Below are 57,671 nucleotides of genomic sequence, written 5' to 3' on the forward strand. Positions count from 1 at the left end.
TGTGCCTGCGCCCAGTGCGCCGGTTGAGTGAAGGGCATGTTAGAACCAGGGAAGAGAGCGATGAAAGGTTCAGATCACAGAATGGGAGAGAAGTTCAAAAAAATCCCCAAGCGACGCTTGGGGATTTTTGTATAAGAGACAGCCTTCGGGTGCCTTTTTGCGATTCAGATTAAATCATCTGCGGATCGGTCATCAGACAGTTAGCCCCGTTTGCACCTCTCCCGCCAACAAGCGGGTCGCCGGAAAACGCAGGGCAGGATCCTGGCTGAAGAACTGGCTCAGTTGCCGGTATACAGCGGGATAGACCTGCCGCAAGCGCAACGGATCGGTAAAGAAGCTCTCGCAGCACACGGCAAAAAACTCAGCCGGATGCTCGGCAGCATAGGGATCGATAGCGGTTACCTCATCGCGGGCCAGCTGGGCATTCATGGCATCGAACGCCTCTTGCAGGGCCTGGGTCCACTGGCGTGTATCCATGCCACTTGGCAGCGGCGGCGCACCGGCGGCATCCCCCCCCAGCATGTCGAGTTTATGAGCCAGTTCGTGGATCACCAGGTTGAAGCCATCCCAATCCCCGTCCTGCTGCAACTCGCTCCAGGCCAGCACCAGCGGCCCCTGAGGCCAGGACTCCCCAGCGTTCTCTTCTTCCCACTCGCTCACCAGACCGAATTCATCCTGCACCTCCTGACGACGGGCCACAGGTTCCGGGATCAATATGATTTCGTGAAAACCACGATACCAGTCGAGACCAAGATGCAAAATGGGCAGCACCGCCTGCAAAGCCAATACCGCCTGCTGGCGGGAAGTCAGCTCGACCCCGAGTTGGGTCAGGGTCTTGCGGGCCAGAAATTGCTGCGCCAGAGCAATCAGCCGCAGCTGATCGTCTTTGGAAAATCCCTGCAAGATGGGCACCACAGCCAGGGCCTGCTGCCACTCCAGCCCTCGTGGGGCGCTCTCTTCCTGTCGGGACATACCACCAAACAGACTCCATAACCGGGACCAGAACACGCAGACTCCTCTTGCCAATCAAAATACTTTTACGAACCGCTTCGGACGCTCGAGGTAACCCTGAGACAGATAGAAACGATGGGCATCTTGCCGTTTGAGACTGCTGGACAATTCCAGCTGGCTGCAACCTTGCGTCAGGGCGCGAGCTTCTGCCGTCACCAGCAAGGCAGCCCCCACACCAGCGCCTCTTGCACCTTCATCGACGACCAGCGCCGAGATCAGGCCCCAGTCTGGTGCAACATGCAAGGGCCGCAGGCGATGCCACACCAGCACTCCCACTGCCTCGACCTCGTGACAGGCGAGTAGCACCTCACGATCAGGAGCTGGCTGCAACCAGCGTTCAGCCACCTCGACCGGGCTGGCGGGATAGCCAAGCTGCCCGAACAGGCGGGCCATGGCGAGCGCATCCCCCTGCCCGGCGAAGCGGATCACATTGAGATGGTTTTCTATTTTCATCCTTGGCCTCAAATTTGCTGTGTCTCTGTTACCACCAATCCAGGTAAACGAGAGAGGAGATCATGGCGGGGATGCCAGCACATCCCGACCAAAAGGACCATTTGTTAACGCCAACTCACAAATTAACAACATGACAACATATTTCGCTGGGAAGCCCTTGAACAAACCGATATGTTAAAACCCACGGACTTGGCAGTTGAAAGTCCCGCTCAAGATTGAGTGACCCCCTTGGTCACTCACCATTTTAAGGGAGCGAGGCAAAGACCTCGCCAAGACAGCACAACAAAGGAGTTGTTGTACATGAATGAAATCGTCAATGCTATCAATGGTGTGATTTGGAGCCCTGCGCTCATCTATCTGTGCCTGGGGGTAGGCCTCTACTTCTCCCTGCGCAGCCGTTTTTTACAACTGCGTCACCTGAAAGGCATGGTACGCCTGATGTTCAAAGGCAAAGCCAACGAAGCGGGGGTCTCTTCCTTCCAGGCACTTTCCATGACACTGGCGGGCCGGGTCGGTACCGGTAACATAGCCGGCGTCGCCACTGCCATCACCTTCGGTGGCCCGGGTGCCCTGTTCTGGATGTGGATGGTGGCCTTCCTCGGTGCCAGCTCTGCCTTCGTGGAGTCTACCCTGGGTCAGGTCTACAAGGAGAAGATCAACGGTGAGTACCGCGGTGGTCCGGCCTTTTATATCGAGAAAGGACTAGGCATGACCTGGTACGCCTGGGTCTTTGCCATCGCCACCATCTTCGCCTGCGGCGTGCTGCTGCCAGGGGTACAAGCCAACTCCATCGGCTCCAGCCTCAACACCGCCTTCGGCCTTAGTCCCAACGTGACCGCGGCCGTGCTGGCTCTGCTGCTTGGCTTTATCATCTTCGGTGGCGTGAAGCGGATCGCCAGCTTTGCCAGTACCGTCGTGCCCTTCATGGCGCTCGGCTACATCATAGTGGCCTGCGTCATCATCGCCCTCAATATTGGCCAGTTGCCAGGCATCATCTTGCTGATCTGGAAGAGTGCCTTTGGTCTGGACGCAGGCTTTGGTGCCATTCTGGGCCTGGCCATCATGTGGGGCGTGAAACGCGGGGTTTACTCCAACGAAGCAGCCCAGGGAACCGGCCCCCACGCCTCCTCTGCCGCCGCTGTGAGCCACCCGGCCAAGCAGGGTCTGGTGCAGGCGTTCTCCGTCTACATCGACACCCTGTTTGTCTGCTCCGCCACCGGCTTCATGCTGCTGATCACCGGCCTTTACAACGTGCAAGGACCGGATGGCGCAGCCATTTACACAGGTATCGCCGGCATTGCTGCAGGCCCAGGCTATGTGCAGACCGCCATGGAGAGCATGATGCCCGGCTTTGGTAACTACTTTGTTGCTATCGCGCTGTTCTTCTTCGCGTTTACCACCATAGTGGCCTACTACTACATCGCCGAAACCAACATCGCCTTCATCAACCGCAAGATCAACCGCCCCTGGCTCACCTTCTTGCTGAAGATTGCCCTGATGGCGGCGACCGTCTACGGCACCGTCAAGACGGCGGATCTCGCCTGGGGTCTGGGGGACATAGGGGTCGGTCTGATGGCCTGGCTCAACATAGTCGCCATCCTGCTGCTGCAAAAAACCGCCTTCGTCTGCCTGAAGGACTATGAAGCACAGCTGGCACAAGGGGTCGACCCAGTATTCCACCCGGAAAAACTCGGTATCAAGAACGCCGACTACTGGATCGACAACCGCGCCGAGGTCAACCTGATGCGCGAGAAAACCGGTCATGCCTTCGAGGCAGATCCGGATACCGTCATCAAATAAGTGCAACGACACAACGAAAAATGGCAGCCTCGGCTGCCATTTTCTTTTGCTGTATCCTTTACCGCTTCCCTTTACCACTTCAGAGGGCGTTGCGCCTCGGCCCAAACGGCAAGCGCCAACGAAACAGGCTGTTGAAGGTGGCGCGCCACTGATTGGGTCGGCCCAGGATCTGCTTTTGCAAGCGGGTCTCTTCTTTGAGCATCACCTCATCACTGCGAGCCCAGGCCTGCTGGTAGAGCTGTTTGATCCCCGCCAGCGCATCCGGCGACTTGGTGATGAGGGTACGGGCAAACTCCCGCGCCTCGGTCAGCGGATCCTCACATACCCGGCTCACCAGCCCGAGGGACTTGGCCTCCAGCGCATCGCACTCGCGCCCGCTCATGGCGAGCTCCATGGCGGTATCCACCCCCATCAGGTTACGCAAGGTAACACTGCCACTCATGTCGGGAATGATGCCCCACTTGATCTCCATCACGGAGAAGCGACAATCCGGGGTGCTGAACCGGAAGTCTGCGCCGAGGGCAATCTGCAAGCCGCCGCCAAAGCACACCCCCTGGGTCACGGCAATCACAGGCACCGGCAGCTGGTGCCAGCCATAGGCGACCCGCTGAGCCAGATTGGTCGCCTCATCTGCCTCGCGCTTGAGGATGTCCAGGGCCGCCACCGGCTGCTTGAGCATGGATTTCACATCCAGCCCGGCGCAGAAGGCGCGACCTTCCCCATACAGGATCACGGCCCGCAGTCCCTTGTGTTGCTGCAACTCGGCGAGCGTCTGGTCGATGGCGACAAACATGCTTCTATCCAGCGCATTGAGCTTGTCCCCCCGCGCCAGCATCACCTCGGCGATACCGTCCCGGATCTCGCACTTGACCCTTGGTTTTTCCATTTCCCTCTCCGATCCTTGAATCAAACTGGTCATACCACCACGTTATCAGAGTGTTATTGCGAGGTACAGCGAGGCCACCATTTTCCCGCTTCCTGTTGCAGGCAAGGTGTGCGACTAAAGTCGGCTGGCTCCTGCGTCACGGCTTTGTCAGACTGATCTGACGCCACAGGCCAAGGATTGCCATGACTAGCTTGTTCAACTTTGCCCGTCCCCCATTTGATGTACTGAATGCAGAGCAGCGTGAGCGGCTCGAACAGCACCTCTCCATCTGCTATTTTCGCGCGGGACAGACGGTGTTGAACGCTGGTGATGCCCCGCCCGGCCTCTACCTCATCATCAAGGGAGCGGTGGAGGAATCCGCGACCCATCACCATTTTGGCGATTACGGGGTCGACGATCTGTTTGATGTGCGGGCCCAGTTTGATGGCCGCTGTCGCCACCAGTTCAACGCACTGGAAGATACCCTCTGCCAGCTCATTCCCCACGCCGAGTTTCGGGCACTGTGCGACAGCAATCCGGCGCTGGCTGGCTACTTCACCGCCAGCCTGGCCGAACGACAACAGCAACAAGAGCAGCGCGAACAACTCGGCCAGAAGAATCTGGCGGAATTTATCCTGACCCGGATTGAACCCGGTCATCTGCAAGCACCGCTCGTCGTCGACAACCGGCTCAGCCTGCTGGCGGCCACCGAGGCCATGGTGGCCAAGGGCACGGATTGCCTGCTCTATCCCGCTCACGATGGCAGCCTGACCCTGGCTACCCGCAAGACATTGCTGCACGCCCTCACCCTGAAGGGGCTGCCGCTGACGGCACCGCTCGCCGTGCTGACCCCGGCACCGCTGATTGGCCTGCCACTGGGCAGCTATCTGTTTGATGCCCTGTTATTGATGACCCGTCATCGCATCAAGCGGCTGGTCATCTGGCAACAAGGTGAAGTGATGGGCATCTTGCAGTTGGCACAGGTGCTGGGGCTCTTCTCCACCCACTCCCATGTGTTGACCCTGCGTATCGCCCGCGCCGAGACACTGCCCGCGCTGGAAGCGGTGGCCCGGGAGCAGCAACAACTGACCCGCTCCCTGTTTGGTCAGGGTATCCACACCGCCTTTTTGATGAAACTCATCGCCACCATCAACGAGCAATTGATCGCCAAGGCTTTTTCTCTGGTGATGCCGCCCGAGGTGCAGGACAAGGTGTGCCTGCTGATGCTGGGCTCGGAGGGGCGCGGCGAACAGATCCTCAAAACAGATCAGGACAATGCCCTGATCCTGCCTGCCGACCTGCACTGGCCCAGTCAACAGGAAGATCTGGCCGCCTTCAGCGCACTGCTTGAGCAACTCGGCTACCCGCCCTGCCCCGGCCAGGTGATGGTCAACAATCCCCTATGGGTGAAAGAGATGACACAGTGGCAGAGTGGGATTGAGCAGGCCTGCCTCGCAGCAAACGAAGCCAGCCTGCTCTGGCTCGCTACCCTGGCCGATGCTCACCCTATCGCCGGAGATCGCAACCTGCTCCCTCCCATCGCCCGTCAACTGCGGGAGCAGCTTGCCGACAGGCGGGATCTGCTGGCGGAGATGGTCAGACCGGCAGTGGCTTTTCATGCGCCGCTCACCCTGTTTGGCCGGCTGGAACGCTCCGCTGATGGGCTGGATCTCAAGCGGGGCGGACTGTTCCCCCTGGTCCATGGCATCCGTATGCTGGCACTGGAGGCAACCATTATGGAAACCTCGACCCTGGGGCGCATCGAGGCACTGGTGGCGGCAGAACGACTTAGCGCCAGCTATGGTGACAATCTGGCAGAGGCATTTCGACTCTTTATCCGCCTGCGATTGCGTAGCCAGCTCAAGGGAGGAGAGAGCCGGGTACAGGTCAATGAACTCAGCCACAGCGAGCGGGATCTGCTGCGTCAGGCGCTGCATCAGGTGAAGAAGTTCCAGCAGTGGCTCACCTTGCACTTTCGTCTGAGACAATAACCATGTTGAGCCGCGCTCGACGCTACTGGTATGGCCGTTCTTTCCGCACTGGCGAGTTCGCACCGCTCTTTGCTCTGCCACCAGAGGATGAGCTGATTGCCCTCGATTTTGAAACCACCAGCCTGGATCCTGCCCAGGCCGAGATCGTTTCCATCGGGGCCGTGCGCATCAAGGGTAACCGGATATTGACCGGCGAAGCGCTCTCACTGAGGGTACAAGCCCCCGCCAGCCTGAACGCGCAATCCGTGGTGATCCACGGCCTGCGCCATCAGGATCTGCAACAGGGCATGAGGCTGGAAGCCGCACTGTGCCAGCTGTTGGCCTTTATCGGCCCACGTGAACTGGTGGGATATCACATCGCCTACGATCTGCGCATTCTCAACCTGGCCTGCCAGAAACAGTGGGGGCTGACCCTTGCCCAACAAGGGATAGAGGTGAGCCGGCTCTACCACGATCACCTCTATCACCGTTATCCCGACGCGGTCATCGACCTGCATCTGGCCGCCATCCGCCAGCACCTGAACTTGCCTTCCCTGCCCGTACACGACGCCCTGAGTGATGCCATCACGGCGGCTCTTATCTACCTGCGCCTGTCTCAAGGCGGGCCACTGGCTTATCCCAAAGTCTAATTGCCCACAAGTAACATTTAATTCACATTTTGCTTACATGAGCAGGGTGCCTGCTCGGTAGGGACTTCCCTTCATCCACCGCTGACACTTATGTCATGGAGAACTGCAATGGAACAGCAACGTTACTTGAGGATCCAGCAAGATCCCTACTTCCAGGAGTTGGTGGCCAAACGCCAGCGCTTTGCCTGGACCCTCTCCATCCTGATGCTGGGGCTCTACCTGGCCTTCATCCTGCTCATCGCTTTTGCCCCCGGCTGGCTTGGCACCCCCTTGAGCGAGGGATCCACCATCACCCGTGGTATCCCGGTGGGAGTGGGGCTGATCCTATCTTCCTTCATACTGACCGGCATCTATGTATTCCGGGCCAACGGCGAGTTCGACGAGCTGAACCAGAAGATCCTCAAGGGAGTGCAATCATGAAAGGCAAGTCTTTGCTGTTGCTGGCCTCGCTGGCCTCTTCCCCCTTGCTGGCGGCCGAGGCGCTGACCGGCGACGTCAATCGCCAACCCCTCAACATCTCTGCCATCGTCATGTTCGTGATCTTTGTGGCGGGTACCCTGTTCATTACCTATTGGGCCTCCAAGCGTAACCGCTCCGCCTCCGATTATTATGCCGCTGGCGGACGCATCACCGGCTTTCAAAATGGTCTGGCCATCGCCGGTGACTACATGTCTGCCGCCTCTTTCCTCGGTATTTCCGCTCTGGTTTACACCTCGGGCTACGATGGCCTCATTTACTCCATCGGCTTTTTGGTGGGCTGGCCCATCATACTGTTCCTGATCGCGGAGCGGCTGCGCAATCTCGGCAAATATACCTTTGCTGATGTGGCTTCCTATCGCCTCAAGCAGACCTCGGTGCGCAGCCTCTCCGCCAGCGGCTCTCTGGTGGTAGTGGCCCTCTACCTCATCGCCCAGATGGTGGGTGCAGGCAAACTCATCGAGCTGCTGTTCGGCCTGCAATACCATGTGGCCGTGGTGCTGGTCGGCATATTGATGGTGCTCTATGTGTTGTTTGGCGGCATGCTGGCCACCACCTGGGTGCAGATCATCAAGGCGGTGATGCTGCTCTCCGGTGCCAGCTTCATGGCCATCATGGTGATGAAGTCCGTCAACTTCGATATCGGTGCCCTGTTCAGCGAAGCGGTCAAGGTGCATGAGAAGGGCATCGCCATCATGAGTCCGGGTGGGCTGGTGTCTGATCCCATCTCCGCCATCTCGCTGGGTCTGGCGCTGATGTTCGGTACCGCCGGTCTACCCCACATACTGATGCGTTTCTTCACAGTGAGCGACGCCAAGGAAGCCCGTAAATCGGTGTTCTATGCCACCGGCTTCATCGGCTACTTCTACATCCTGACCTTCATCATCGGCTTTGGCGCCATTTTGCTGGTCAGCACCAACCCTGACTTCAAGGACGCCACCGGCGCCCTGCTGGGGGGCACCAATATGGCAGCCATTCATCTGGCCGATGCAGTCGGTGGCAGCCTGTTCCTCGGTTTCATCTCCGCCGTTGCGTTCGCCACCATACTGGCGGTGGTCGCGGGCTTGACCCTGGCAGGTGCTTCTGCGGTCTCCCACGATATCTATGCCAGCGTCATCAAGAAGGGCAAGGCCAACGAAACCGACGAGCTGCGCGTTTCCAAGTACACCACTGTGGTGCTGGGGGTGGTCGCCATCGGTCTGGGGATCCTGTTCGAGAAGCAGAATATCGCCTTCATGGTCGGACTGGCCTTCTCCATTGCGGCGAGCTGCAACTTCCCTGTGCTCTTCCTCTCCATGTTCTGGTCCCGTCTGACGACGCGCGGTGCCGTCTTCGGTGGCTGGCTCGGTCTGGTCAGTGCTGTCAGCCTGATGGTGCTGGGCCCGACCGTGTGGGTGAAGGTACTGGGTCATGCAGAAGCTATCTTCCCCTACGAGTACCCTGCCCTCTTCTCCATGGCAGTGGCTTTCATCGGGATCTGGCTGTTCTCTGTCACCGACAAGTCCGAGAATGCGGCCGACGAACATGCCAAGTTCCTGCCCCAGTTCATCCGTTCACAAACCGGGCTCGGTGCCTCCAGCGCGACGGCCCACTAACCACAACTTACCTTGTTGCAAGCCGGCCCTGCGCCGGCTTTTTTCATGGCCGACGCTCACTGACGATTCCCCCCATGCCATGAGAACCAGTCACGGACTTCACAGAGGACTTGCCACCTGATCTGTGCCCTACCCGCAATGGGGCCAGATCACAGTTCTTGCTAAAACTTTCGGGGGATCTGTGCCATAATGCGCGCCATTTGACAGACCAACCGGGACACTTACTTTGTTAAGCAGCAATAACATCACCATGCAATTCGGCGCCAAGCCGCTGTTTGAGAACATCAACGTCAAGTTTGGCGGCGGCAACCGCTATGGCCTCATTGGCGCCAACGGCTGTGGCAAGTCCACCTTTATGAAGATCCTCGGCGGCGACCTTGAGCCGAGCGGCGGTAATGTGAGCCTGGACGTCAACGAGCGTATCGGTAAGCTGCGCCAGGACCAGTTCGCCTACGAAGAGATGCGCGTGCTGGACGTGGTCATGATGGGTCACGGCGAGTTGTGGGCCGCCATCGCCGAACGCGATGCCATCTACGCCAACCTGGACGCCACCGACGACGACTACATGAAGGCCGCCGAGCTGGAAGGCATGGTTGCCGAGTACGATGGCTATACCGCTGAATCCCGTGCAGGCGAACTGCTGCTGGGTGCAGGTATCCCCATCGAACAGCACAACGGTCCCATGAGCGAAGTGGCTCCAGGCTGGAAACTGCGGGTGCTGCTGGCCCAGGCCCTCTTCTCCAACCCCGACATCCTGTTGCTGGACGAACCGACCAACAACCTGGATATCAATACCATCCGCTGGCTGGAGCAGGTGCTGAACGAACGTGAAAGCACCATGATCATCATCTCTCACGATCGTCACTTCCTGAACTCCGTCTGCACCCACATGGCGGATCTGGACTACGGCGAGCTGCGCGTCTACCCGGGCAACTACGACGAGTACATGACGGCCGCCACCCAGGCCCGCGAGCGTCTGCTCTCCGACAACGCCAAGAAGAAGGCCCAGATCGCCGATCTGCAATCCTTCGTCTCCCGTTTCAGCGCCAACGCCTCCAAATCCAGCCAGGCCACCTCTCGCCTCAAGCAGATCGACAAGATCAAGATTGAGGAAGTGAAGGTGTCCAGCCGTCAGAACCCCTTCATCCGCTTCGAGCAGGAGAAGAAGCTCTACCGCAACATCCTGGAAATGGAAAACGTTGCCAAAGGCTATGGCGATGCGCCCCTGTTCAAGGATCTGGGCATGATGCTGGAAGTGGGCGAGAAGGTCGCCATTCTGGGTACCAACGGCATCGGTAAATCCACCCTGATCAAGACCCTCGTTGGCGATCTGACCCCGGACACCGGCACAGTCAAATGGTCCGAGAATGCCCAGATCGGTTACTACGCTCAGGATCATGCCGAAGACTTCGACACCGACCTCAATGTGTTCGACTGGATGGCACAGTGGAAACAGGAGAATGAAGATGAGCAGGCGGTACGCTCCATTCTCGGTCGCCTGCTGTTCACCCAGGATGACATCAAGAAGCCGGTCAAGGTGCTCTCCGGTGGTGAACAGGGTCGCATGCTGTTCGGCAAGCTGATGATGCAGCGCCCCAACATCCTCATCATGGATGAACCGACCAACCACCTGGATATGGAATCTATCGAATCCTTGAACATGGCGCTGGAAATGTATCAGGGCACCCTGATCTTCGTCTCCCACGACCGTGAGTTCGTCTCCTCATTGGCGACCCGCATCCTGGAACTGAGCGAGAACGGCATCCGTGACTTCGGCGGCACCTACGAGGAGTACCTGCGCACTCAGGGCGTGGTGTAACCCCTCGCCTGCCAGGGCGCTTGAATAGAAAAAACCGGCAAGTGATTGCCGGTTTTTTTATTACCGCCGCGCTCTGATCCGTCCCCTGCCGGCAACCATCACATATCCGCATTTCTACGCTGCGCATAACGTATCACGCAGGTCACGCAGGTCACGCAGGTCACGCAGGTCACGCAGGTCACGCAGGTCACGCAGGTCACGCAGGTCACGCAGCCAGCATAGCGACCTCAACCCCACTTCGCAGATAAAAAAACGGCCCCATGACGGGGCCGCTTTCAATGGGTTGCAACCGGTCGGGTTTATTCGACTGTGGCTTCCACATCGGTGAAGTACTCGATCTTGGCGGCTTTGCGCAGCTCGTCGATCAGGGACTTGTAGCTCACCTGGGCCTTGCCCTGGCCAAGCTGGCCTTGCAGCAGGCTGACCATCTGGGACGGCTCCTTGGCTACCACCACCTTGTCCAGTGCGACCACCACGCGATCACCATTGGCTTCGGCGACCAGCTCCACACTCGGCTTGCCATCCTTCGGATGAGGCATGCGGAACACCTGGGCAACCAGGTTCTGATCCATGTCCTGAGCGAAGCGGGCAATCCCTTTGTGGGTCTCCATCTTCAAGCCCAGCGCAGTCAGATCGGCCTGGATGTTCTCACCGGCCTTCAGCTTGTCCAGCAGGCCCTGCGCCTTGCCACGAGCCACTTCACTGGCCTTGTCATGCTTGATGGCTGCGATCACCTGCTCCTTGATCTCCGCCAGCGGTTTGGCCGCTTTCGGTTGATAACCTGTGATGTGCAGGACCAGCGCCTTGCCATCAGCCAGTTCGATCACATCAGAGTTGGTGTTGTCATCGCGCAGCTGTTCGGAGAACGCCACCGAGAGTACCTTGGGATCATTGAGGGGTGCCGGTGCATCCGCCTGACTGAAGAAGTCCACGGACTGCACCTTGAGGCCCATGGTATCAGCGGTCAGATCCAGCGAGTCCGGGTTCTCGAAGCTGCTGTCAGCCATTTTCTGCTGTTCGGCAAAGAACAGCTCCTTGGCCTTGTCAGCCTGCAGACGTCGGATGGTTTCACCCATGACATCCACAAACGGTTTGGTCTGAGCCGCTTCAACACCCAGCAACTTGATGACGTGGAAACCGAACGGGCTCTTCACCACGGCAGAGAGATCCCCTGCCTTGTTCAGGGCAAAGGCGGCCTGCTCGAAGGCCGGATCCATCACACCTTTCTCGAACCAGTCCAGCTCGCCGCCCTTCTTCGCAGAGAAAGTATCGGAGGAGTTGGCCTTGGCCAGCGCAGCAAAATCATCGCCGCCCTTGGCCTTGGTCAGGAGTTCGCCAGCCAGTTTCTCGGCCGCCTTCTCATCCTTGCCAAACGGGATCAGGATATGCGCTACATGACGACGCTCGGCCCGCTGGAACAGGTCCTGGTGCTGATCGTAGTAATCCTTGGCATCCTGCTCGGTAACCTTGATATCTTTGCCGAGGTTGGCCGCATCCAGCAGCAGATAGTCGACCTTCACCTTCTCGTCGTTCATGAAACGCGCGCTGTTGGTCTTGTAGTACTGCTCCACTTCCTGATCGGAAACCTGGACATCGCCCAGATAAGCGGCGGCAGCAAGACGCACCAGACGCAGATCACGGGTCTGGTTGTAGAGCTTGTCGAGTTGCTCCGCTTCACCCTTGAGCGCGAACTCGGTGCCGAGCAGGGCGCCCATCAGCTGCTGACGCACCATGTCCTGGCGCAGTGAGTCACGGAACATCTCCGGTGTCATGCCGGCACGACGAATGAGCTGCAGGTAGCGGTCATTGTTGAATTTGCCATCTTCGGCAAACTCCGGCATGGCGATGATGGCCTGTTTGATCTGCTCGTCACTGACCCGCAGACCCAGTTCACGGGCCTTGCTGTCGAACAGGGCCTGATCGATCAGCCTGTCCAGCACACCGCGGCGGAACTGCTTCATGTAGTCAGGGTTGGCGGCCAACTGGCTGAAAGATTCCCCCATTTGGGATTCCATGCGGGCCCGCTCGTTGCGATAGGCATTTTCCAGCGCAGCGGAGCTGATGTCATTGCCGTTGACGGTAGCGGGGGCGGTACGTGCCGGGCCATTGAGGTAACTGCCTACACCGGCCAAGGCAAAGGAGAGGATGATCAGGCCCAAGATAACCTTGGCTACCTTGCCCTGCGCCCCTTCGCGTAGTTTATCCAACATCATGTTTGTACTTATGCTCCCGAACTCGATGGGCGTAAATAATGAAAAGGCGCACCGATTGCGATGCGCCTTGGTCAATCAGTATGAGGGAGAGCCCTCTCACTTGTCTGGTCTGTGACCAAGGACGGTGGCCGATGTAATATCAGCGCCCGGCTTAGTTGACAGCGTCTTTCAGGGCCTTGCCGGCTTTGAAAGCAGGAACTTTACCAGCTGCGATTTCGATGGTCGCGCCAGTTTGCGGGTTACGGCCAGAACGGGCAGCACGCTCGCGCACGGCGAAAGTACCGAAACCCACCAGAGCAACCTGGTCACCCTCTTTCAGAGCTTCACCGACGGCGTCAATGAAAGCATCCAGCGCACGGCCAGCAGCGGCTTTGGAGATATCAGCACCGTCTGCAATCTTGTCAATCAGTTGAGATTTATTCACTCTTATATTCCCCTTTTATCGAACATCGCTGCGGCGCCGATTTCCCTGGCCACAACAAGTGGAGGTTTTATAGCAAGCCTCCTGATCAGTTGCAAGTGACAATCTGGCGCAAACCCGCGCCACATCACGCCTTGCGACTCATCATGAGTTCCCGATCGGTGGTCAAGGCTACTTCCGTTACCCGGCGCATGCAAGCCTTAACCATCCCCCGAATGCGCCAAATTTGCGGCGCATCAACATTTACACGACAGAAACGCGCTCAAACCCTTGCGGATTGTCCTGCAACGCCAGTTCCAGCACTTCATCAATCCAGCGAACCGGATAAATTTCAAGGTCTTGTTTGACGTTGTCCGGGATCTCTTCGAGGTCTCGTTCGTTCTCTTTCGGGATAAGCACACGCTTGATGCCACCACGATGAGCCGCCAGCAGCTTCTCTTTGAGACCGCCGATGGGCAGCACTTCGCCGCGCAAGGTGATTTCCCCCGTCATGGCCACATCAGCACGAACCGGATTACCGGTCAAGCTGGAGACCAGGGCGGTACACATGGCGATACCGGCACTCGGACCGTCTTTCGGGGTCGCCCCTTCCGGCACGTGCACATGGATATCGCGCTTCTCGTAGAAGTCGGCATTGATGCGCAGCTTGTCGGCTCGGGCCCGTACTACCGTCATGGCAGCCTGAATGGACTCTTGCATCACATCACCGAGTGAACCGGTGTAGGTGAGCTTGCCCTTGCCCGGCATGTTGGTGGTTTCGATGGTGAGCAGATCGCCGCCCACTTCGGTCCACGCCAAACCACAGACCTGACCAACCTGGTTCTGGTCGGTGGCCTTGCCGTAGTCGAAACGCTGTACCCCGAGAAACTCCTTGAGGTTGGCCTGATTGACCTGAACATGCTTGATGCTCTTGTCCAGCAGGATGCGTTTGACCGCCTTGCGACAAATCTTGGAGATCTCCCGCTCCAGATTCCGCACCCCCGCCTCGCGGGTGTAGTAGCGGATCACACCGACCAGGGCAGAATCTTCGATGGTGATCTCGGATTCTTTCAGGCCGTTGCGCTGGATCTGCTTGGAGACCAGATGCTGTTTGGCAATATTGAGCTTCTCATCTTCGGTATAACCGGAGAGGCGGATCACTTCCATCCGGTCCAGCAGCGGACCCGGGATGTTCATGGAGTTGGAGGTGGCCACGAACATGACGTCCGACAGGTCATAATCCACTTCCAGATAGTGATCGTTGAAGCTGTTGTTCTGCTCGGGATCCAGCACTTCCAGCAAGGCAGAAGCGGGATCGCCACGCATGTCCGAGCTCATCTTGTCGATTTCATCGAGCAGGAACAGCGGGTTCTTCACCCCCACCTTCGCCATCTTCTGGATGAGCTTGCCGGGCATGGAACCGATATAGGTTCGACGGTGACCGCGGATTTCCGCTTCGTCACGCACCCCACCCAAGGCCATGCGCACATACTTGCGACCTGTTGCCTTGGCGATGGACTGGCCCAGCGAGGTCTTGCCCACACCGGGAGGACCAACCAGACAGAGGATCGGACCTTTAAGCTTGTTCACCCGCGCCTGTACCGCCAGATACTCGAGGATGCGCTCCTTGACCTTCTCCAGACCAAAGTGATCCGAATCCAGCACCTCCTGCGCCTTGCCAAGGTCTTTCTTGACCTTGGAGCGCGCCTTCCAAGGCACCTGCACCATCCAGTCCACATAGCTGCGCACGACTGTGGCTTCGGCAGACATGGGAGACATCATCTTCAGCTTGGCGAGCTCGGCATGGGCCTTTTCACGGGCATCTTCCGGCATGCCTGCCTCTTCAATCTTGCGATTGAGGGCTTCAAATTCATCCGGGCTGTCTTCCAGCTCACCCAGCTCTTTCTGGATGGCCTTCATCTGCTCGTTGAGATAGTACTCCCGCTGGCTCTTCTCCATCTGCTTCTTGACCCGGGTACGGATGCGTTTCTCGACCTGCAGCAGGTCAATCTCCGACTCCATCATGGCCATCAGAAACTCGATGCGCTCGGACACAGAGGCGATTTCCAGCACCTTCTGCTTGTCTTCGAGCTTGAGCGGCATGTGCGCGGCCATGGTATCGGCCAGGCGAGCAGCATCATCGATCGCCGAGATCGAGGTCAATACCTCGGGCGGGATCTTCTTGTTGAGCTTGATATAGCCTTCAAACTGACCGATGGCGGAGCGTACCAGCACGTCCTGGTCCTTCTCCTCGATGGCGGTGGAAGCGATGTACTGCGCCTCACCGACGAAGAAGTCCTTGTCATCGATTATCCGCTCAAGACGGGCACGCTGGCCCCCTTCCACCAGCACCTTGACGGTGCCATCCGGCAGCTTGAGCATCTGTAGAATATTGGCCACTGTCCCGACGGAGAAAATTTCCTCCACCGTCGGCTCATCGGTTGACGCATCCTTCTGGGCCACCAGCAGAACTTTTTTGTCCTGCTCCATGGCCGCTTCCAGACAGCGAATGGATTTTTCCCGCCCCACAAAGAGTGGAATGACCATGTGGGGGTAAACCACCACGTCACGAAGAGGCAGGACGGGAATCTCGATGCGTTCTGAACGCTCTAGGTTCATATATGTCCTCTCGGCTTGTTATACCGTTGGCAAAGCGCTTGGCTGAGTATATGGGGGCGCAGAGATGAGATTCAATCGCCGAATCAGTAAAAAGCATGAAAGGGGCAAAAAGCCCCTTTCATTTGATTAAAAATCAGACTGTTACTCTGATGCAGCAGCCTGGGTCTCGGGATTTTCGTAGATCATCAAGGGCGCGGAGTCCCCTTTGATCACCGTCTCGTCGATCACCACCTTGCTGACACCCTCCAGGGATGGCAGGTCATACATGGTATCGAGCAACACGGCTTCCACGATGGATCTCAGACCACGGGCACCGGTTTTCCGCTCCATCGCCTTGTGCGCAATGGCGTTCAAGGCGTCGTCACGGAACTCCAGCTCCACCCCTTCAAGATCGAACAAGGCAGCATATTGCTTGGTCAGCGCATTTTTCGGCTCTTTCAGGATCTGGATGAGGGCAGCCTCGTCCAGCTCGGTCAAGGTCGCGACCACAGGCAAACGGCCGATGAACTCGGGGATCAGACCATATTTGATCAGATCTTCCGGCTCCACCTTGGCAAAATTCTCGCTCAAGGTCGCTCTGGCATTCTTGGATTTGACGTCAGCGCCAAACCCTATGCCGGTGCCCTTGACGGAGCGCTGCTCAATGACCTTGTCCAGACCGGCAAAGGCGCCACCACAGATAAAGAGGATCTTGGAGGTATCGACCTGCAAGAACTCCTGCTGCGGGTGCTTGCGACCACCTTGCGGCGGGACGGAAGCAATAGTGCCTTCGATCAGCTTGAGCAGGGCCTGCTGCACCCCTTCACCGGACACGTCGCGGGTAATGGAGGGGTTGTCTGACTTGCGGGAGATCTTGTCGATCTCGTCGATATAGACGATGCCACGCTGGGCCTTCTCTACGTCGTAGTCACACTTTTGCAACAGCTTCTGGATGATGTTCTCCACGTCTTCACCCACATAACCGGCTTCGGTCAGTGTGGTGGCGTCGGCCATGGTGAACGGCACATCCAGCAGACGAGCAAGTGTTTCGGCCAGCAGCGTCTTGCCGCTACCGGTCGGGCCAATCAACAGAATGTTGGACTTGCCCAGCTCCACACCACCGGCTTCGCTGCTGTTACGCAGACGCTTGTAGTGGTTGTAGACGGCGACAGCCAACACCTTCTTGGCATATTCCTGCCCGATCACATAGTCATCCAGGTGAGCACGGATTTCATGAGGGGTCGGCAGCTCGCTACCATCGCGCTTGGGAGAGATCTCGCGGATCTCTTCGCGGATGATGTCGTTGCACAGCTCGACACACTCATCACATATGTAGACGGAAGGGCCAGCGATCAGCTTGCGCACTTCATGCTGGCTTTTGCCGCAAAAAGAGCAGTAGAGCAGCTTATCACCCTCACCCTTGCGTTTTTCTGTCATTCAGCAACCTCGTTTTATCAATAGAGGATGGATCGTCCCGTTGAGTTTACAACAGTCCGCGACACCCTGCTCAAGCACGCTAGTTCAGGACACAGTCACTAAGGCCATGTCCAGGACGATACCGGAGCTCAGCCGCGCTGGCTCAGGATACCGTCAACCAGGCCATAAGCCACGGCTTGATCGGCCGACATGAAGTTGTCACGGTCGGTATCACGCTCTATGGTGGACATCTCCTGACCGGTATGGAAGGCCAGACGCTCGTTCAGGGTATTCTTGATTTTCAGGATCTCCTGGGCATGGATCTGGATGTCAGATGCCTGTCCCTGGAAACCGCCCAACGGCTGATGGATCATCACGCGGGCACTGGGCAGGCAGAAACGCTTGCCCTTGGCACCACCGGCCAGCAGGAAGGCACCCATGGAGCAGGCTTGCCCCATACAGACGGTACTCACATCCGGCTTGATGAACTGCATGGTGTCATAAATGGACATGCCGGCCGTGACGGCACCACCCGGAGAGTTGATGTAGATGCTGATGTCCTGATCCGGATTTTCGGACTCCAGAAACAGCAGCTGGGCTACAACCAGATTTGCCATATGATCTTCAACCTGACCAGTCAGGAAGATCACCCGCTCCTTCAACAGACGAGAATAAATGTCGTAGGAACGCTCCCCTTTTGCAGTCTGCTCTACCACCATGGGGATGAGCGCATTGCGTGGGGATTCAGTCACATCGTTATAGTTCTTGTACATAAGGCATTGTCCCTAAAATAAAATGGCCCGAGTGGAGATCACACGAGCCATTATACTTAACAGTCTTGACCTTAAGTCAATTGTTCTTAGGCAGCGGCACCGGACTTGTTGATCACTTCGTCAAAGGCAACTTCTTTCTCGGTCACTTGCGCTTTGGACAGGATCAGGTCGATGGCTTGATCTTCAACCGCCAGATTGCGCACGCCATTCAGCATTTGCTCATTCTTCTGGTAGTACTCGATCACTTCCTTCGGATCTTCGTAGGCAGTGGCCATGGACTCGATGATGCTGGTCACGCGGGCATCGTCAGCCTTGATCTCGTTGGTACGGATCACGTCGCCCAGCAGCAGACCTACGCGTACGCGACGCTCGGCCTGAGCCTGGAACAGTTCAGCCGGCAGCTCAGGTGCGTTGCCGCCCTGGAAACCGCCAAAGCGCTGCAGAGCCTGTTGACGCAGGGTATCGATCTCCTGAGCAACGGCAGCCTTCGGCAGATCGATCTGGTTGGCTTCAACCAGACCATTCAGAACCTGCTCTTTCACGCTGTTTTTCAGGGCTTGAGCCAGTTCGCGCTCCATGTTCTTGCGCACTTCGGCTTTCAGCTCTTCAACGTTGCCGCTCTCGATACCGAAACGCTTGACGAACTCTTCAGTCAGCTCAGGCAGGATCTGCTCTTCAACCTTGATCAACTTGGAGGCGAACTTGGCCGCTTTGCCTTTCAGGTTTTCAGCGTGGTAGTCAGCCGGGAAAGTCACTTCGATAGTGAACTCGTCGCCCGCTTTCTTGCCCATGATGGCGTCTTCGAAGCCAGGGATCATGCGACCGGCACCCAGTACCAGGTTGAAGCCTTCGGCTTTGCCGCCGTCGAACTCTTCACCGTCGATGGAACCGATGAAGTCCATGGTCACACGCATGCCATCGGCAGCGGCGGCATCGACATCAGCCCAGGTGGCGTGCTGCTTGCGCAGGGTGTCGATCATGTTGGCCAGATCTTCATCCTTGACGGTCGCAACCGGCTTCTCGACCTTGATGGTCTCCAGGCCAGCCACTTCAAACTCGGGGTAAACTTCAAAGGTCGCAGTGAATTCGAAATCCTGACCTTCCTGGATCTCTTTCGGATCCATGGTCGGGGCACCGGCCGGGCTCAGTTTGTTTTCGATGATGGCCTTGATGAAGTTGTTCTGCATCATTTCATCAGCAACACGAGCGTGAGCCATAGCGCCGAACATCTTCTTGATGATGGCAACCGGGGCCTTGCCAGGACGGAAACCGTCGATGCGACGGGTTTTGGCCAGGCCGTTCAATTCTTTACGCACGGCAGCGTCAACGGTAGCAGCCGGTACAGTGATGGTAAGACGGCGTTCCAGACCCTGGGTTGTCTCTACAGAAACTTGCATTCTTTTACCTCGTTCAACTCAGCACTGTGTGCTGACCCTTATTGCCCCTGGGCAAAGCCCGGAGTCTTCCTGTTTATAAAGACAACGACTGTCTTTGTGATGAGAAAATATGACGCGACATTATAGCGGCGCACTTTGGTCGAGTCGAGCCACACATCCCCCAACGGGGTGGCGATAGCACAATTCGCGCAAAACTGACCCTTATATGGGGAACTCCCGAGCAGACTTCAAGCGCACAACACGCAAGAATTTGCACTTGCTCACCTTTTTTCGCGCAAAGGCCTACTTTTTCACCTCATTTCCTGCCAAAAAGCCAGCCTGTTCAGGGGTTGCGACCCAAATTGTCCACCCTGTCACATCAACCATTGCGTCTATGGCCGCTGCTCGCTATGGTGACAGCCAAATTTATGAGTCTGGAGTGACCAACATGGCCTTTTTCCGCTTCTTGTTTAACCTGCTCTGGTTTGTACTGGGGGGCGTCTTCATGGGGCTGGCCTGGTGGCTGGCCGGGCTGCTCTGCTTTGTCTCGCTGATCGGGATCCCCTGGGGTCGCGCCTGCTTCGTCATCGGCACCTTTACCTTCTTCCCGTTTGGCAAGCAGGCGGTGAGCCGCAAGAGCATGACTGGGCAAAGCGACATCGGCACCGGTACTCTGGGGCTGATTGGCAACATCCTCTGGTTCCTGGTGATCGGGATCTGGCTGGCAATCGGTCACATTGCCTCCGCGCTGGCCTGCTTCGTGACCATCATAGGCATTCCGTTTGGCATCCAGCACCTCAAGCTGGCCCTGATTGCCCTGGCCCCCATCGGTCAGATGGTGGTGACCAACCACGAAGCCGAATCCGGTCGCTACATTCGCTGAGCACCACGCAAAATTGCACGGGCAAGCTGCCTGCGCAGCAAAAAAAGGGCAGACTAGGGTCTGCCCTTTTTCATTGCCACTGCTCGAGGCCCTCCATGCTCCCCAGCCATTTTTTTGCCAATCTCGCCCGCATGAAACTCATTTACCGCTGGCCGCTGATGCGCAACATACAACCTGAAAACATCGCCGAGCACAGTCTGCAGGTCGCCATGGTGGCCCACGCCCTGGGGCTTATCCAGAATCGTCTTTTTGGTGGTCAGGTCGATGCGGATCGCGCCGCCGTGATGGCGCTCTACCACGACAGCAGCGAGGTGCTGACCGGCGATCTGCCCACACCGGTCAAGTATTTCAATCCCGAAATTGCGAGGGAGTACAAGAAGATAGAGCTGGCCGCCGAGCAGCGCCTGCTGGGGATGCTACCCGCCGAACTGGTGGAGGATTTTCGCCCTCTGCTGGACTCGGGTGCCCAGGACGCCGGGCTGGTTCGTCTGGTGAAAGACGCCGATACCCTCTGCGCCTACACCAAGTGTCTGGAGGAGATAAACGCCGGCAACCGGGAGTTCGAACCGGCCAGGAAACGCCTCGAAGCCATGCTGGAAGCGCGCATGAGCCCGCAGATGCATTACTTCATCGATGTCTTCGTGGCAAGCTTCTCCCTGCCGCTCGATGAGCTGAACGCCCACTAAGCCAGCCAAACCACCTGAAAACAGAAGGGCCCGCCGGTTTGCTCCGGCGGGCCCTTCGTTATTGATCAGCAGATCAGATACCGTGCATCAGTGCCCCAACTCCCGCGATGGCACCAGTCCGCTCGCCCGCCAGGCAGGATAGAGGGTCGCCAACAGGCTCATCAGTATGGCTGCGCCAGTTACGATAGCCAGATCCTGCATGTGCAATTCGGTCGGCAGGAAGTCGATGAAGTAGATGTCAGGGTTGAGGAAGCGATGGCCTATCACCCCTTCGATAAAGCCCAGGATCTGGGTCAGCTTGCTGGAGAGCAGGCCGCCGAGCAGGGCCCCGAGCAAGGCGCCGAGCACCCCGTTAACCATGCCCTGAATGACGAAGGTAAGCCGGATTTGACCGGGGCTCGCCCCCATGGTCTTCAAGATGGCAATCTCGCTGCGCTTCTCGTTCACCGCCATCACCAGGGTGGAGACGATGTTGAAGCAGGCCACTGCCACCACCATCAGCATCACCACATACATGACGGTACGCACCATCTGTATGTCCTGATAGAGGTAGCCCTGCCGGCTCATCCAGCTGCTGATGTAGACGTAATGAGGAAATTTCTGGGCAGCCGCGACCGTGATGGATTGTGCCTTGAGCACATCGCTGACCTTGAGGCTGAACCCTTCCACCGTATTGCCCATACCGGTCATGGTCTGGGCATCGGCCAGGTGCATGAAGCCGAGCATGCCATCGAGCTGACCGCCGATCTCAAGCAAGCCTACTACCTTGAGGGATTCCCGCTTCGGGTTCTTGATGCCGGCGGCGTCCCCCCCTTGCGGCAGCAAGAGGGCAACCGAGTCACCTATCTTGACCCCCAGCTTGTCGGCGATGGTCTTGCCGAGAATCAGCCCATGTTCGCCCACCTGCAGTTCACGCAGACCACGGCCTGTCATGTATTTGCCCGCATCCGACAGATTCGCTTCGAGCTCCGGCAACACGGCACGCACCTGCAAGCCCTTGAGGGCATTGCCATGCTCAAGCAACCCATTGAGGGTGATCACAGGCGCGGCAGCTTCCACCCCTGGCTGGGCCAGCAGGTAATCCCGCAACTTGGGCCAGTCAGGCAATGGCGCCTCCATCCCCATCAGCTCACCGTGAGGCACCACTGAGAGCACTCTGTCTTTGAGCTCCCGCTCAAAGCCGTTCATGGCAGAGAGACCCAGGATGAGGGCCATCACTCCGAGGGCGATGCCGATGAGGGACGAGGCGGAAATAAACGCGATGAAGCCGTTGCGACGACGGGAGCGGCTGTAACGCAAGCCCAGAAAGAGGGGCAGCGGTTTGAACATCAGGCGACCTCCGCCATGATGCCGCTCACCAGGGTGACCCGCCGATGGAGCTTGGCGGCCAGACTCAGGTCATGGGTGACCACCACAAAGGCTGTGCCCAACTCACGATTGAGCTCACAGAGCAGCTCGTAAACAGCGGTTGCACTGGCATGATCCAGGTTGCCGGTGGGCTCGTCCGCCAGCACCAGGCTGGGCTCGTTGACCAGGGCGCGGGCAATGGCCACCCGCTGGCGTTCGCCACCGGACAGCTCGGATGGCCTGTGGTTGAGACGATGGGAAAGCCCCACCCGACCCAGCATGCGAGTCGCCTTGTCGGTGGCGACGGCCACCGACTCACCGGCGATGAGCAGCGGCATGGCGGTGTTCTCCAGCGCGGTAAACTCGGCGAGCAGGTGGTGAAACTGATAGACAAATCCCAGCTCCTGGTTGCGGAATCTCGCCTGAGTACGGCTATCCCAGTGGTGGATATCCTGCCCCTTGAACAGCACGGCGCCGCTTGACGGGTTGTCGAGCGCCCCCATCAGATGCAGCAAGGTGGTCTTGCCCGATCCCGAGCTGCCCACCACCGCCAGCATCTCGCCGGGGGCGACACTCAGATCAATCCCCTTGAGGACCTGGGTCTCCAGCTCGCCCTCTTGATAAACATGATTCAGGGCCTGACAACGCAGCAGAGGTTCACTGGACAAGGGTTCATTCATAAAGGGAGCTCCACTTACGCCGGCAATCGCACCGGAGGTAACAACAGAAGATGAGTTATTCACAGTGCTATTCATAACGTAATGCCTCGGCCGGTTTCACCCGGGCCGCACGGGCCGCAGGGTAGAGGGTGGCACTGAAGCTGAGCAGCACGGCGCCCAGCAAGATGGTAATGACCTGGGTTGGCTCCACTATCACGGGCAGGCCGCTGCCGCCCGCCGTCATATAGAGGTTGAGCCCCACCGCATCGAGCAGGGGGTTGAGTCCGAGCGAGAGTGCGAGCCCGGTCAGGCCGCCAAGCAGGGCACCAATCACACCGCTGGAAGCGCCGAGCACCATGAATATCTTGACTATCCCTGCCTCGTTCATGCCCATGGTGCGCAGTATGGCAACCTCTCCCTCCTTGTCGGTGACCACCATCACCAGGGCGGAGAGGATGTTGAAGGTGGCGACCGCGATGATCAGCACCAGCATCAGCCCCATCATGCGCTTCTCCATGGCGACCGCCTGGAACAGCTCACCGCGCTCGCGGCGCCAGTCCTGCCATTCCAGCCCGTCCGGCAATGCCGTCTTTATCACCTGATCGGCAGCGAAGGGATCGTCCAGCCAGAGCCTTATGCCACCGACGGTTTCTGTCGGCAGGCGCAGCAGGCGCTGGGCATCCCCCAACGCAATCAGGGCAACCTGGCTATCCACGTCGGCGCCGACTCCGAAGATACCGGAAACGGTAAACAGGCGCTGGGCAGGAACTCGACCAAAGGGCGTGAAACGGGTGCCCTCGGTCAGAAGCAGACGAACCTGATCTCCCATGGAAACCTTGAGACGGCTTGCCACCCCCTGCCCCAACACTATGTGGTATTCACCCTGCTGCAGGCTATCGAGGCGACCCATCTGCATCTGGGCATGCAGTATGTCATCCCTTGGCCATAGGGCCGGGTCTATCCCCTGTACGCTGACACCGATGAGCTGACCCGGGCTCTGCAACATCCCTTCGCTATCGAGCATGGGGGCGCTGGCAATCACATGGGGCAGCTTGGCAAGGTCGGGCAAACCGTTGGGATGAGCATCGATGCGGCCAGTCTGGTTGGTCACCACCACATGGGGGATCACGCCCAGGATCCGGCCCTTGAGCTGCCCTTCGAAGCCGTTCATCACGGATATGACCACCATCAGGGCCGCGACCCCGATGGCGATACCAAAGGTGGAGAACAGGGAGATGAATGAAACGAAGCGATTACTGCGTCGTGAGCCTGCGTAGCGAAGGCCAATGGCCAGCGACAGCGGCTGAAAAAGTCCAGTCTTCAAGGAGTTCTACGTTGCCAACAAAATAAGATACCGGATAATAAAGGGAAACCGTCTATGACAACAAGGGATAGCCTCCATGCAGGAACAGTTCTTCAGCGTCACCCATGCCACCCCGGTCAATGTGATCCCCATGCCCGATGACTTTCCTCTGCCGACGCTGGAGGCACTGGAGGCCGAACTGCCCGAACCCTTTCGCATCGCCTCGGCCATCACCTCCATCGATCTGGTGACCAGTCGTCTGATCCGCAATCAGAACGAGTCGATGCACGATCTGGTGGAGATCATCAACCAGCAGTCGCGCAAGATCGACATGATCATGGGCTATGTGCTGTCGGTGCAGGATAGGCCCGAGCATCGCTTCCAGACCCTGCGTTTCAGCGCAGGCCAGCTCACCTATCTGCATCCGCGCCAAGGTCATGGCGAGCCGCCGCTCCTGCACCAGATAGTGCGGCTCAAGATCTTCCTGCGGGAAGAGGCCTCCGCCATCTACTGCTATGCCGAGGTCAAGAGACTGGAACCGGGCGAGCATGGCACTCAGGTGGGGCTCGATTATGCCCGGATCCGTGAGGATGACCGCGAACTGCTGGTCCGTGCCAGCCTGCATGTCCAATCCAAGCAACTCAAATTGCGTGCTCAAGACCGTCAACGTTAAAAGAATCAAATGATGCCAATGAAGCTTCCCGCCTTGCCCGCCAAGGCGGGCCAAAAATTAACGCTCGGCCACTTGACCGGCAGCAGCCTGTCACTGGTTGCCGCCCGCCTTACTACCCAAGCGAACCGCCCAGTCCTGCTGGTGACCGCCGATACCCCGAGTGCCCTGCGCCTCGAGCAGGAATTGCAGTTCCTGCTGGCCGGTCAAGGTTGCCCTGTGCTGATGTTTCCGGATTGGGAAACCCTGCCCTACGACACCTTTTCCCCCCATCAGGACATCATCTCCCAGCGGTTGGAGACCCTCTACAAACTGCCGCAGATGAGCGCCGGCGTGCTGATCGTGCCCATCTCGACCTTGATGCTGCGCTGCGCTCCCCAGGTCTACCTCGACAAGTACAGCCTGATGGTGAAGGCCGGTCAGCGCCTCAACTTGCAACAACTGCGAGGGCGTCTGGCCGAGGCAGGCTATGTGGCGGTGGATCAGGTGCTCGAGCACGGCGAGTTTGCCGCCCGCGGCTCACTGCTCGATCTCTTTCCCATGGGCAGCAACAGCCCTTATCGCATCGACTTTTTCGATGACGAGGTGGACTCCATCCGTCCGTTCGATCCCGAGACCCAGCGTTCCAGCGAACCGGTCAAGACGGTCAGCCTGTTGCCCGCCCGGGAATTCCCCACCGACGAGGCCGCCATCGAGCTGTTCCGTGGGCAATTTCGCGAACAGTTCGAGCTGTCGCGCGCCGAGGGCTCCGTCTATCAGGAGGTGAGCAAGGGGCGCTGGCCCGCCGGCATCGAATACTATCTGCCGCTCTTCTTCCATCAGACTGCCAGCCTGTTCGACTACCTGCCAGATAACACCCTGCTGCTCACTGTGGGGGATATCTATCCCGCGGCCCAGCGCTTCTGGAACGACATAGGCCAGCGCTATGAGGACAGACGCTGGGACAACACCCGCCCCTTGTTGCCACCCCAGCAGATCTACCTGCCGGTGGAGCAATTGTTCGCCGCCCTCGGTCACTATGGCGCCGTGCGGCTGCAGGAAGCCGCCACCGACGGCGGAGCCGGCCAGCAGGATCTCCCCATAGCAGCGCTGCCGGAGCTGCAACTGGATCACAGCAAAGAGCAGCCCATGCTGGCGCTGAACCAGTTTCTGGACAGCTTCACGGGCCGCACCCTGTTCGTGGTGGAATCCGAAGGGCGGCGGGAAGTGCTCGGCGATCTGCTGGCGCGCATATCCTTGCAACCCAAGGAGTTCCCCTCCCTCGAGGCCTTCATGGCGGGCAAGGCGCGCCACGGTCTGCTGGTTGCACCGCTGGAGCGGGGCTTTTTGCTACGAGAGCTGCTGCAAGAGGCCGGGCATGATGAGCTCGCCCTTATCACGGAGACAGAGCTGCTGGGCGGTAAAGTCCGCAGCAAGCGAGCCCGGGAAAAGAGCAAGAACTTAAGCTCGGATGCGGTGATCCGAAACCTCGGCGAGTTGACCCAGGGCCAGCCTGTGGTTCACCTGGATCACGGCGTCGGCCGTTATCTGGGGCTCGAAACCATCGATGCCGGTGGCCTGCCCACCGAGTTCCTGACCCTCGAGTATGCCGGTGGCGACAAGCTGTTCGTGCCGGTCACCAACCTGCACCTCATCAGCCGCTACACAGGCTCTGACAACCCGCCCAGCCACAAACTCGGCGGCGAGGCCTGGGTCAAGGCGCGGCGCAAGGCGGCAGAGAAGGTGCGCGACGTGGCAGCCGAGCTGCTGGATGTCTATGCCCTGCGGGCGGCGCGCCACGGTTTTGCCTTCCAGCACGACAGGGAAGCCTACCGCCAGTTCGCCGCCGGTTTCCCGTTCGAGGAGACAGAGGATCAGCTCAACGCCATCAATGCGGTACTGGGGGACATGTGTCAGGCCAAGAGCATGGACCGGCTGGTGTGCGGCGACGTGGGCTTTGGCAAGACCGAAGTGGCGATGCGAGCCGCCTTCGTGGCCGTCCACGGCGGCAAGCAGGTCGCCGTGCTGGTGCCCACCACCTTGCTGGCACAGCAGCACTACGACAACTTCCGCGATCGCTTCGCCAACTGGCCTGTGCGGGTCGAGGTGCTGAGCCGCTTTCGTACCGCCAGGGAGCAGACCAGCGTGATGAAGGAGCTGGCCGATGGCAAGGTCGACATCATCATAGGTACCCACAAGCTCTTGGGCTCAGATCTGACCTTCAAGGATTTGGGGCTGCTCATCGTCGATGAGGAGCACAGATTCGGGGTGCGCCAGAAGGAGAAGATCAAGGCGCTGCGGGCCGACGTGGATATCCTTACCCTCACGGCGACGCCTATCCCGCGCACCCTCAACATGGCGATGGCCGGCATGCGGGATCTCTCCATCATCGCCACCCCGCCCGCCAAGCGGCTCGCCATCAAGACCTTTGTGCGCCAGCAGGATCCTGCGGTCACCCGCGAGGCGGTACTGCGTGAGCTCAAGCGGGGCGGTCAGGTCTACTACCTGCACAACGACGTGGAGAGCATAGAAAAATGCGCCGGCGATCTCGCCGAGCTGGTGCCGGAGGCACGCATCGGCATCGCCCACGGCCAGATGCGCGAGCGCGACCTTGAGCGAGTCATGTCGGACTTCTACCACCAGCGCTTCAACCTGCTGGTCTGCACCACCATCATAGAGACCGGCATAGACGTACCCAGCGCCAACACCATCATCATGGACCGCGCCGATCATCTGGGGCTAGCGCAGTTGCACCAGCTGCGGGGCCGGGTTGGCCGCTCCCACCACCAGGCCTATGCCTACCTGCTCACCCCTCATCCCAAGTTGATGAGCAAGGATGCACTCAAGCGACTCGAGGCCATCGCATCGCTCGAAGATCTCGGCGCCGGTTTTGCGCTGGCGACCCACGATCTGGAGATCCGGGGTGCAGGCGAGCTCTTGGGCGACGATCAGAGCGGCCAGATCGAATCGGTCGGTTTCACCCTCTACATGGAGATGCTGGAGCAGGCGGTCGAGGCGCTGAAAAATGGCAAGGAGCCATCGCTGGAGCAGCTGATGAGCCAGCACACAGAGGTCGAGCTGCGCCTGCCCGCCCTGTTGCCGGAGGAGTACATACCGGACGTCAACATGCGTCTGTCCATGTACAAGCGCATCGCCAGCGCGGCCGACGAGCAGGAGCTGCGCGAATTGAAGGTGGAGCTGATCGACCGCTTCGGCCTGCTGCCGGAGGCGACCAAGACGCTCATGGAGATTGCTGCCTTCCGCCAGCGCGCCACCGCCCTTGGCATTCGCCGGGTGGAGATGAGCGAGCGCGGCGGTTATCTGGACTTCACTCAGGAGACTCGCGTCAACCCTGGCTATCTGGTCAAGCTGCTCTCCGAGCAGCCACGCATCTACAAGATGGATGGGCCCACCCGATTGCGCTTCCAAGTACCGACCCCGGACCGCACCATGCGCCTGAAACTGGTGGACGGCCTGCTGGCGGATCTCGCCAACCACGCCAGCCACTGATGCGAGCAACGCAACTCGCCCAAACAAAACGGGAGCCATATCGGCTCCCGTTTTTTATGCGCTCATCGCAAGCACTGGATCTGTACATCAACCCTGATTGGCAGGATCCTCATGGGCGGAGAACTCCCGCATGAAGGCCTCGGCCCGCTCCACCATCTTGGTGGAACCGACGAAGTAAGGGGTGCGCTGGTGCAAGGCAGTGGGCTGGATGTCCATGATGCGGCCAAAGCCGTCGGACGCCTTGCCACCGGCCTGCTCCACCAGAAATGCCATGGGGTTGCACTCATAGAGCAGGCGCAGCTTGCCGTTCGGGGAGTTGGTGCCGGACGGATAGATATAGATGCCGCCTTTGAGCAGGTTGCGATGGAAATCGGAGACCAGGGAGCCGATATAGCGGGAGGTATAGGGTCTGTGAGTCGCCTCGTCCCGCTCCTGGCAATATTTGAGGTACTTCTTCACCCCGTCCGGGAACTTGATGTAGTTGCCCTCGTTGATGGAGTAGATCTTGCCCTCCTCCGGGATGCGGATGTTCTCGTGGGAGAGGCAGAAGCAACCGATGGAAGGATCATAGGTGAAGCCGTTCACGCCAAAGCCGGTGGTGTAGACCAGCATGGTGGAAGAGCCGTAGACCACGTAACCGGCAGCGACCTGACGGTTGCCAGGTTGCAGGAAGTCTTCCAGGGTGACGCCCGTCCCCGGGGCGCTGAGACGGCGGTAAATGGAGAAGATGGTCCCGACCGAGACGTTGACATCAATGTTGGAAGAGCCGTCGAGGGGATCGATCAGCACCACATATTTGGAGTGACGGGAGAGCTCGGAATCAAAGGAGACGAAGTCCTCTTCTTCTTCGGATGCAATACCGCACACTTCACCACGGGCTTCCAGCGCGGCTTTAAAGCGCTCATTGGCATACACATCCAGCTTCTGCTGCACCTCGCCCTGCACGTTTTCAGCACCCATGGAGCCGATAATGTCTGCCAGCCCCGCCTTGTTGATCTCCCGGTTCACCACCTTGGCGGCCAGACGGATGGAACTGAGCAGTGAGGTCAGCTCGCCGGTCGCGGTGGGATAATCCGCCTGCTTTTTGACGATGAACTCGCCCATGGTGATCATGTTTCGCATTATTGTTCCTTTAAGAGCGTTTCCGTTGGCTTTGAAAACGTTTGCACGCGTCGACAAAAAAAGTGCCGATCCTCGGCAGCCTTGTTTTGTAACCTAATGTAACGCCTGTTTTTTGTTTTTGCAGCGAATTAAGCCGCTGGATAAACGTGCGATTTACGCCTCGCAACCCTATCAAAAGGGCATAAAACCAGTGCCAATTGGTGACTTTCATCATGTTAATTCGCAGCAAAAAATCACGAACAGGCAGCCATGATGAGTGCAACGGCCCACTTGCCCCCCCCTATCTGGGTAGCTGATGGCAAGGCCAGCGCCCACCTCTTGAGATCTCCAGATCAATCCAGCACACTGACCAAGCTTTGGAAGCAAAAAAACATAAGGATATTCAATGAAAAGGACACTCATTGCCGGCACGGTTGCCGCTCTGTTGGCGTTTCCCTCCCTGGCGGCTAACGTACCGGCCGGCACCCAGCTGCTACCCGGCGATCAACAAATCTTCGTGCGCAACATAGGTTCAGAGCCCGCCTCCATCGATCCCCAGATGGTCGAAGAGAGCTCGGGCAGCGATATCGTCAACGACCTGTTCGAGGGGCTCTATACCCTGGATGGCGACGGCAAGCTGCAAGCCGCCGGGGCGCTTGGCTATGAACTCGACACCACGGGCACCGTCTACACCTTCAAGCTGAGACCCGAGGCCAAATGGTCCAACGGCGAGCCGGTGACGGCGGCGGATTATGTCTATGGCTGGCAACGGGCGGCGGATCCCAGAAACGCCTCCAACTATGCCTGGTTCATCGAGCTGACCGGCGTCACCAACGCCAGCGACGTGGTGCAGGGTAAAAAAAGCCCGGATGCCCTCGGCATCAAGGCCCTCGATACGCACACCCTGCAGATCACCCTGAACAATCCTGTGCCCTTCTTTCTGAAGACGCTCTCCCACTACACCACCTTCCCCGCGCCCAAGGCGACCATAGAGAAGTTTGGTCATGAGTGGGTCAAGCCGGGCAACATCGTCTCCAACGGCGCTTTTATGCTCAAGGAGTGGACCCCCAACGAGCGCCTCATCGCAGAGCGCAATCCCCTCTACTGGGATAACCAGAACACAGTGCTCAACAAGGTGCTCTATCTGGAGATAGTCTCCGACACCGCCGCCTACAACCGCTATCGCGCAGGGGAACTGCACTACACGCCCTATCCGCTGGAGCAGTACAAACAGCTCAAGAGCCAAAGCCCGGAGGAGCTTGTCAACGCTCCCATGCTCGCCACCTATTACTATGTGTTCAACACTCAGCGCAAACCGTTCGACAATCCCAAGGTGCGCAAGGCGCTGTCGCTTGCTATCGACAGAGACACCATCACCGAGAAGATCCTGGGACAAGGTCAGCTCTCCGCCTTCAGCCTGACCCCGCCGAGCGTCGACGGCTTCGAGCTCAAGCGCCCTGCCAGCCAGTTGCTGAGCAAGGAGGAGAGGATCAAACAGGCGAAAGCATTGCTGAGCGAGGCCGGATACGGCCCGGGCAAGCCGCTGGATGTGGACATCCTCTACAACACCAACGAGAGCCACAAGAAGATAGCCCTGGCCATCTCCTCCATGTGGAAACGCAACCTGGGGGTTACCGCCAAGCTCAACAACATGGAGTGGAAGACCATGGTGTCCGCACTCAATGAGGGGGATTTTACCGTCAGTCGCTACTCGTGGAACGGGGATTACAACGATGCCTCGACCTTCCTCGACATCATGACCTCCAGCAGCAGCGCCAACAGCGGCAAGTGGTTCAACAAGCAATATGATGCCCTGCTGGCGAAGGCCCATGACTCCAAGGATCCGGCCGAGCGCAACCGGCTCTATCAAGAGGCCGAGGCGCTGATCGACCAAGAGGCCCCTATCGCCCCCGTCTACTTCTATGTCAAGTCACGGCTGCTCAAGCCCAATATCAAGGGCTATCCCTATCAGAACCCGCAAGACGTGGTTTATTCGAAAGACCTCTATCTCACCGCGCAGTAACGCCCTGACCTCCTAAACAGAAAGACCGCCTCGAAGGCGGTCTTTTTTCAATCTTCCCGACAGCTCGCCAGTGCCACCATGGCCCGACGACGCAGCACCACAGGCTGCACCAGCAGTTGCGCCAGCAATACCCCAAGCAGCGTCATGCCACCACCGATCAGGTGATAGCTGGTCAGCGTTTCCCCCAGCCAGCTGATGGCCAGTGCCGCCGTCATCACTGGCAGCAGATTCATGAAGATGGCGGTGCGGCTTGCCCCCAGAAGGGCTATGCCCTGCATCCAGAGCCAAGGCGACAGCGCCGAAGTGGGGATCCCCGCATACAGGATGAGCCAGAGCGCGCGGCCATCTGGCCACTGCCCATCCACCAGCAGGTAGAACGGGGTGAGAAACAGCAGGCTGCACAGCACCTGGCCGTAGAGCATGGACCAGTTGTCGAGCCCCAGATCCCACTTTTTGAGCAAGACGCTATAGAGGGCATAGGTGCCCGCCGAGAGCAGCATGTAGACAGAGCCGATATGAATGCCCTGGATAAACAGACGGGACGGATCCCCCTGCCCCAGCAAGATGGTCAGCCCCAGAATGGAGATAAGCCCACCGAGCAGAGCCCCCCAGGTGGGACGCTCACGCAGCAGCCAGATACTGAGCAGTACCGTCATCAGCGGTGTCAGCCCCATCATCAGACCTATCTCCGTGGCTCCCAGGGTTTGCGCCGCGTAGTACCCCAGGGTCTGGTTCAGCACCATGCCGAGCAGGGCCAGCGCCGCCAGCTGATAGAAGCCGGCCCGCAGTTTGGCCCGATCCCGCCAGGCGCGGTGTGCGAGGAAAGGCGTCAAGATGATGGCGGCCACCATCCAGCGCGACCAGGCCAGTGCCGCGGGTGAAAGCAATCCAACCGCCAGCTTGCTGACAATGGCATTGCCAGACCAGATGGCCATGCAGGAGAAGGGAAACAAAAAGGCAAGAGGCATAGCGCTGTCCACAGAAACGATCCGGTATTTCAGGCGGGAGTATAAGGGGGCAAACAAGATTCGCAAGCACAGCCCGGCCTTGCGAATGCGGGTGACGTTGAACCGAGATCGAACTGAGCCAATTCGGCCATATCAGGGCTGAAAACAATCATGCCCGCACAGTGGCGGGCATGAAGCGGCTGGATGGGATGGCAGAGAACTTATGCCGCATCCATGTGCAGTCTGGAGATCATCTCGTTGACCTCGACCACGGTCTGGCGGTGGGGTATGTCAGCTGGTGTTGGCATCATCAGCAAGCCTGACTGGAAATCAAAACGCCCCCTGCCGTGGATATAAATCCGCCCCTTGAAGAAGGTTTTGACATGTTTTGCCACCATCAGTGGCAGGTACTTCTTGAACACTCTCATCGTTTGCAACCTCTTGCAGTTGTATCCGTATGACAGCAGCTTCTGCGAAATAATTCCGTAAATTCTTTATAAAAATCCGGAAAAATCGCAACTCTCTTCCCCAAAAAACCAATCTATAACTTTTTATTAACTTTTAACGTATTGTATGTGGTCCTTCCAGCCAGAGCAATACCCCCTTGCCATCTTGCCATTCGATACAGGCCATGCCTGACGTGGCAAACATGGGGGCACCTGCCGCCGGGCAGAGGCTCTGCACCAGATAACCTACCAGTGGCAGGTGGCTGACCATCAAAATTTGGTCATGTGTTGCCGCCAACGCAGTGAGATAGCTTGCGACAAAAGCAGGATCTCCATAGGGAGTGATCTCCTTGCTCTCTTCGACCCTGGTGGCCTTGGGCAATTCACTGCATATGCTCTGCCAGGTTTGTCTGGCGCGCAGATAATTGCTGTGGACAACCAAATCCAGCACCCCGTCCAGTTGGGGCGCCAGCCAACTGGCCATGTGAATGGACTCTTCAATTCCCTGCTCGGTCAGTGGACGCTGTTCATCTGTTTTCGCATTCATGCCAGCCTGGCCATGACGCATGATGTAGATTTTCATTACAACCTCGCCCAACGGGCCTGTTTTGATAGCGGGGGGATCTTACCCCGCCATGCCGGGGGAAACAATTGCGCTACCTCTCAGAAAAGGGTTTGCCTCACTGGATAGCGAGGTCGATAATCATGTTTAAATTCAAATAAATCCAACACGAGTCACGCGCCAATGAGCCCATATGCCAGCCCTAATGACCATCGGCAATACCACTATCTGGAGCTGGCAAACCGGCTCAGGGTCTTGTTGATCTGCGATCCCGACACCGACAAGTCTGCCGCTTCCCTGGCCGTCAACACCGGTCATTTCGACGATCCGGCCGATCGGCAGGGGATGGCTCATTTCCTTGAGCATATGCTGTTCCTTGGCACTCGTACTTATCCCAAGCCTGGTGAGTACCAGCAATTTATGAGCCGTCATGGCGGCAGCAACAACGCCTGGACCGGCACCGAGTTCACCAACTTCTTTTTCGAGATAGACACCGGCTTCTTCGAGGCCGGTCTCGACCGTTTTTCCCAGTTCTTCATCTGCCCCACTTTCACTCCCGAGTGGGTGGATAAAGAGCGCAACGCGGTCGACTCCGAATACCGCCTCAAGCTGCAGGACGATGTGCGCCGCAGCTACCAGGTACATAAAGAGACGGTCAACCCGGCCCACCCTTTCTCCAAGTTCTCGGTCGGCAACCTGGATACCCTGGCGGATCTGCCCGGCCGGGATCTGCGCGCCGATCTCATCCGGTTCTACGAATCTCACTACAGCGCGGATCGCATGGCGCTGGTGATGATCTCGCCTGAATCCATCGAGACCCAGATTGACTGGTGCGATCGCTTTTTCGCTCCCATTTTGAATCGCAATTTGGGAATACCGGCCCTGACGGTTCCTCTCTATCGCATCGACGACCTCGGCATCCGCATCCGCATCAATCCGGTCAAGGAGACCCGCAAGCTGGCGCTGACCTTTCCGCTGCCCAATGTGGATGAGTTTTATGACAAAAAACCCCTCACCTTCCTGAGCCACCTCATCGGCTATGAAGGGGATGGCAGCCTGCTCTCCTTGCTGAAAGCAAAAGGCTGGGTCAACCAGCTCTCCGCCGGAGGCGGCATCAGCGGTGCCAACTTCAAGGATTTTGGGGTGAGCTTTGGCCTCACGCCGCTCGGGCTTGAACACGTCAACGAGATAGTAGCCGCCCTGTTCGGCTATCTGAAACTCATCGAGCGTGGCGGGGTAGAAAGCTGGCGCTACGAAGAGAAGCGTACCGTGCTTGAGTCGGCGTTCCGCTTTCAGGAGCGGGGCCGTGCCCTCGACACCGTTTCCGGCCTGGTGTTGAACCTGTTCAGCTACACGCCCGAGGATCTGCTCTACGGCGATTACATGATGCGCGAATACGACGAGGCGCTGATCCGCCGCCTGCTCGCCAAGCTCACGCCACACAACCTGCGCATGACCATCACGGCGCCGGAGCTGGCCACGGATCGCCTGGCCCGCTGGTATCAGACCCCCTATGGCGTCGACATCATCACGGAGGCGGAAAAGATCCACTGGCAGCAGAGCGAACCTGATCCGGCTCTCACCCTGCCCTTGCCGAACCCCTTTATCAGCAACCGGCTCGATCCGCGCCAGCCAGCACTGCAGGCCGACATGCCCGCCTGCATCATCGACAGGCCTGGATTTCGGCTCTGGCATCTGCACGAGCATCAGTTCAGCGTGCCCAAGGGCAACCTCTACATCTCCATTGACAGCGAGCACGCGGTCAAAAGCCCGCGCCACATCGCCATGGCACGGCTTGCGGTGGAACTGCTCACGGATCACCTCAACGCCCTCACCTACCCGGCGGAGCTGGCGGGGCTGGGCTACCAGATCTATGCCCATCAGGGCGGCTTTACCATCAACCTGAGCGGCTTTGCCGACAAGCAACCCCTGCTGCTGGACATGATCCTCGGCAACCGCACCCTGGGCTATCCGGATCCGGGCCGCTTCGCCGAGATAAAAGAGCAGCTCATCCGCAACTGGGACAACCAGTCCAAGGCGCGGCCCATCTCCCAGCTGTTCAACCAGCTCACCAGTTTGCTGCAACCAAACAACCCGCCGTTCGAGCAGTTGCTGCGCCATCTGCGCACCGTGGAACTTGGCGAGATGCCGGCGTTTGTCGCCCAGCTGTTCGGGGAGGTACACATAGAGGCGCTGGTTCACGGCGACTGGAATGCCGCCGAGGCGCTCGAACTGGCCGCCCTGCTGGAGCGCCACCTCGGCACCCACAGCCAGCCCAGTGCCGAGACCCGCCGCCCGCTCATCTCCATTCAAAACAGGGGCACCCTCATTCGTGAGCAGGGCTGCGAGCACGAAGACTCGGCGCTGCTGGTCTACTACCAGTCCCGCACCACCCGGGCGCGGGATCTCGCCTGCTTCACCCTGGCCAACCACATAATGTCGTCCACCTTCTTCCACGAGCTGCGCACCCGCCAGCAGCTGGGGTACGTGGTGGGTGCCGGCAACCTGCCCCTCAACCGTCACCCCGGCCTCATCTTCTATATCCAGTCACCAGTGGCAGGGCCCCAGCACCTGCTGGATGCGGTGGAAGAGTTCATCGACCTCTTCCCGCTGGCCATACTGGAGCTGACCGAGCAACAGTGGCAAGACAGCAAGGTGGGCCTGCAAGCCCAGCTTAGCGAACGGGACGCCAACCTGCGCAGTCGCGGCCAGCGGCTCTGGGTCAGCATAGGCAACAAGGATCTGGGGTTTGATCAGCGGGAAAGGGTGTGCGAAGAGGTGGGCAAACTGAGCCGTGCCGATCTGGTACGCTTCATCATACAGCTGCGCTCACGCACCTCGGACAGACTGATCCTCTGCAGTTATGGCCAGGGTCACGAACACGACGAGCGCATCACGGGCCAGTTTATCGACGACCCCAAGGCGTTCAGGCTCGCCGCCAACACCTTCGAGGCCTGAAGCAGGCATTCCCGCCCATCAGCCAATCCCGCCCAATAAAAAGCCGACCCCTTGGGGTCGGCTGGAAAAACCATAACAATTGCGACCAAAGCCGCCAAAAGTGAACATGAGCGTGAAAATCAGACACTGCGTTGATGGTCGGCCGGATGGTTCAAACCAGAGCGCACCTGCCAATATCAACAGTGATTGAGAAACAGGCTCATCTTAGGCACTCCCCTCCCTTGTCACGTTGATCTATGTCAAAGGAGGTAGCAAAGAGTCGGTGACCTGCCGGTTTGTCGGCCTGGATCACGCTTTCACTTTTCAGCCGCGGCGGATCAGGCGATAGGCCACTTCATCAAAATAGGAGAGCTGACCGGAGAGTACCCTGGGGTGATCCACTTCTGCGGCACGGCCCAGCACTTCCACCCGAAAATCGCGCTCAAACAGGGTGCGCACTTCCATTTCCCCCACCGAGAAGGGCGGCTGTTTCTGCTGCTCCGGCTGATACTCCAACGTCACCAGCAGGATCTGGCCACCGGTTTCCATCAGGCGGCTCATCAGCTCCGCATACTGGCGGCGCATCTCCGTTGGCAAGGCGATCAGCGCCGCCCTGTCATAGGCCAGCCGGTAGCGACGTCCCAGCTCGGGGGCGGCAAAGAAATCCCCCTGATGGATGCGCAAGGAGCCGTGCTGATGGCACTGATAAGAGCCCAGCTCGCTGAGGGTATCGGTAAGCTGGTTTTCACTGAAAAACTGTTCGATGGCGAGCGCAGAGAGCTCGAAGCCATCGATGGGGTGCCCCAGGCCATTGAGCCAGAGCATGTCGCGGGACTTGCCGCACAGGGGCACCAGCACGGGTTCATCCTGTTGCTGGGCAGACCACCAGGATTGCAGCCAGCGATTGAAGTCTGCCTGATGAAAGCCAATCCGGTTCTCTTCCCAACGCTGATGCCAAAACGCAGCTTCCATCCTAATACCCCTGTTACCTGAAGATGCCTCAATATCACAACTTAACCCGGCGCACGCAAGCCTTGCGCCGAACCGACGGGTGATTTTTGCCAGACAAACGATTGCAAAACCAAAAAGGACCGCCAGGCCCCTTTTCTGACATCTTTATGTCATAAGGATGTGATGGGTGATCGGCAGCCTCACCAAAATAACGTACGCTGACATGCCAACTGGTCGCGCAGGCTCAGGCACAGACGGACTCGGCGACCATCATGGCCGCCACTGCCGTTATCCTGGCCGAGATCTGCGCGAACGAGGGGCGCTGCGACACCTGTTCGCAGAGGCATGCCCGAGCCAGCAGGGCAAGATCCTGCAGTGCCTCGCTCTGTGGCTGGCAGCGTGCCAGCAACTCGTCCAGCAGGCACCCAAAGGCTCTCACCTCTATCCGCTCCAGCCCCTCGGCCAGCACGCATTCCGTGCGGTCGTAGCAAGAGGCAGCGCCAAAATCGCCGAGCAGCACCTGACCCTTCCCTTGTAAGGAGTGCAGTATGTTATGGCCATAGAGATCGCCGTGCATGATACCTCGCTCATGCAGATGCCCCGCGGCAGCCGCTATGCCCTGCGCCATGGCGAGCACAGTGGCCGGGGTGAACGACAGCCCTGCCGGATAGACGTCGCGGGTGCAGGAGTCCAGGCTCGGCGGGCCTGCCAGATTGGCAAACTTGGGATCTATCAGCTCCATCACCAGCGCCGGCATGCCGGAGGGGTGATCCGCCACCTTCCCCAGCACCCTGATCAGGTTGGGATGGGTGCCAGCCGCCAGCGACGCCGCCATCTCGCAATGGGGCAAGCCATCGCTGGTCACAGCCCCCTTGAACAACTTGACCGCCACCGCCTGCGACTCATCACCCTGCAATCCACCGCAAGTGATGCGGGTGGCACTGTGGATCACGCCAGAGGCCCCCTGCCCCAGCAACTCACCCAACTCAAGCGCCAGCCACGGCACTGTGGCGATATGAGCCACATAATCCACATCGATGGCCCGCGCCTCCTCCCTCTCGCTAAAAGGGTTGCCGGAATAGGCGAGCCAGGAAAGGCGCGGCAGCGCCATCAGCCAGTCGGGGAAGCGCTCAATGCGGTTGGCGGCGATGCGCAGCAGCTCCAGATTGCGGCAATTGGCAAGGCTGGCAGGCAGCTCACGCAGGCGATTGCCCGCCAGCATCAGCTTTTGCAGGGCGGCGCACTGACCCAACGCATCGGGCAACTGTTCGATGGCGTTGTCGGTCAGGATCAGCCAGCGCAAGCCCACTGGCAGCGACGCGGCGGGGACTGTGGAAATCTGGTTGGCCTTGAAGCCCACCATGGTGAGTGCCGGGCAGCGCCCCAGCACCTCGGGCAGCACGGTAAAGCGATTCTCGGAGCAGAAGATGATGCGCAGTTTGCTGAAACCGGCCAGCTCGTCAGGGAGCGAGCTTAGCTGGTTGCCGGTCAGATCCAGCACCTCAAGCGTCTCTTTAAGGCTCAGGATTTCGGGTGGGAACTCCGTCAGATTTTCACAAAGCTTCAGATGGCGGGCGCCGCACAGTTCACCCGCGCGCAGCTGTTCCAGAGTATGCATAACCGTTTCTCAATCCTGATCATCTGCCTGATGGCGTAGCCAGCCATCAGCGCGCGCCGAACCTGCATCCGGCGGTTTTAAAGGGGGGGATTATAAAGAATTTGCATAGCACATACATCGCTTGTTTCGTTGCTGATGCAGCCTATCTCGCGGAACACGAATATGGTAGTAATCTGAGCCGAGACACATGAAATATATTTCCGTGTAAAACCCAGCCTTATAAAAATAAGGCAAACGCTGTGACAAATAATGCATTTAATATAAAAATGCTTCAGTTTTCATGCATCAAAATATAAAGCCACTCTTTATTTTTTCTGTATAAAAGAAAATACAAAAATACTATATCCTTAGTAAGTCTAGACATTTAAATCGCTCAAAAAGATTAATTAATCTCTTCATTTTTTCTTTACACTCATTAGTGTCGACTTTATCTGAGTTCATAATCGCTGCTTGTTTATCTAATAACATTTCAAAAACACGGGCGGCCTTTTCCTTCACAATACGCCGCTTCCTAACATATACTCTATTAGTACGATTCAACAGCAATTTACGAACCATATAATCGCCAGGCCCATTACTATCTATTGAGATGACGACCCCATCATCATCCACTGCTATATATTTTGAAATATCGTCCTGAAATCTATCAATATACCCTAGCCTGGATTTAAATGTCACCCCATCAATGGTATTGATGCATCCTTTCCAATCATTTGTTTTTAATACATTACATTTTTGGCAAGAGAGATGAAGATTGTAAGGATGGATTTTCAATATTCCTCCAAATTTATTTGAAAATACATCCATAGGTCTGAAATGATCTAACGAAAAGCGTTCACCACCACATTCATCAATACGGGCATCACAATATACACATCTAAATTGGCAATCCTTGCTTATATTGTTATAATTTTTTTCACAATTATAAGTCGCATAAAAGCCACCTTCTTCTTTATAGTAAGCTGCTATATCTTGCCGGACTAAGACAGGATAATAGAAATTATTTATCATCATCACCCCTTAATTCTGAAAATATTGCATCTAACTCATCTGATGCCTTTTTTAGCTCACAGAGTGACTTTTCACTAATAATTCCTTCACTAGAGATATTTTTTATCCTAGACAGGTCTAAAGCTTTAAACTCCTCGAGCTCTTTTTCAGATAGAGTAGAGAAAATTGACTTTTCAAGCAAAAATTCAAATCTCTGTGCTTGCTGTGACTTTATATCTTTATAAGTGTTAATATGACGAATAAATCGTTTTGTTAGATCACCTTCATCTTTATCAAGATCCCAATCATTTTTATCAATAACAAATTCAATGTCACCCAGATACTTATCTACTTCATCAGAGTAGCTAGTTAAAATATAAATAGGGATTTTTGAATCAAACATCCTAATTTTTTCAACCAACTCCACACCAGTGTAAGAGGCGATTCCAGAATGCTTCAGCTTTTCATCAATGAAGTAAGTAACCTTATCGGGTATCTTATTTAAAACTTGAATCATATTATCTAACGAAGACTCGACATCTAAGCACAGAATTTCAAATTCATCTGAAAACATGATACCCATAGATAACTTATAAGTTGCTCTAATATCGCTATCGTCGTCAATGAAAATTATTGTGTTCATTTATTTATCCTGCAGAACTTCAATGTAAAAACCAGCCCCACCCAAATCTGAATATTGCTGAGCAGTTATTGTACCCGATGGCATATGTTCCTCCACTTGGTTTTTAATTATTGACAACCCCATTCCGGTACCTATGGAATTACCTTTCCTATCAATTTTACGACTATGCATCGGTAAGAAAATCGTATTTTCTTGCCCAGTTTCTAAACCACATCCAGAATCCATAAATGCTAATCTTAGTCGAGTACCACCAACACGTTCAAAAACAATTTTAATCTTTCTTTCATCTTTTTGAGTATCTTCTAATGCCCACGTCGCGTTAGTTATCAAGTTTATTGCGATACTTTCCCAATCAATTTCAAATGAGCGAACATTAAAATCCTCTTCTGCAATTTTTAAAAACTCAATATCACATTGGATTCCCATTTTAGAGAATGTTGCAGACATCATACCACAAACATATTTGAAAATTTTTGGCACATTAACTTTTGAACGAGTCCGTTTATCAGGTTTAATATTATTAATTGCTAACTTAGAAAATGTATCAACGTATTGCGCTCCAGTTATCATGAGGTCAGTTACGCTAATAAGTTGATCATAATCTATTGTCTCACCTGCCACTTGTGCGCGTTTAATCAAGCTCTTAAGTGTCTTAGAGTTGGTTAACGCTAACGCTGAATGCGTGCGAATTTCATGTCCAAAACTAACAGTTAACACGCCAAGAGAAGCAAGATTAGATAGAGTATCCTTTTCTCCTTCTAACTTCTTACGTTCTTTTTCCAAATGCAAATAATAATCATCAAGTGCTTTTTGGTGAGAAATTTTAGCTCTCTCTAACTCACGCAACTTTTGATTAAGAATCTGAGCAGGAGGTATTTTTTTTCCTTTTCTTTTGGTCTTTTTTGAGAACGTTTTAATTTCATCAATTGCCCCCTTGAGCTCAGAGTCCTTCTCTTTTATTATCCTTTCTAATTCTGCTGCAAGGTCAGTATATTCATCAGCACGGGCATCTTTTGTTGCAAGGACTTCAAATGAAGAAATTATTTTCAGGATAAAAGTACGCAGTTGCAAATAAGCTTCATTCTCTACGATACCCTCTCTATTAGCTTGATCATTAAGAATGGAATTAGTAGTTTTTGAAATACTAACCGCGCCAATTATTTGATTGGGAGCAATTCGGAAGCCACCTTGCTTGATCCCACCTGGACTGGAGGATTTTCGATAACCTAAGTCTAACCAATCCCCTTTTCCAGTAGGTTCACCATAGGGCCTGACACGAAAATCATCACGGTAAATACGAACGCCTCTGTTCAATTCCATAAACCTTGACCAGTTTATAGCTGACATATCTACCTTAGACAAAAATTCTTTTTTCCTAACCATATAATGGAATTCAAATTTTAATGGCCCAAATAATGGCTTATCGCCTTGTTTTGAAATCCAGTTTTTCCAAGGGGTTGGTATTTGCTCTATCAACTCTCCTGTTGAATTATTTTTAAAAGAAAGTTTAACTTTGTTGTTATAATCAACTACTGCTTTTACTTCCCAACTGGCGGCTTTTAGTAATTCTTGTGTATCAACAACCTCTGCTGGAAACGCAATATTGTTAATTACCCTATGAATAGTAATAGAAAAATCATTAGCTGATCTATAAGGGGATATTAAAAGCCTTAACTCTTGTTTTAAATCTTCAATAAAATCAGAACACCAATTATCTTTAAGTCCAATCAATACCATATAGGTACCAGAATCATCTACGGAAGAAAATATATTTCCGTACTTACTTGATAATGGCAAGTCTTGCTCGTAAATATCATGCTGAATCGAAGATATAGAGGTATTTGTTCCTTCATATTTTCTCCAATCAACAATTAGCTGTATAACTGAACTACTTCCCTTTTTTTTGGTATATAAAACAACTTTTTTACTCAGTCTATCTAAACCAAGTCGCCCTAAGCCTTTTGCGCCAGTTAAGATTCTTTTTTTATTTAATGAAAACTCTACACCATTCTTATAGTCTGTACCAATTTTGAGCCAATGTTCATAGATTGTTTCTGCATCCATACCATTTCCATCATCTCTAATAACTAATGTGGAAATAGCTGGGGACTCTCTTAAAAAGAATTCAACATGCACACTTTCAGCATCAGCATCATATCCATTTTTGATGAGCTCTGACACTGCTACTGTTGAACTTGAAATACTCTCTCTGCCGAGTTGCATAGGAACACGAGCTGAAAGATCAAATGGTCTTTTACCTAAATACCTACGCGCCATGATTTATGCACCTTCAACAAATGGAATATCTTTTATCACACCAATGGTTAAGTGACGTAACCGTATACGTTCATTCAAAAAATCATTTGTCTGCTGACTCTGCAAGACTCGCATAAGCTTTTTGCACGTATTTACTTTACCATCCTTCGGTGTAACTACAATCAAGTGATTTTCTATCGCAACAGGCTCTTTCAAATTTATGAGTGTAGCTGACGCCCTACTCTTATCTGATGGACTAGATGTTCTTTTAATAACAACAAAGGGTGGTTTTAACACAGTGCCAGAAAATTTTCTTTGCTCTACTGCTGATTTCACCACTTCCCACTTAGGACAATTCTTAGGATAAAAATATGCATATTCATTTCCCTCTTCAGGGTCACGATAGGAAACTAATGGACCAGTCCTGACATCAAAGTAATCAGCGATAGATGCGTGTATGTTGATTGCACGATGCCATTGCATGTTTCCTATGCAGCTCTGTTTTATTCCCGACAATAAAAATACATCAACATCAGTTTTACTATTAAATCGCCCCCAAATTTTTACATGCCCATTCATTGAGCTTGAAACAAATTGTCTAAAATCACTATATCTACTACCGGAACGAAGAACATCTGGCAATATAGCGCTTATTAGGCAGTTTTTAGGTAACACCCGCAAGTACTTGTCAAATAAAATACCGGCTGCATTTACTCCTCCTTCTTTCCAATAATTCTCTTTTGGAGAAGACCAAATAGTAAAGGGGGGATTCATGATAACATGAGTAACAGTTTCAATTTCCTCAGAATTAATTGTCAATGCATCCTTTACATATATATTCGAAAGAAAATCAAACGCCTCTTCAAGTCCACAGTTCTGTTCAACACCTCTATTTATGGCTTCGATGACAATGCGAATTTTTGCTGCTTCGATAAAGTGTGGATGGATGTCAAATCCCCACAACACTTCTCCCCATTCTTTCAACGTTTCAGACAATGTTGCCTCTACCCCAAGTTTTCTGGATGCTTCAATAAGCAAGTTACCAGCACCACATGTAGGGTCCAAAACAATTGATTTCAAAGTAATTGGTTTATTGAAAGATGATATTGCTTTTGATGCTAAATCTTGGCCAGTAAAGAAACTCCCAGCCTCCCGCATTTCGTCAATTGATAATAACTTTCGTAATACTGCATCAATGTCATCTAGATCAACTGAATTTCTCAACTGTTCTTTATCTGAAGAATGTAGAAATTCGCGCATTGCAACATTATGTGAAATCAAGGTGTTCATAGTAACTGTTCTGCAGAAATTTCCCCTATAATACCATGAATATAAATATTGCTCCATACACAAAAAAAGTCATAACCCATTGATATTTATGAACTTTAAATATGTAACACAGGTTTTTATCTGCAGGATCATTTTTGAACTTAGCCACCTAAGTTGTTCTCTCTTTGTCACAGGAATGTTGAGGAAGCAGAATCTAATGCATCAGATAATAAATCTGACACCATCGTCTGTAATTCTAGTTCTCTCGTATTTAATCCCTTTATCTACAGGAACTACTTGTCGAAATAGTCGTCAAATTATTTGTAAAACACGCACCAAATATCATACTGAATGGTATAAGCCCAGAACAAATATTAACACGGAAACTTTCCCAGATAATGCATCTATCATAATTATCCTACCACCGACAGTGTGAACTTTGTTCCCCTCAGAAAACCGCCGGAACCGAGTTCAATAGATCTGAAATGCCAAACCGACCGCTATCACTCTAAACTCAAAAAGAGCGTTAATGCCACATCTGTGGCAGTTCACCCAACCTCTACTCAGACCATATATCTATCATGCAACCACATTCATAAATGCCCGATTACACTCTGCTAACCCAATTCCGCGAAGCGGCATCAAGTCACTACAATTGGGAATACAATTTCCCGCAAAGGCCAGAAATAAGAAATACGCCCGAGGGCGTATTTCTTATTTCTGGGTGTTGGGGACAACCGGTTGGAGGCTACCTCCCCGCCCCGCCCCCAATCAGATTGGGGTAATGGAGGTGATATGGGCATCCCCGTCCAGTGATTTGAAGATCTGCACCACGGCTTCGCCATGGATCGGTTTGGCAAGCGGCACTGTGCTCTTGCACTTGAAGCGGTAGTTGGTGCCGGCCACCACCTGGGTGCAGACTTCAAAGGGTACGTACTGCACCCCGACAAATCCTTTCAGCGCCTGGTCAAATACCGCCTGATCCTCGGCGGTCAGCTTGTGATATGCGGTCCATCCACCCACCAACACTGCTTGTTCTGACATAACAAACCCTCCGTGATTTCTTGTCCCTACTCGTATGGCTGTTCGGGTTCCGCCCCGTTGATTCAAGTGGTTGCTGGTCTCCACTGGGGTGACATACCGAGAAAGTTCAATGGTATGACGATGGGCCATCTTGCGCTGGTTAACGCGCCTGTTGGCCCTCCCCTTGCCACGATCGCCGCCTCACAGCACCGGTCTCAATTGGCATGGCAGAGCCTAGTACCGGATCCGCAAAGCGCCTCTGTCATATCTGACAGGGGCGAAGAGGTCCAAAAGCGGCTAATGAGCAGAAAATTGAGGCGCAAACGATTGGAAAAAGAAAAGACGCCGCAAGGGCGTCTTTTTTGCATTTTTATGCTCGAAGGGCAGAAGGGCGCGAGCCGCTTATTCCCATTCGATAGTTGCAGGCGGCTTGCCGGAGACGTCGTACACCACGCGGGAGATGCCATTGATCTCGTTGATGATGCGGTTCGACACGTGACCCAGGAAGTCGTACGGCAGGTGGGCCCAGTGGGCGGTCATAAAGTCGATGGTTTCGACGGCGCGCAGGGCAATGACCCAGTCATATTTGCGACCATCGCCCATGACGCCGACGGAGCGCACCGGCAGGAAGACGGCGAATGCCTGGCTGACCTGGTTGTAGAGGTCGGCCTTGCGCAGCTCTTCGATAAAGACGGCATCGGCGCGGCGCAAGATATCGCAGTACTCTTTCTTCACTTCGCCAAGGACGCGCACACCCAGACCCGGGCCCGGGAAGGGGTGACGGTAGAGCATGTCGTAGGGCAGACCCAGCTCCAGACCGACACGGCGCACTTCGTCCTTGAACAGCTCGCGCAGCGGCTCCACCAGACCCATCTTCATCTCGGCCGGCAGGCCGCCGACGTTGTGGTGGGACTTGATGACGTGGGCCTTGCCGGTCTTGCTGGCGGCCGATTCGATCACATCCGGATAGATGGTGCCTTGCGCCAGCCAGCGGGCATTTTTCAGCTTCTTGGCTTCGTCGTCGAACACTTCGACGAAGACGCGGCCGATGATCTTGCGCTTGGCTTCCGGCTCAGCTTCACCTGCCAGGGCCGAGAGGAAGCGCTCTTCGGCTTCGACCTTGATGATGTTCAGACCAAAATGATCGCCAAACATCTCCATCACCTGCTCACCCTCGTTCAGGCGCAGCAAACCATTGTCGACGAAGACGCAAGTCAGGCGATCGCCGATGGCACGGTGTACCAGCATGGCAACCACGGAGGAGTCCACGCCACCGGAGAGACCCAGGATCACTTCATCTTCACCCACCTGCTCGCGGATGCGGGCAACGGCGTCGTCGATGATGGTGGCCGGGGTCCACAGGCATTCGCAGCCGCAGATGTCCTTGACGAAGTGCTCCAGCATGCGGGCACCCTGACGGGTGTGGGTCACTTCCGGGTGGAACTGCACGCCGTAGAAGTGCTTGGACTCACAGGCCATGGCGGCATGGGGGCAGGTGGCAGTCTGGGCTATGGTGGTGAAGTCGGCCGGGATGGCGGTGACCTTGTCGCCGTGGCTCATCCAGACGTCCAGCAGCGCATTGCCGTTGGGGGCGATGGCATCTTCGATGCTGCGCAGCAGGGCATTGGTCTGGCCCAGCACTTCAACCTGGGCATAACCGAATTCACGTTCGGTGGAGGATTGCACCTTGCCACCCAGCTGCTCGGCCATGGTCTGCATGCCGTAGCAGATGCCGAACACAGGCACGCCGGCATTGAACACATACTCGGGGGCACGGGGGCTGCCAGCCTCTGTCACGGACTCGGGGCCGCCGGAGAGGATGATGCCGCTCGGATTGAATTCGCGGATCTGCGCTTCGGTCACGTCCCAGGCCCACAGTTCGCAGTAGACGCCGATTTCACGGACACGGCGGGCGATAAGCTGGGTGTACTGGGAACCGAAATCCAGGATCAGGATACGGTGCTGGTGAATGTCTTTAGTCATTTTATTCCTGCATCAGGCTGATGTTGTAACAAAAGGCTCGGGGATAAAAACTGGTGGAGAAACGGGGCCGCAGCCCCGTTTTATCAGCCCATCCGATAGTTGGGGGCTTCTTTGGTAATGGTCACATCGTGGACGTGGGACTCTTTCATCCCGGCGCCGGAGATGCGCACGAACTCGGCCTTGGTGCGCATGTCATCGATGGTGGCGCAGCCGGTCAAACCCATGGAGGAGCGCAGGCCGCCCATCTGCTGGTGAATGATCTCTTTGAGGCGGCCCTTGTACGGCACGCGCCCTTCGATCCCTTCCGGCACCAGTTTGTCAGCGGCGTTGTCGGTCTGGAAGTAACGGTCGCTGGAGCCCTTGGACATGGCGCCCAGAGAACCCATGCCACGGTAGGACTTGAAGGAGCGGCCCTGATAGAGCTCGATTTCGCCCGGCGCTTCTTCAGTACCGGCGAACATGGAGCCCACCATGACGCAGCTGGCGCCAGCGGCGATGGCCTTGGCCACGTCACCGGAGAAGCGGATGCCGCCATCGGCAATCACGGGCACGCCAGTGCCTTCCAGCGCGTCAACGGCGTCGGAGATGGCGGTAATTTGGGGGACACCGACACCGGTCACGATGCGGGTAGTACAGATGGAGCCAGGGCCGATACCCACCTTGACGGCATTGACGCCAGCGGCGACCAGCGCCAGGGCACCAGCGGCGGTTGCCACGTTGCCACCTATGATTTGCAGCTCAGGATAGGCATCGCGGGTCGCCTTGATGCGATCCAGCACACCCTGGGAGTGGCCATGGGAGGAGTCAATCAGCAGCACGTCCACTCCAGCTTCCACCAGGGCGGCGACGCGCTCTTCGTTGCCGGCACCGGCACCGACGGCAGCACCGACGCGCAGGCGACCGCGCTCGTCTTTACAGGCGTTCGGCTTGCGTTCGGCTTTCTGGAAGTCTTTGACGGTGATCATGCCCTTGAGTTTGAAATCGGCGTTGACCACCAGCACCTTCTCGATACGGTGCTTTTGCATCAGGGCAACCACCTCTTCACGAGGAGCCCCTTCACGCACGGTCACCAGACGATCTTTCTGGGTCATGATCTGTTCGACTGTCTGGGAGAGATCGATCACGAAGCGCACGTCGCGGCCGGTGATGATACCGACCAGCAGGTTGCCCTCGGTCACGACCGGGTAGCCGGCGAAGCCGTTCTTGTGGCTCAGTTCCTTGACCTGGGCAATGGTCATGTCAGGGCGTACTGTGACGGGGTCAGTGACCACGCCGCTCTCGTACTTCTTGACCTTGCGCACTTCTGCAGCCTGCTGCTCGATGGACATGTTCTTGTGGATAAAGCCAATGCCCCCTTCCTGGGCCAGTGCGATAGCCAGACGGGCTTCGGTCACTGTGTCCATGGCAGCGGAAATCATGGGGATATTCAAGCTGATAGAGGATGTCAGCTGGGTACGCAGATCGGCAGTATTGGGAAGAACATCGGAGTGGGCGGGAACCAACAGTACATCGTCGAAGGTTAACGCTTCTTTGGCAATCCTGAGCATGGCAATATCTCACCGTTGAGGAAGTGGGGGTGTAAAATATTGCCGACGAAGTTTACTCACCGATTGGTCACTGGTAAAGAAGTTTTTTGAATTTTTTATGGCGTAGCCCGTGTTTGACGTGCCAAGGGGCCAAAAAACCAAGATTATCAGTCCTAAAAGGGCACTTTGGGGGCAGAAGAGTTGCCCGACTGCTGTTTTATGCAAAAAGCGCCCGACGACTTTTTCTTGCCAACGGCTGCGCCCCCTTCCCCACTCCAGTCCCTCAACGGCATCCCTCCCCTCGCAAACCGGAGCATGAGCCGACAACACAAGATCCTCATCGCCCATACCTGAATACGATTGTGAATATATCGCTCAATATCCATTTAAAATAATGACCATCAGCTGTCGCTATCTATCACTGGACCCTCATTGATTATCTTTGACAAGATAGACAACAAAATAAACGCTATTTTTGATGTTCAAAAAGCCATCAAATAAACAAATCTAAAAACTCTCACCAGAATATTTAAACGCCTTAGCTTGCTCATGGAAAATAGAACTAAAAATAGAGGGGTTTAATTTATTTTATAATTTCACCTGACCCCTCTCGCGTCCTTTTATTCCAGCATTCGCTCTGAACAGGCCACCTGATCGACGCTGAAACGTGCACCACATGATTAAAACGCGATTGATAATAGTTATTGTTTGAGGTGCTGAGTATGGGGCATGCTGCCGCCATTGGAGCCTGCTTTCAGGGCTTAACGCACACTTTTGAGTATCAATATCCGGAGGATAGAGAAGTGATGGAGGCTTGTAATCCGAGGCCAGCGCTGACCGCTGACAACCCTGGTTCGGTCCGCCTGTGTTGCCTTGCCATCACTGTCGTCTTGCACCTGGCTGTTTTGTGGCTGATATATGAAAACCGCCCCGCAGCCATCACTCCCCCCCTGCCGCTGACCCTGTCTGCCCGCTGGGTCGGCGATGCCAGCGTCAATGACTCACCGGCCAAAGCGGCAGCGGCGGCAATCCCAGCTCAAGCTGTCGTAAAAAAACCGATACCCGCCCAAAAGCAGGCAGTTCAAAAACCGGCCAGCAAGCCCATTCCCAAACCGGCCCCCAGAGTACCCAGACCGCCAACCCCCAAGGCCACTCCAATTGCCAAGGCAGAACCGGTCGCGGCGCCCTCGGCCTCCGCCACGCCGGCGGCTGCCAATGCCCCACAAGGCGACAGTGGCAGTGCGCCGGTCAAGTCCCAACAGAGCGGCAGCGGGGCTGGCAGCAGCGCACCCATCGCTCGTGATCCGCGGTTGAACAACCCTGAGCCACCCTACCCCTATGAATCCAGAAGAAGGGGTGAGGAGGGGCGCGTCATCCTGAAGGTACGGGTGGCAGCCGATGGCACCGCCTCCTCGGTAGAAGTAGATAAAAGCAGCGGTTATCGTCGGCTGGATATGACGGCACGCCGGACCGTCAGTCGCTGGCGCTTTATTCCCGCCAAACAAAACAATGCGGCCGTCGAGGGCTGGGCAAAGGTCACCATCATTTTTAAATTAAGGGCTTGAATATGGATCAGGAAATTGCAAACAACGGGATGGGCGTCGCCCATCTGCTCAGTCAAAATACCGGCGTGGGGCTGCTGCCATTCATTTTGCTGGTATTGATGTCCCTCGGCACCTGTTATTACACCCTGCTGAAAATAGTGCTGGGTCAACGCGAGCGCCGCCTCAACGCACAATTCGTGACCCGCTTCTGGCAGCACGAAAGCGTGCAGGATATGGAGCGCCAGCTGGCCCATCTCCCGCCGCAGGAGGCTTATGGCAGAGTGACCAGTGCGGCGCTGGCTGCGGTAACGCTGCTGAACCGGGCCGATGAACGGGCTGTGTCGCTCAAGCTGGGTTCACCGGATGAGTTTTTACTGCGAGCACTGCGCCAGGCCATTACCCATGAGCGGGTACGGCTGGAACGGGGCCTGGCCTTCCTCGCCTCGGTAGGTTCGGCAGCCCCCTTTATCGGGCTGTTCGGTACCGTCTGGGGTATCTATCATGCGTTGCTGGCCATAGGTGCGGCAGGCCAGAGCAGCCTGGACAAGGTGGCAGGCCCCGTGGGTGAAGCCCTGATCATGACGGGATTTGGCCTCGCTGTCGCCCTGCCGGCTGTGCTGATCTACAACTTCTTTGTACGGCGCAATCGCCTCAAGCTAGCCGCGCTCGAGGCCTTTGCCTACGACCTGTTTGCCCTGCTGGTGACGGGCTTTGAGCAGGCCCCCTCCAACGTGACCCAGCTGACCGAGCGGGAAGCCAAGAAGGGGCACGGGTAATGGCATTTGGCAAATTGTCGGACGACGGAGACGATCAGCCCCTCTCCGAGATCAACATGATCCCCATGATCGACGTCATGCTGGTGCTGCTCATCGTCTTCATGATCACGGCCCCCCTGCTCACCAATGCGGTCAAGCTCGAGCTGCCGGAGGCCAGCAGCCTGCTCAATCAGCCGGAGAAGGAGGACATCACCCTCGCCATCGATGGCACCGGCAAGATCTACTGGAACGACAAGGAGGTCGATGAGGCCGCCCTGCTCGCCCAGATGGAGACTGCCGGCAAGGCCGAGGGGGAGCTGCCCGAGATCCAGCTGCGCATCGACAAGCGGGTCGAGTACGGCATCATAGCCAGGGTGATGGCGCAGGCGTCCCAGCATGGATTGCACAAGATTGCCTTTGTCAGTCAGCCTGACGGCAAGTGAGGGGACAGAGGAGGGTCATGTCAGAAGCAGGGGCCAGATAGCGGCTCCTGCCGCGCGCCGGGTTAAGACAGCGGCCATCGTCTTATCCCGGCGCAGCCAGGGCAGACAACAGATATGCCATTGAACCCATATACCCTATCCAGTATGGCGACAGGCCGTGAGCCGCGGGTCTTTGCCATCCCCCCCCATCTCAACAACACCAAGCCAGTAACAACAACCCTTGCCCTCCTCTTTGCCGCTGCACACCCGACCACCTGATATTTCCCGCGAACCAACCCCCATCGAACCGGTTATTTCCGGCCAAGCATTCGCAGCAAGGTAAGGTCTTTATCCAGCAGGTGATGTTTTAACGCCCCGACAATATGCACCAGCAACAGGGCCAGCATGATATAGGGCAAGTAAACATGGACGGCATGGGCAATATCCCGAATGGATTCACTGTATGGGATCACATTGTCTGGCTCATTGAGATCTGGATTCATCGGGATAATAAACCAGCCAAACAGGGCAACACCACGCCCGGCCGCGCCGGAATAGCAGAGACCCGAAACCGGAATAAGCAGGGTCGAAACAAGCAATCCCCAATGGATCGCCTTGGCAGCCAATGCCTCGTAAGCGGGATATTGGCGAACTGGCGTCGGCCACCCTTTGCCAAGACGGATAATGGCGCGTGGCAGGATCAATAGCAGTGCAATGACCCCCAGAGATTTATGCAGGGCGTAGAGATCCCATATTTCAAATTTCACCATCAAATAACCCAGCAGGGTCAAGCCAATCATCAGCAAGGCAACCGACCAGTGCAGCAAACGGGTCGTCAAACTTAACGGGATCGAGCAATTCATGAGCTACTCCAAACAGGGTTGTTGATCACACGCAGCCACAGCCGGTGGTGTTGCAGATATCAGTGGCATCGAGACGATACCGCAAGATGTACAGCTGCTGCGGTCGCTGGCAATCTTGCCGGAAAACATACTACTCGCCCCCATGGCCAAGCGCGTTTCCAATCTTGCTCTTCTGCCGCTTGCTCTTGGCAGATGACCCCTCTCTTTGCAAAGACATGTCACCACTGCCATCCTTCGCTCCCGCCCCCCGTTTCGGGTTAAGATAGCGGCCATCGTTTTATCCCGGCGCAGCCGGAGCAGACCAGAGGTGCGCCATTGAACCGATATACCCCATCAAGTGCGGCGAACGGCCGCGAGCAGCAGGTCTTTACCGTCACCCGCCTCAACAGCGCCGTGCGCATGATCCTGGAGCAGGATCTGGGGCTGGTGTGGCTGACGGGGGAGCTCTCCAATCTGGCGATGCCAAGCTCGGGCCACTGGTACTTCTCGCTAAAAGATCTGGGCGCCCAGGTACGCTGCGCCATGTTCAAGGGTAACAACCGCCGGGTGGCGTTTCGCCCGCAGGATGGCATGCAGGTGCTGGTGCAGGCGAGGGTCTCCCTTTATGAGCCCCGCGGCGACTATCAGCTGATCATCGAATCGATGCAACCCGCTGGCGACGGCGTGCTGGCCCTGCGCTTTGAAGAGCTCAAGCGCCGGCTAGGGGCAGAAGGATTGTTTGACGAGGGCCGCAAACGGCCGTTACCTCGCGAACCGCGCGCCGTGGGGCTGGTTACCTCCGCCACCGGCGCCGCCCTCCACGACATGCTGACCGTGCTCAAGCGCCGCGCACCGGATCTCCCCGTCTTCATCTACCCGACCCAGGTGCAGGGCAGCGCCGCCATCAGCCAGATCGTCGCGGCCATTGCCTTGGCCAACCGCCGCGCCGAGGTGGACGTGCTGATCGTCGGTCGTGGCGGCGGCTCATTGGAAGATCTCTGGTGCTTCAACGAAGAGGTGGTAGCGCGCGCCATCGCCAACTCTGCCATTCCGGTGATCAGCGCTGTGGGCCATGAGGTAGATGTCACCATCAGCGACTTTGCCGCTGATCTTCGCGCCCCCACACCATCGGCTGCCGCCGAACTGGTGGCACCGGATCAAAGCGCTCGCGCCCAGCGCCTCGCCCACCTCTGGCAGCGGCTGGTGCAGGCGATAAATCGCCACCAAACCGCAGCCCGCCACGGCTTTGTGCTGCTGCAAAAGCGGCTCGACCATCAGGATCCCAAACGCCGACTGGAGCAGCAATCCCAACGTCTCGACGAGCTCTCCGCCCGCTTGCAGCAACTGCTGAACCAGCGGCTGCATCAGGGGGAGCGGCGTCTCGCCAACCTCGAACTTCGCCTGCAGGCCAAAAGCCCGGAGCGGCTGCTGGCCGCTGGCAAGCGCCGCCACCAACTGGCGCAAGAGCGACTGCATGCACTGATCGCCAAGCGCCAGGATCAGGCCAGCCATCGCCTCGCCATGCTGACTGCCCGCCTCGACGGCGTAAGCCCGCTCGCCACCCTGGGGCGCGGTTACTCCATCACCCGCACCCAGAGCGGCGACGTGATCAACCGCGCGGCTCAGGTGAACGCCGGGCAAACTCTGGTCACCACGCTGGCGGAAGGGCACTTGCAGGTACGGGTAGAAGAAGTGCACAACCGATAACTGAACACGGGGGCGCTTTGCAGCGCCCCCGTTTCATCCCCTTCCCTTTCGTTGACGCCTGTCCGTCACACCAGTGAGTGGCGCACCATGTCGGCAGGAGCCGGCACCGCATCAGATCCCGCCAGCGGATTGAGTTGCAAGTACTCGAACAAGCCCGCCTGCAGATTGACGTTCCAGAAACGCCCCGCCAGGGTCAACACAAGCTTGTCCTCCGTCAGCGCCGCCAGCCCGTGCAACTGCCAAGCCTGAAAGAGCGGCAGCAGATGGGCCCTCAGCGGCGCGGGCAGGCGATCCAACGCCAACCTGCCGCTGTCGAGGGCACCGCGCAGCAGGCCGTCCGTGAGCGCATTGGGGTTCTGCCCCATCACCATGCCTGGCGCTCGCACACCGCCAGCCAGCGCCTCGTGCCAGAGGGCCAGATCCCGGCCATACATGAGGCCATGGCCATGCACGCTGCCTCCGGCCCCCGCCCCGAAGGGAAGGATCTCGGCACCGCGCTTGGCCATCTGGTTGTAGCGGCTCTGCTCGGCCTCATTGCGCCGCCAGTGGCTGCAGGAGAGCCGCTGCCAGCCGCCCTGCTCCAGCGTCTGGGCACCGTAGGCATACATGGCGGCCCGTTGCTGACCATCGGCCGCCCAGCCCAGTTTGCCGCTCGCCTCGGCCCGCTCGAGGTTGGTACCCGCCATGGGGATGAGCTGATAGAGATCCACGCCCTGTACCCCGCTTGCCATCACATCCGCAATATCCTGGCGCCACACGGCATCATCCTGACCCGGCAGACCGAAGATGAGATCCGCCACTATTACGGCCGCATCATCTTGGGTCAGCTCGCCGAGACGGGCCAGCAGGGTCTGCCTGTCATCGAAGCGGGCCGCCTGCTGGCGCACCCGGGTGTCAAAACTCTGTACCCCGAACGAGAAGCGGTTGAAGCCCCCCTCCAGCGCTATCTGCCACTTGTCATCATCAAAACCGTTGAGGCGCCCTTCCAGGGTCACCTCGGCATCCAGGGTCAGTGGAAAGCGTTGAATCGCCCTGGCCAGCCTCGCCAGATCCTCGAGTGCCATGTCGGTCGGCGTGCCACCCCCCACATAGACAGCCGAAAAGGGTCTGCTTTGGGCCAAGGGAGTATCCGCTGCCCGGTTCAGGCTGTCGCACAAGGCGGCCATATAGCGGCTCATGCGCGCCGGATTGACGCCATTTTCGAAGAAATTGCAGAAGCTGCAGCGCTTTCGGCAAAACGGAACATGGATGTAAAGCGCACGCTCATCGGCCTGGCTCCCTTGCTGCCACCAGGCTTGCCAGCCTGCATCGTCGAGGGAAAAGGGACGAATGCCGCCCCGGCTGGCGTGGGCAGAGGTTTTGGCGCTGAAGGCAAACTTGAGAGGATCCGGCGTAGAGAGTCCGGTCATGGTCGGGGTCAGGTGTAATGTCATCGCTGGCTGGTTACCGCATGGAAATAATGCAAATGATAACCACTATCAATTAATACTCAGTTTGTGCTGGATCAAACCAATCTCATCCAACTCACCTTTGCTACTCACTATTAACCTCTATCATGGATCCAGTTAACAGATAATTTACTCAAGATGAGGTAGGGTGTGCCGATAGAGAACCATCTCCCCCTCCCTGACGAGCGAGCGTGGGGAGAGTCGCCCACCATTGACGATCGCCCACCTGCGCATGGACCAGCTAACTATGCAAAACCTGTCACTAAACTGGAAAATTTTTCTCCCTCTCACCCTGGTCATCGGCTGTACCTTCGCCCTCAGTTTCGAACTCTCCGCCTGGTTGCAGCGAGATCTTGCCATCAGGCTGGCCGGTGAAAAAGTCGACAGTGCTGCCAACACCTACATGGATCAACTCAACGTTCTCATGATGACTGGCGGCATGGCCAACCGACAAATTGTGCAGACCAAACTCAAGAGCGAGGCAGGGATAGTCGAGGCTCGTCTGATCCGCGCCCCCGCCGTGAGCGATCTGTTCGGACCCGGCCACCCGGATCAGAAGGTACAGGACAGCCTGGATGAAAGAGCCATAGTTCAGGGAGAGACCATTCTCGAGCAGCAGGGCAACCAGCTCACCCTGATCAAACCCTTCAAGGCTTTCAAAGAGTATCGCGGCACCCAATGCACCACCTGCCATCAGGTACCGGAAGGCACCGTCATGGGGGCCGTGCGGATCAGTTACGATCTCAGCCACACCTTTGGCGAGATCCGCCATAACAACCTGATCCTGAGCGGCAGCCTGGTGGTGGTGTTCGGGCTCGGTTTCGGGCTGCTGGCCTGGGTGCTGCAACACTACATCAAGCGACCTGTGCGCCACCTGCAACTGACCATGACCCGCATGGCCAAGGAGCGGGATCTCTCCCTCCCCCTGCTCAATCCGAGCCAGGATGAGCTGGGCCAGATGACCCGCGCCGTCAGTGACATGGTGCAAGGTTTTCGCCACAGCCTGCAGGAGGTGGAGCACGCGACTCAGCAGCTCTATCAGGAGTCAAACCAGATCCGCCAGGTCGCCACCCAGACCGAAGGATCGGCCCGCCAGCAGGAGGGCATGACGACCCAGGTCGCCGCCGCCGTCAGCGAATTGGCCGCCAGCTCCCACGAGGTACGCGAGCATGCCCGCCACAGTGCCGAGCTCTCCGCCCTCACCAACCAGGATGCCGCCAACACCAGCCGCCTCGCCCAGCACTCCATCACCGACATGGGGGAGATGTCAGCCGAAATTGAGCGGGTCGACCGGGTGATCCAGCAGCTCGACAGCCGCTGTCTGGCCGTCGACGGTGTGCTGGAGGTGATCAAGGGCATAGCGGATCAGACCAACTTGCTGGCGCTGAATGCCGCCATCGAGGCTGCTCGCGCCGGTGAACAGGGACGCGGTTTTGCGGTGGTCGCCGACGAAGTGCGGGCCCTCTCCAACCGCAGTCGCGCCGCCAGCGAAGAGATCTCCCAGATGATTGCCGCGCTGCAAAAAGAGGCACAGAGCGCCGTTGAGGTGATCGGGGATGCAAAATCCAAGGCAGATGAAAGCATTCACAAGACGGAAGCCACCCTGGCCGCCATGCAGAACATCATTGGCCGCATCGCCAGCATCAACGACCTCAACGCCCAGATGGCGCAATCTGCCGAGGAGCAGGACAGGGTTTGCAGCGAAGTGGACAGCTCGGTGAGCGACATTCGCAACACCTCCAACGACACCCTGGGTCAGGCCCACGCCGCCAATCTCGCCAGTATCCAGCTGGTAGAACAGTGCAAGAAGCTGGATCAGTTGCTCAAGACGTACCGCTGGTAAGACACAGCTGTACTCAGCAAAAGCGCGACCATGAGGTCGCGCTTTTTAGTTTCTTGCTGTTTGCCTGCGGGGCCAGCCGCGGGCGGGCACAGATCAGCCTGCGTTGCGGGTAGCCACCGCATCCGCCAGATTGCGCAGCAGGACTTCGGTATCGGCCCAGCCGATGCAGGCATCCGTGATGCTCTGGCCGACGGTGAGCTCGCACCCTTCCACCAGATCCTGACGGCCTTCCACCAGATGGCTCTCCACCATGACGCCAAACACAGCTTTGCTGCCGGCACGCAGCTGACCGGCCACATCTTCGGCCACCAGCATCTGGTTCTTGAACTGCTTGCTGCTGTTGGCGTGGCTGAAGTCGATCATCACCTTTTGCGGCAGACCG

At 56.6% G+C, this 57,671-nt stretch carries 45 protein-coding genes (1 of these 45 running past the window's edge); 17 read left to right on the forward strand and 28 right to left on the reverse strand.

The window, feature by feature from the left end; genetic code table 11:
- Positions 1–192: 192 nt before the first annotated feature.
- Positions 193–1,008 (reverse strand): M90 family metallopeptidase, encoded by an 816-nt coding sequence (locus GWQ29_RS07560; RefSeq protein ID WP_275919127.1) that lies wholly within the window; start codon positions 1,006–1,008, stop codon positions 193–195.
- 18 nt (positions 1,009–1,026) lie between these two features.
- Positions 1,027–1,464 carry a GNAT family N-acetyltransferase gene (locus GWQ29_RS07565; RefSeq protein ID WP_275919128.1) on the reverse strand — a complete coding sequence of 146 codons (438 nt, stop codon included), beginning with the start codon at positions 1,462–1,464 and terminating at the stop codon, positions 1,027–1,029.
- A 300-nt stretch (positions 1,465–1,764) separates the two neighbouring features.
- Between GWQ29_RS07565 and GWQ29_RS07570 the strand changes: the two genes are divergently transcribed.
- Positions 1,765–3,264, forward strand: a complete 1,500-nt coding sequence (locus GWQ29_RS07570) for an alanine/glycine:cation symporter family protein (protein WP_219590050.1) — start codon at positions 1,765–1,767, stop codon at positions 3,262–3,264.
- Positions 3,265–3,343: 79 nt separating this feature from the next.
- Here GWQ29_RS07570 and GWQ29_RS07575 read toward each other — a convergent pair whose 3' ends face one another.
- On the reverse strand, positions 3,344–4,150 hold the full coding sequence (locus tag GWQ29_RS07575) for a crotonase/enoyl-CoA hydratase family protein (RefSeq protein WP_275919129.1): 807 nt from the start codon (positions 4,148–4,150) through the stop codon (positions 3,344–3,346).
- A 182-nt stretch (positions 4,151–4,332) separates the two neighbouring features.
- Between GWQ29_RS07575 and GWQ29_RS07580 the strand changes: the two genes are divergently transcribed.
- The 5 genes from GWQ29_RS07580 to GWQ29_RS07600 all read left to right on the forward strand — a co-directional run bounded on the left by GWQ29_RS07580 (position 4,333) and on the right by GWQ29_RS07600 (position 10,640).
- On the forward strand, positions 4,333–6,120 hold the full coding sequence (locus tag GWQ29_RS07580) for a putative nucleotidyltransferase substrate binding domain-containing protein (RefSeq protein WP_275919130.1): 1,788 nt from the start codon (positions 4,333–4,335) through the stop codon (positions 6,118–6,120).
- Positions 6,121–6,122: 2 nt separating this feature from the next.
- Entirely contained in the window at positions 6,123–6,749 is a 627-nt protein-coding gene (locus GWQ29_RS07585; RefSeq protein ID WP_275908844.1) for a 3'-5' exonuclease, read from the forward strand.
- A gap of 108 nt (positions 6,750–6,857) precedes the next feature.
- A complete protein-coding gene (locus GWQ29_RS07590) occupies positions 6,858–7,169 on the forward strand; it encodes a DUF485 domain-containing protein (RefSeq protein WP_265421471.1) in 312 nt (103 codons plus the stop codon).
- Positions 7,166–8,821 (forward strand): cation acetate symporter, encoded by a 1,656-nt coding sequence (locus tag GWQ29_RS07595; RefSeq protein WP_265463136.1) that lies wholly within the window; start codon positions 7,166–7,168, stop codon positions 8,819–8,821. The genes GWQ29_RS07590 and GWQ29_RS07595 overlap by 4 nt, the downstream gene beginning before the upstream one ends.
- A gap of 226 nt (positions 8,822–9,047) precedes the next feature.
- Positions 9,048–10,640 (forward strand): ABC-F family ATPase, encoded by a 1,593-nt coding sequence (locus GWQ29_RS07600; protein WP_099993441.1) that lies wholly within the window; start codon positions 9,048–9,050, stop codon positions 10,638–10,640.
- Between the two features lie 299 nt (positions 10,641–10,939).
- Here GWQ29_RS07600 and ppiD read toward each other — a convergent pair whose 3' ends face one another.
- From ppiD to tig, 6 genes are all read right to left on the reverse strand, one after another.
- Positions 10,940–12,853: a peptidylprolyl isomerase gene (ppiD, locus tag GWQ29_RS07605; protein WP_275906940.1), complete on the reverse strand. Its 1,914-nt coding sequence runs from the start codon at positions 12,851–12,853 to the stop codon at positions 10,940–10,942.
- A gap of 151 nt (positions 12,854–13,004) precedes the next feature.
- Positions 13,005–13,277, reverse strand: coding sequence for a nucleoid-associated protein HU-beta (hupB, locus tag GWQ29_RS07610; protein ID WP_005315375.1), 273 nt, complete (start codon positions 13,275–13,277; stop codon positions 13,005–13,007).
- A gap of 240 nt (positions 13,278–13,517) precedes the next feature.
- A complete protein-coding gene (lon, locus tag GWQ29_RS07615) occupies positions 13,518–15,872 on the reverse strand; it encodes an endopeptidase La (protein WP_021140372.1) in 2,355 nt (784 codons plus the stop codon).
- A gap of 141 nt (positions 15,873–16,013) precedes the next feature.
- Positions 16,014–17,288 (reverse strand): ATP-dependent protease ATP-binding subunit ClpX, encoded by a 1,275-nt coding sequence (gene clpX / locus GWQ29_RS07620; RefSeq protein ID WP_219597342.1) that lies wholly within the window; start codon positions 17,286–17,288, stop codon positions 16,014–16,016.
- Between the two features lie 128 nt (positions 17,289–17,416).
- Positions 17,417–18,040: an ATP-dependent Clp endopeptidase proteolytic subunit ClpP gene (clpP, locus tag GWQ29_RS07625; RefSeq protein WP_275908841.1), complete on the reverse strand. Its 624-nt coding sequence runs from the start codon at positions 18,038–18,040 to the stop codon at positions 17,417–17,419.
- Positions 18,041–18,126: 86 nt separating this feature from the next.
- A complete protein-coding gene (gene tig, locus GWQ29_RS07630; protein ID WP_005315366.1) occupies positions 18,127–19,437 on the reverse strand; it encodes a trigger factor in 1,311 nt (436 codons plus the stop codon).
- A 427-nt stretch (positions 19,438–19,864) separates the two neighbouring features.
- On the opposite strand from tig, the gene GWQ29_RS07635 reads away from it, so the two are divergent.
- Together GWQ29_RS07635 and yfbR are read left to right on the forward strand one after the other, a co-directional pair.
- Entirely contained in the window at positions 19,865–20,299 is a 435-nt protein-coding gene (locus GWQ29_RS07635) for a YccF domain-containing protein (protein WP_011898663.1), read from the forward strand.
- Positions 20,300–20,394: 95 nt separating this feature from the next.
- Positions 20,395–20,985, forward strand: a complete 591-nt coding sequence (gene yfbR, locus GWQ29_RS07640; RefSeq protein WP_005315363.1) for a 5'-deoxynucleotidase — start codon at positions 20,395–20,397, stop codon at positions 20,983–20,985.
- A gap of 87 nt (positions 20,986–21,072) precedes the next feature.
- Here yfbR and lolE read toward each other — a convergent pair whose 3' ends face one another.
- The 3 genes from lolE to GWQ29_RS07655 form a co-directional block, all read right to left on the reverse strand.
- Positions 21,073–22,314, reverse strand: coding sequence for a lipoprotein-releasing ABC transporter permease subunit LolE (gene lolE / locus GWQ29_RS07645; protein WP_059113284.1), 1,242 nt, complete (start codon positions 22,312–22,314; stop codon positions 21,073–21,075).
- Positions 22,314–23,012, reverse strand: coding sequence for a lipoprotein-releasing ABC transporter ATP-binding protein LolD (lolD, locus tag GWQ29_RS07650; protein WP_017411862.1), 699 nt, complete (start codon positions 23,010–23,012; stop codon positions 22,314–22,316). Before lolD ends, lolE begins: the two co-directional genes overlap by 1 nt.
- A gap of 67 nt (positions 23,013–23,079) precedes the next feature.
- Positions 23,080–24,315, reverse strand: a complete 1,236-nt coding sequence (locus tag GWQ29_RS07655; protein ID WP_265452952.1) for a lipoprotein-releasing ABC transporter permease subunit — start codon at positions 24,313–24,315, stop codon at positions 23,080–23,082.
- 76 nt (positions 24,316–24,391) lie between these two features.
- Here GWQ29_RS07655 and GWQ29_RS07660 point away from each other — a divergent pair, with 76 nt between their 5' ends.
- A complete protein-coding gene (locus tag GWQ29_RS07660) occupies positions 24,392–24,967 on the forward strand; it encodes a PilZ domain-containing protein (RefSeq protein ID WP_275919131.1) in 576 nt (191 codons plus the stop codon).
- A gap of 9 nt (positions 24,968–24,976) precedes the next feature.
- Positions 24,977–28,453, forward strand: coding sequence for a transcription-repair coupling factor (gene mfd, locus GWQ29_RS07665; protein ID WP_275919132.1), 3,477 nt, complete (start codon positions 24,977–24,979; stop codon positions 28,451–28,453).
- An 87-nt stretch (positions 28,454–28,540) separates the two neighbouring features.
- Here the strand turns inward: mfd and fbp are convergent, their stop codons facing one another.
- A complete protein-coding gene (fbp, locus tag GWQ29_RS07670; protein ID WP_005315352.1) occupies positions 28,541–29,575 on the reverse strand; it encodes a class 1 fructose-bisphosphatase in 1,035 nt (344 codons plus the stop codon).
- 385 nt (positions 29,576–29,960) lie between these two features.
- On the opposite strand from fbp, the gene GWQ29_RS07675 reads away from it, so the two are divergent.
- Positions 29,961–31,577, forward strand: a complete 1,617-nt coding sequence (locus tag GWQ29_RS07675) for a peptide ABC transporter substrate-binding protein (RefSeq protein WP_275919133.1) — start codon at positions 29,961–29,963, stop codon at positions 31,575–31,577.
- 47 nt (positions 31,578–31,624) lie between these two features.
- On the opposite strand, the gene GWQ29_RS07680 is transcribed toward GWQ29_RS07675, so the two are convergent.
- The 3 genes from GWQ29_RS07680 to sixA form a co-directional block, all read right to left on the reverse strand.
- Complete coding sequence (locus GWQ29_RS07680) at positions 31,625–32,545, reverse strand: DMT family transporter (RefSeq protein WP_275908836.1); 921 nt, start codon at positions 32,543–32,545, stop codon at positions 31,625–31,627.
- Between the two features lie 200 nt (positions 32,546–32,745).
- Positions 32,746–32,952, reverse strand: coding sequence for a DUF1107 domain-containing protein (locus tag GWQ29_RS07685; protein WP_021140380.1), 207 nt, complete (start codon positions 32,950–32,952; stop codon positions 32,746–32,748).
- 133 nt (positions 32,953–33,085) lie between these two features.
- Positions 33,086–33,553, reverse strand: coding sequence for a phosphohistidine phosphatase SixA (gene sixA, locus GWQ29_RS07690; RefSeq protein ID WP_017411860.1), 468 nt, complete (start codon positions 33,551–33,553; stop codon positions 33,086–33,088).
- A 162-nt stretch (positions 33,554–33,715) separates the two neighbouring features.
- On the opposite strand from sixA, the gene GWQ29_RS07695 reads away from it, so the two are divergent.
- On the forward strand, positions 33,716–36,490 hold the full coding sequence (locus GWQ29_RS07695) for an insulinase family protein (protein WP_275919134.1): 2,775 nt from the start codon (positions 33,716–33,718) through the stop codon (positions 36,488–36,490).
- A gap of 303 nt (positions 36,491–36,793) precedes the next feature.
- Here the strand turns inward: GWQ29_RS07695 and GWQ29_RS07700 are convergent, their stop codons facing one another.
- From GWQ29_RS07700 to guaB, 9 genes are all read right to left on the reverse strand, one after another.
- Complete coding sequence (locus GWQ29_RS07700) at positions 36,794–37,441, reverse strand: thiopurine S-methyltransferase (protein ID WP_125608970.1); 648 nt, start codon at positions 37,439–37,441, stop codon at positions 36,794–36,796.
- A 223-nt stretch (positions 37,442–37,664) separates the two neighbouring features.
- A complete protein-coding gene (locus GWQ29_RS07705; protein WP_275919135.1) occupies positions 37,665–39,038 on the reverse strand; it encodes a leucine-rich repeat-containing protein kinase family protein in 1,374 nt (457 codons plus the stop codon).
- Between the two features lie 339 nt (positions 39,039–39,377).
- A complete protein-coding gene (locus GWQ29_RS07710; protein WP_275919136.1) occupies positions 39,378–40,049 on the reverse strand; it encodes a hypothetical protein in 672 nt (223 codons plus the stop codon).
- Positions 40,039–40,671: a hypothetical protein gene (locus tag GWQ29_RS07715; RefSeq protein WP_275919137.1), complete on the reverse strand. Its 633-nt coding sequence runs from the start codon at positions 40,669–40,671 to the stop codon at positions 40,039–40,041. Before GWQ29_RS07715 ends, GWQ29_RS07710 begins: the two co-directional genes overlap by 11 nt.
- Positions 40,672–42,948, reverse strand: coding sequence for an ATP-binding protein (locus GWQ29_RS07720; RefSeq protein ID WP_275919138.1), 2,277 nt, complete (start codon positions 42,946–42,948; stop codon positions 40,672–40,674). It lies immediately after the preceding gene.
- A 3-nt stretch (positions 42,949–42,951) separates the two neighbouring features.
- Positions 42,952–44,217 (reverse strand): N-6 DNA methylase, encoded by a 1,266-nt coding sequence (locus tag GWQ29_RS07725; protein WP_275919139.1) that lies wholly within the window; start codon positions 44,215–44,217, stop codon positions 42,952–42,954.
- Between the two features lie 750 nt (positions 44,218–44,967).
- The gene (locus tag GWQ29_RS07730) at positions 44,968–45,240 is read right to left on the reverse strand and encodes a hypothetical protein (RefSeq protein ID WP_021141118.1); all 273 of its coding nucleotides are present in this window, start codon (positions 45,238–45,240) and stop codon (positions 44,968–44,970) included.
- 381 nt (positions 45,241–45,621) lie between these two features.
- Positions 45,622–47,202, reverse strand: a complete 1,581-nt coding sequence (gene guaA, locus GWQ29_RS07735; RefSeq protein WP_275919140.1) for a glutamine-hydrolyzing GMP synthase — start codon at positions 47,200–47,202, stop codon at positions 45,622–45,624.
- An 83-nt stretch (positions 47,203–47,285) separates the two neighbouring features.
- Positions 47,286–48,749 (reverse strand): IMP dehydrogenase, encoded by a 1,464-nt coding sequence (guaB, locus tag GWQ29_RS07740; RefSeq protein ID WP_017412971.1) that lies wholly within the window; start codon positions 48,747–48,749, stop codon positions 47,286–47,288.
- A 785-nt stretch (positions 48,750–49,534) separates the two neighbouring features.
- Here guaB and GWQ29_RS07745 point away from each other — a divergent pair.
- From GWQ29_RS07745 to GWQ29_RS07755, 3 genes are read left to right on the forward strand one after another with little or no spacing between them, the layout of a single operon-like run.
- The gene (locus GWQ29_RS07745) at positions 49,535–50,293 is read left to right on the forward strand and encodes an energy transducer TonB (protein ID WP_275919221.1); all 759 of its coding nucleotides are present in this window, start codon (positions 49,535–49,537) and stop codon (positions 50,291–50,293) included.
- Positions 50,294–50,295: 2 nt separating this feature from the next.
- A complete protein-coding gene (locus tag GWQ29_RS07750) occupies positions 50,296–51,048 on the forward strand; it encodes a MotA/TolQ/ExbB proton channel family protein (RefSeq protein WP_275919141.1) in 753 nt (250 codons plus the stop codon).
- Positions 51,048–51,470: a biopolymer transporter ExbD gene (locus GWQ29_RS07755; RefSeq protein WP_275919142.1), complete on the forward strand. Its 423-nt coding sequence runs from the start codon at positions 51,048–51,050 to the stop codon at positions 51,468–51,470. Before GWQ29_RS07750 ends, GWQ29_RS07755 begins: the two co-directional genes overlap by 1 nt.
- 290 nt (positions 51,471–51,760) lie before the next feature.
- Here GWQ29_RS07755 and GWQ29_RS07760 read toward each other — a convergent pair whose 3' ends face one another.
- A complete protein-coding gene (locus GWQ29_RS07760; protein ID WP_275919143.1) occupies positions 51,761–52,312 on the reverse strand; it encodes a cytochrome b in 552 nt (183 codons plus the stop codon).
- A 315-nt stretch (positions 52,313–52,627) separates the two neighbouring features.
- Here GWQ29_RS07760 and xseA point away from each other — a divergent pair, with 315 nt between their 5' ends.
- Entirely contained in the window at positions 52,628–53,998 is a 1,371-nt protein-coding gene (gene xseA, locus GWQ29_RS07765) for an exodeoxyribonuclease VII large subunit (protein WP_275919144.1), read from the forward strand.
- Positions 53,999–54,063: 65 nt separating this feature from the next.
- On the opposite strand, the gene hutW is transcribed toward xseA, so the two are convergent.
- Positions 54,064–55,431: a heme anaerobic degradation radical SAM methyltransferase ChuW/HutW gene (hutW, locus tag GWQ29_RS07770; protein WP_275919145.1), complete on the reverse strand. Its 1,368-nt coding sequence runs from the start codon at positions 55,429–55,431 to the stop codon at positions 54,064–54,066.
- 262 nt (positions 55,432–55,693) lie between these two features.
- Between hutW and GWQ29_RS07775 the strand changes: the two genes are divergently transcribed.
- On the forward strand, positions 55,694–57,289 hold the full coding sequence (locus GWQ29_RS07775; RefSeq protein WP_275919146.1) for a methyl-accepting chemotaxis protein: 1,596 nt from the start codon (positions 55,694–55,696) through the stop codon (positions 57,287–57,289).
- A gap of 93 nt (positions 57,290–57,382) precedes the next feature.
- Here GWQ29_RS07775 and aroG read toward each other — a convergent pair whose 3' ends face one another.
- Positions 57,383–57,671, reverse strand: the 3' end of a protein-coding gene (aroG, locus tag GWQ29_RS07780) for a 3-deoxy-7-phosphoheptulonate synthase AroG (protein ID WP_111587736.1). 767 nt of this gene lie beyond the right edge of the window; 289 of the gene's 1,056 nt are visible here — the last part of the coding sequence; the start codon falls outside the window, past its right edge; its stop codon occupies positions 57,383–57,385.

This window comes from Aeromonas sp. 2HA2 (genome assembly GCF_029237345.1).
In the GTDB taxonomy this organism is placed as follows: domain Bacteria; phylum Pseudomonadota; class Gammaproteobacteria; order Enterobacterales; family Aeromonadaceae; genus Aeromonas; species Aeromonas salmonicida.

Bases quoted from the DNA above. Each gene is read 5' to 3' on its own strand.
- GWQ29_RS07760 (WP_275919143.1), bottom strand. From the start codon at position 52,312: ATGAATTGCTCGATCCCGTTAAGTTTGACGACCCGTTTGCTGCACTGG.
- ppiD (WP_275906940.1), bottom strand. From the start codon at position 12,853: ATGATGTTGGATAAACTACGCGAAGGGGCGCAGGGCAAGGTAGCCAAG.
- GWQ29_RS07575 (WP_275919129.1), bottom strand. From the start codon at position 4,150: ATGGAAAAACCAAGGGTCAAGTGCGAGATCCGGGACGGTATCGCCGAG.
- GWQ29_RS07700 (WP_125608970.1), bottom strand. From the start codon at position 37,441: ATGGAAGCTGCGTTTTGGCATCAGCGTTGGGAAGAGAACCGGATTGGC.
- GWQ29_RS07570 (WP_219590050.1), top strand. From the start codon at position 1,765: ATGAATGAAATCGTCAATGCTATCAATGGTGTGATTTGGAGCCCTGCG.
- GWQ29_RS07730 (WP_021141118.1), bottom strand. From the start codon at position 45,240: ATGTCAGAACAAGCAGTGTTGGTGGGTGGATGGACCGCATATCACAAG.
- GWQ29_RS07755 (WP_275919142.1), top strand. From the start codon at position 51,048: ATGGCATTTGGCAAATTGTCGGACGACGGAGACGATCAGCCCCTCTCC.
- GWQ29_RS07685 (WP_021140380.1), bottom strand. From the start codon at position 32,952: ATGAGAGTGTTCAAGAAGTACCTGCCACTGATGGTGGCAAAACATGTC.
- lon (WP_021140372.1), bottom strand. From the start codon at position 15,872: ATGAACCTAGAGCGTTCAGAACGCATCGAGATTCCCGTCCTGCCTCTT.
- guaB (WP_017412971.1), bottom strand. From the start codon at position 48,749: ATGCTCAGGATTGCCAAAGAAGCGTTAACCTTCGACGATGTACTGTTG.
- GWQ29_RS07580 (WP_275919130.1), top strand. From the start codon at position 4,333: ATGACTAGCTTGTTCAACTTTGCCCGTCCCCCATTTGATGTACTGAAT.
- tig (WP_005315366.1), bottom strand. From the start codon at position 19,437: ATGCAAGTTTCTGTAGAGACAACCCAGGGTCTGGAACGCCGTCTTACC.
- yfbR (WP_005315363.1), top strand. From the start codon at position 20,395: ATGCTCCCCAGCCATTTTTTTGCCAATCTCGCCCGCATGAAACTCATT.
- GWQ29_RS07710 (WP_275919136.1), bottom strand. From the start codon at position 40,049: ATGATAAATAATTTCTATTATCCTGTCTTAGTCCGGCAAGATATAGCA.
- GWQ29_RS07565 (WP_275919128.1), bottom strand. From the start codon at position 1,464: ATGAAAATAGAAAACCATCTCAATGTGATCCGCTTCGCCGGGCAGGGG.
- lolD (WP_017411862.1), bottom strand. From the start codon at position 23,012: ATGAATGAACCCTTGTCCAGTGAACCTCTGCTGCGTTGTCAGGCCCTG.
- GWQ29_RS07705 (WP_275919135.1), bottom strand. From the start codon at position 39,038: ATGCATACTCTGGAACAGCTGCGCGCGGGTGAACTGTGCGGCGCCCGC.
- GWQ29_RS07775 (WP_275919146.1), top strand. From the start codon at position 55,694: ATGCAAAACCTGTCACTAAACTGGAAAATTTTTCTCCCTCTCACCCTG.
- hutW (WP_275919145.1), bottom strand. From the start codon at position 55,431: ATGACATTACACCTGACCCCGACCATGACCGGACTCTCTACGCCGGAT.
- fbp (WP_005315352.1), bottom strand. From the start codon at position 29,575: ATGCGAAACATGATCACCATGGGCGAGTTCATCGTCAAAAAGCAGGCG.
- clpP (WP_275908841.1), bottom strand. From the start codon at position 18,040: ATGTACAAGAACTATAACGATGTGACTGAATCCCCACGCAATGCGCTC.
- GWQ29_RS07635 (WP_011898663.1), top strand. From the start codon at position 19,865: ATGGCCTTTTTCCGCTTCTTGTTTAACCTGCTCTGGTTTGTACTGGGG.
- GWQ29_RS07725 (WP_275919139.1), bottom strand. From the start codon at position 44,217: ATGAACACCTTGATTTCACATAATGTTGCAATGCGCGAATTTCTACAT.
- GWQ29_RS07720 (WP_275919138.1), bottom strand. From the start codon at position 42,948: ATGGCGCGTAGGTATTTAGGTAAAAGACCATTTGATCTTTCAGCTCGT.
- GWQ29_RS07750 (WP_275919141.1), top strand. From the start codon at position 50,296: ATGGATCAGGAAATTGCAAACAACGGGATGGGCGTCGCCCATCTGCTC.
- GWQ29_RS07695 (WP_275919134.1), top strand. From the start codon at position 33,716: ATGAGCCCATATGCCAGCCCTAATGACCATCGGCAATACCACTATCTG.
- lolE (WP_059113284.1), bottom strand. From the start codon at position 22,314: ATGTTCAAACCGCTGCCCCTCTTTCTGGGCTTGCGTTACAGCCGCTCC.
- GWQ29_RS07675 (WP_275919133.1), top strand. From the start codon at position 29,961: ATGAAAAGGACACTCATTGCCGGCACGGTTGCCGCTCTGTTGGCGTTT.
- GWQ29_RS07715 (WP_275919137.1), bottom strand. From the start codon at position 40,671: ATGAACACAATAATTTTCATTGACGACGATAGCGATATTAGAGCAACT.
- sixA (WP_017411860.1), bottom strand. From the start codon at position 33,553: ATGAAAATCTACATCATGCGTCATGGCCAGGCTGGCATGAATGCGAAA.
- GWQ29_RS07745 (WP_275919221.1), top strand. From the start codon at position 49,535: ATGGAGGCTTGTAATCCGAGGCCAGCGCTGACCGCTGACAACCCTGGT.
- clpX (WP_219597342.1), bottom strand. From the start codon at position 17,288: ATGACAGAAAAACGCAAGGGTGAGGGTGATAAGCTGCTCTACTGCTCT.
- mfd (WP_275919132.1), top strand. From the start codon at position 24,977: ATGATGCCAATGAAGCTTCCCGCCTTGCCCGCCAAGGCGGGCCAAAAA.
- GWQ29_RS07595 (WP_265463136.1), top strand. From the start codon at position 7,166: ATGAAAGGCAAGTCTTTGCTGTTGCTGGCCTCGCTGGCCTCTTCCCCC.
- GWQ29_RS07660 (WP_275919131.1), top strand. From the start codon at position 24,392: ATGCAGGAACAGTTCTTCAGCGTCACCCATGCCACCCCGGTCAATGTG.
- GWQ29_RS07590 (WP_265421471.1), top strand. From the start codon at position 6,858: ATGGAACAGCAACGTTACTTGAGGATCCAGCAAGATCCCTACTTCCAG.
- guaA (WP_275919140.1), bottom strand. From the start codon at position 47,202: ATGACTAAAGACATTCACCAGCACCGTATCCTGATCCTGGATTTCGGT.
- GWQ29_RS07680 (WP_275908836.1), bottom strand. From the start codon at position 32,545: ATGCCTCTTGCCTTTTTGTTTCCCTTCTCCTGCATGGCCATCTGGTCT.
- GWQ29_RS07585 (WP_275908844.1), top strand. From the start codon at position 6,123: ATGTTGAGCCGCGCTCGACGCTACTGGTATGGCCGTTCTTTCCGCACT.